The sequence below is a fragment of the Streptomyces kurssanovii genome (genome assembly GCF_040677245.1).
GTDB classification, from domain to species: domain Bacteria; phylum Actinomycetota; class Actinomycetes; order Streptomycetales; family Streptomycetaceae; genus Streptomyces; species Streptomyces kurssanovii.
Map to the genome: position 1 here is coordinate 1 of NZ_JBFAQK010000042.1, position 57,671 is coordinate 57,671.

Sequence of the window (57,671 nt, forward strand, 5' to 3'; positions counted from 1 at the left end):
GGGCTCTGCCTGGTGTCCCCGGGCGGGGGTGAGCTCGCCCGCGCCGGGCGGGGGGCCGGCCGCCCGGCCCGCCGCCCCCCCGCCCCGCGACCGCTGCGGCCGACGCCCGTCGTGGGCGGAGCGGCCGGGTGCGACGTGGGGTGTTACTCGGTCACTTCGTGGTCGTGACCGTCGTGCAGGCCGCCGCCGCTGCCCGCGTCACCGTCCGTCGGGACGGTCGTGACCGGCTTGCGCAGCGAGCTGATGTCGTGGGCGTAGGTGCCCACGGCGTTGGCGATGATGCCGATGTTGACGGCGAACGCCTTCATGTTGATGTTGCTGATGTCGTCGCCCGCGGCGTGGTAGTTCACGTCGTACGCGATGCCTGCGGACCCGCCGAACTTCTTCGCCTGCGCCTCGGTCTTGATGCCCTCCGCGCCGGTGAAGGTGCCGCCGGACGGGATGCCGACCTCGATGAACGGCCCGTAGTCGGAGCGGCCGGTGAAGTCGGTGCCCTCGTGCGGGGTGCCGCGCTTGTCGAGGAACTCGTTGATGTCACGCTCGAGCTGCGCGGAGCCCGTCGGGCCGGCGCCCGAGCCGACGCCGTCGGAGTTGTCGCCGTCGTAGACGAAGAGTCCGTAGTTCGGCGACGCGATCATGTCGAAGTTGAGGTAGAGCTTGATCTCCTTCTTCCCCAGGCTGCTGAGGTTCGCGACGTAGTGCTCGGAGCCGAGCAGTCCGTTCTCCTCGGCCGACCACCAGGCGAAGCGCACCTTGTTGGTGGGCTGCTTCTCCCGCTTGGCGAGCTCCTCCGCGACCTCGAGCAGGCCGGCGGAGCCGGAGCCGTTGTCGTTGATGCCGGGGCCGGCGGTCACCGAGTCGAGGTGGGCGCCGAGCATCACCGTGTTGGCGGCGTTGCCCCGGCGGGTCTCCGCGATCACGTTGTTGGTGCTGCGCTTCTCCTGGAGCTCGCGGACCTCGAAGGAGACCTCCAGCGGGCCCTTGGCGAGGTCGGCGGCGAGCTTCTCGCCCTCGGCCTGCGTGATGCCTCCGGTCGGGATCTTCGCGGAGGCCTGGTCGCCCAGGGTGCCGGACAGGCTGCCCTCGGTGTTGTTGTAGACGATGGCGCCGACCGCGCCGGCGGCGGCCGCGGCGGCCTGCTTCTCGGCGAAGCTGCAGCCGCCGCGCTTGATCAGCGCGATCTTGCCGGTGAAGGTGTCCGACGCGTAGTCGGCCGCCTCGCAGCCCGTCGTGTCGTCCACGGGCACCGCCGCCACAGCGGCCTTGATGCCGCCCACAGGAGTGGACTTGGTGTACGTCATGGCCGCGATCTCGACGTCACGCGGCGTCGGTGCGACGACGGAGAGCTTCTCGGCGAGCGTCTCCGTGTAGATGAAGTCGAAGCGCTGGTACGAGACGTCGTACCCGTACTTCTTCATCTGCTGGTACACGTACGCGGCGGAGGCGTCGTGACCGAGCGAACCGGCGGCGCGGTGGCCGCCCGTGCTGTCCGCTATCTGCTGGAACTTCTCAAGGTGCTCGAAAGCGTCGTCCGCGGACGACTTCTGGACCAGCTTCCGTGCCAGCTTCGACGCGTCCATGGCCGCCCGGTCGCCCGGGTCGTGACGGTGCGCAGCGGACGGGGAGGCGGATGCCAGCAGGAGCGGGGTCGCGAGTGCGGCAGCGGCCACGGTGGCCACGGCTCTGCGATGGGTTGCCTTCACAGAGGTCCTTCCCGATGTGAACGAGGGTTGAGGGGAAGTTAGCGATCTCTGTCGCCCCTGTGAACACTTGTGCCGTAACTCATGGCGCATTTCCCCCCATCAGCGCACGGAAGCGCCTCATCCACTTCAACTCCCGGCTCTTCAGGGCTTCCTGGGTGACTTCGTCGGCTTGGCGGACCCGGCGGTCTTCGCCGTCTTCGTCGCCTTCAGGGTCCTGGCCGTCTGCGTGGCCTTGGCGGCCTTGGCGGCGGCCTTCTTCTCCTGCTTGTACGCCCTCACCCTGGCGAGCGATTCGGGGCCGGTGATGTCGGCGGCCGAACGGTAGGAGTCCTTCTCGCCGTACGCGCCGGCCGCCTCCCGCCAGCCTTCGGGACGCACGCCGTACTGCTTTCCCAGGAGGGCCAGAAAGATCTGTGCCTTCTGCTCACCGAACCCGGGCAGCGCCTTCAGCCTCGCCAGCAGGTCCGCACCGTCGGCCGCCTCCGTCCAGACGGCGCTCGCGTCGCCGCTGTACTCGTCGACGAGGAACCGGCACAGTTCCTGAACCCGTTTGGCCATCGACGCGGGGTAGCGGTGGACCGCCGGCTTCTCCCGCAGCAGTTCGGTGAAGGCGTCCGGGTCGTAGGCGGCGATCTCGGCGGCGTCGAGATCGTCGGTGCCCAGGCGCTGCGCCACGGTGTACGGGCCGGTGAACGCCCACTCCATGGGGATCTGCTGGTCGAGGAGCATCCCGATCAGGGCGGCGAGGGGGCTGCGGCCGAGGAGTTCGTCGGCCTCCGGTCGCTGGGCGAGGTGAATCGTGGCGTCCATGCCCTGATGATCACCCGGCGGCCGGTGCGCCGCCAGCGAAGCGCCGGGCGGTGCCACGGCTGTGGCGGCAGGGCCACGCGGGTGTCACGGGCTCAGCCGGGCGGCCCTGGCCTGGAGGTAGCGGGCCTCCGGGATGCTCAAGGTCGAGGCGGCCGCCGAGCGGTAGGCGGCACGGGCCGCGTCGACGTCGCCCGCCTTCTCCAGCAGGTGCGCCCGTACGGATTCGAGCCGGTGGCTGCCGCTCAGCATGTCCTCGAGGCGGGCCACTTCGGCGAGCCCGGCACGCGGGCCGTGCACCATCGCCGTCGCCACCGCCCGGCCGAGCTGGGCCATCGGTTCGGGGGCGCGGGCGACGAGAAGGTCGTACAGGGCGAGGATCTGCGGCCAGTCCGTCCGGTCGGCGCTCGGGGCCTCGTCGTGCAACGCGGCGATCGCCGCCTGCAGTTGGTACGGACCCGCCGGGCCCTGTGCCAGCGCCTCCTCCACCAGCCGGGTGCCCTCGGCGATCGCCGCGCGGTCCCAGCGGGTGCGGTCCTGCTCGTCGAGCGGGATCAGCTCTCCGTGCGGGCCGGTGCGGGCCGCGCGGCGGGCGTCGGTGAGCAGCATCAGCGCCAGCAGCCCGGTCACCGCACCGTCCGCGGGCAGCAGGCGGCGTACCGCCCGGGCGAGGCGGATCGCCTCCGTCGCGAGTTCGGCGCGGTGCAGCTGGCGGCCGGAGGTCGCCGTGTACCCCTCGTTGAAGATCAGGTAGAGCACCTGGAGCACGGCGGCGAGCCGGGCGTCGCGGTCCTGCGGGCCCGGCTGCCGGAACGGCACTCCCCTTATCCGCTGCTTCGCCCGGCTGATCCGCTGCGCCATCGTCGCCTCCGGCACCAGATGCGCCCGCGCGATCTCGGCGGTCGTCAGTCCGCCCACCGCCCGCAGCGTCAGGGCGATCTGCGCGGGCGGGCTGAGCTCGGGATGGCAGCACAGGAAGAGCAGGGTGAGCGTGTCGTCCTCGGACGGTGCGCGTGCCTCGCCGGGCGGCGGCCCGGTGAAGGCGTCCCGCGGGGCGAGCCGGCCCGCCGTCTCCTCACGGCGGCGCCTGGCCTCCTCGCTGCGCAGCAGGTCCGTCAGTCGGCGAGCGGCGACCCTGATCAGCCAGCCGCGCGGGTTGTCCGGTACGCCGCCCTCGGGCCACTGCTGCGCCGCCGCGAGCAGCGACTCCTGGACCGCGTCCTCCGCCAGGTCGAAGTGGCCGTAGCGGCGCACCAGCGCGCCGAGGACCTGCGGCGCGTGCAGGCGCAGCAGGTCCTCGACGCGGCCGGGATCAGCAGACATCGCCTCCGCCGTCCATGATCTGCCGGATCACCACGGGGTATTCGGTGGTGCCCTCGGGGGCCGGGCACTGGGTGATGCGGGACGCGATCTCCGTCACGCGGTCCAGGCTCTCGCACTCCAGGACCCAGTACCCGGCGAGCACCTCCTTGGTCTCTCCGTACGGCCCGTCCGTGATCACCGGCCGGCCGTCCTTGCCGGACAGGACGTGCCGGGCCTTCGCCGGCTCGGCCAGGCCCTGTCCGTCGACGAGCTCACCGGACTCGGCGAGGTCGTCGTTGATGCTCTGCATGAACGAGAACATCGCCTGCATGTCCTTCTCGTTCCAGGCCGGGGCGTTCTCGGAGCCGTTGCCGCTCATCGCCTCGTAGTCCGCCTGCGTGCCCTGAATCATCACCAGGTACTTCATGACGCGCTCCTTGTGGCCGGTCGGTCGCCCCCTTCGGGCAACTCTCACAGGGGACGTCGGAGCCGGCGGTGGGTTCTCGACATGACGCGGCAGATTTTTTTCGCGGGCGGGGGCAGAGTGGCCCCTGAGGGGGACAAACGTGCGACGCCGGCCCCGGGAAGGTGTCCCGGGACCGGCGTCCGCCGGAGCTTTCCGGCCCTGCTGTCGGGCTGACGTCAGTTGGCGTCGACCAGGTCGTGCGCGGGCACCTTCACCGTGCGGGCGCCCGGCTTGCCGCCCAGCACGACCTTGCGGAGGGCGCTGTTGTTGTCGAGATCGGTCTCCTGGAGCCGCTTCTCGGGGTTGGCCAGCACCTGGATGTAGTAGGTGCCGTTCGGCAGGTCGGTGATGTCGAAGGACTGGCCGGGCAGGTCCTGGGTGTACGTGTCGCCGGAGCCGACGTCCAGCACCTCACGGACGGAGATCGAGTTCTCCTGGCCGCACGCGGTGGACAGGTCGGTGTTCTCCGGGTGCCAGTTGGCGTTCTTCACCGTGTAGTCGACGGCGTCGGTGTTGGCCAGGCAGAAGGCCTCCTTGCCGCTGCGCACCGCTTCCTTCTGGTCGGCCTTGAGCAGCCGGTAGCTGGCGAAGTCGGTGAAGTGCCAGTGCTCGTGCCCCGGCCGCGGGTCCCACTCCATGGTGCCGGTCGGGGCGTAGCCGACCTGCTTGCCCTTCTCGTCGTAGAAGTACTGGTAGGCGTCCATCAGCTTCTTGCCGGGGGAGCGGAAGCCGTCCACCACGAGCTGTGCGGGGCCCGCGTTCCACACGTTGGCGCTGAACGCCAGATAGTCCTTGCCGGGGACGTCGTCCCCGCCGTCGCTGATCTGGATGCCGTACGCCGGCAGCGACCGCAGGTCGGGCTTCGGCACGTTCGGCACGGATGCCTTGCCCGCCGGCCGGTTCGCGTTGGGCTTCAGCGCGGGGGCCTGGCGGGAGCCGTCGGTCCGTCCGGCACCGTCGCCGGCCTGTTCGGCGGCCCTGAGGCCGGCCTTCTTCAGCGCCCACGGCAGGGCGGGCGGAGCGGACGGGTAGGGCCCGTGGCCCGCGTTGTACGACGGACCCGCGCCGCTGGTGGGGGCCGCGGGCGCCGCGGGACGCGTCGCGCTGTGTCCCGAGTGACCGGAGTGTTCCGCGTGGCCGGCCGCGTGCCCCTTGGCCGCGGACGCGCGCATGCCCTCCTCCCAGCTGCGTTCCCGCACGGTCACGCTGATCGTCTGCGGCTTGTCCGCGATGCCGAACAGGTCCCGGTAGCGCTTGGCCACGGACACCTTCGCGGTGTACTTGCCGGCCGGCAGGGCGACCGGCGCGGTGTAGAAGCCGGAGTACGTGTTGGACGCCCAGCCGTTCTCCACCCCCCACACCGAGCCGAGCGTGAAGGGGTTGGTGGGACAGCTCTGCGGATACTTCGACTTCGCCGGGGCGTCGGGGCGGACCCGGCCGGAGGCGTTGTTCGGGCAGAACGCCTCGTCCTTGGTCACCACGGTCTTGCCGGACGCGTCGGTGACCGTGATCCGGACGAAGCCGGGGAGCCCGGAGAAGTCCTTCACGAGCCCCGCGGGCAGGGTCTTGGTCCTGGGCGCCTTGTTCCCCTGCCGGATGATCTGCGTGGCGACGACCGGGTCCTTGTAGGACTTACGGGTCACCTTGAGCTCGAGGGGGCCGTTCTCGGCGGTGAGGTAGGTCCCGAGGTCGAGGTAGACGCCGGGCTCTTCCTTCCAGGAGTCGAGGGTCACCGACGTGGAGGCGGCGATCAGACTGAACTTCGGCTTGGTCTGTGCCTTCCGGGCGTCGGGTGCTGCGGCGACGACACCGGCGGTGACGGCGATCGCCGCGCCCGCGGCGATCGCGGGGCGCCACAGGCGGGCATGGTGGGATCTGGTCATCAATCCTCATATCCGAGTGCCTGACGGGAGATGGATCAACAGCCCGCTCGCACATCCGGCCGCCCTCGTCGAAACGACGCGGCCCCCCGTCGCGAAGCTGTGTCCCGCCTGTGAGAGGCGAAGGACGGCCCTGTCGGTTGTCTGCGGTCCCGCAGCTCGCGGAGGTTGGCCGGAACCATGCCCTTTTCGCCGGATCCGGCCGACCTGCCCCCGATCCCGCCCGCCGGACTCCCGGCCCGTGCTACGTCGCCGTGCCCGTGGCCCAGGGGTGCGAGCCCGCGCCCTCCGGCGCGGGAAGCACGCCTCGCCCCGCCCGTCCGGGACGGGAAACGACGAAGGGCCCCACCGCGAACGGTGGGGCCCTTCGACATCGTGCCCGGTGAGGCACTGGCGGAGGATACGAGATTCGAACTCGTGAGGGGTTGCCCCCAACACGCTTTCCAAGCGTGCGCCCTAGGCCACTAGGCGAATCCTCCGCCGCAAACAATACAAGACGTTGAGGAGTGCTCGCGAACACCTTCCCGATCTTCCTCCCGGGGGTCATGACCACTCCCCGGCATCGGGTAGCCTGGGTGCAGCCCCTCACGTGGCGCTATCTGACTGAACTCCCCCAGGGCCGGAAGGCAGCAAGGGTAGGTCGGCTCTGGCGGGTGCGTGGGGGGCGCTTGCGTTCGCGGGGGATCCGGGCGGCTCCGGTTGTCGGTGGGCCCCGATAACCTCGTAGGTGTGTCGTCCCTTGCGCTGTACCGCCGCTACCGCCCCGAGTCGTTCGCAGAGGTCATCGGTCAGGAGCATGTCACTGACCCGCTCCAGCAGGCCCTGCGCAACAACCGGGTCAATCACGCGTACCTGTTCAGCGGGCCGCGCGGCTGCGGAAAGACGACCAGCGCCCGCATCCTCGCCCGCTGTCTGAACTGCGAGCAGGGACCGACGCCGACCCCCTGCGGACAGTGCCAGTCCTGCCAGGACCTGGCGCGCACCGGGCCCGGCTCGATCGACGTCATCGAGATCGACGCCGCTTCGCACGGTGGTGTGGACGACGCGCGTGAGCTGCGCGAGAAGGCCTTCTTCGGCCCCGCGAGCAGCCGGTACAAGATCTACATCATCGACGAGGCCCACATGGTCACCCCGGCGGGGTTCAACGCCCTGCTGAAGGTGGTCGAGGAGCCCCCGGAGCATCTGAAGTTCATCTTCGCGACGACCGAGCCCGAGAAGGTCATCGGCACCATCCGGTCGCGTACGCACCACTACCCCTTCCGGCTGGTCCCGCCCGGGACCCTCCGGGCGTATCTGGCGGAGGTGTGCGGCCGGGAGGGCATCCCGGTGGAGGACGGCGTGCTCCCGCTGGTCGTGCGGGCCGGCGCGGGCTCGGTGCGTGACTCCATGTCCGTCATGGACCAGCTGCTCGCCGGCGCCGCCGACGACGGTGTGACATACGCCATGGCGACGGCCCTGCTCGGGTACACGGACGGTTCGCTGCTCGACTCCGTCGTCGACGCGTTCGCGGCGGGCGACGGAGCCGCCGCCTTCGAGGTCGTGGACCGCGTCATCGAAGGCGGGAACGATCCGCGCCGGTTCGTCGCGGACCTGCTGGAGCGGCTGCGGGACCTGGTGATCCTCGCCGCGGTGCCGGACGCCGGCACCAAGGGACTGATCGACGCCCCGGCGGACGTGGTCGAGCGGATGCAGGCACAGGCCGCCGTGTTCGGCGCCGCCGAGCTCAGCAGGGCCGCGGACCTGGTCAACACCGGCCTGACCGAGATGCGGGGCGCCACGTCGCCGCGACTGCAGCTGGAGCTGATCTGCGCCCGGGTGCTGCTGCCGGCGGCGTTCGACGACGAACGGTCGGTGCGGGCCCGGCTGGACCGCCTGGAGCGCGGGGCGTCGTTCTCGCCCGCCGGCCAGGGCCCCGCCATGGGATACGTGCCCGGGCCTGACGCCCAGGCGCACGCGCCCGTGCCGCCGGGTGCCGGCCCCGCCGTCGCCCGTGCCGCGGCGCGCGGTGACGCGGCTCCCACGGTTCCCGCGCCGGCCCAGAGCCTGGCGCCCGAGCCCGTCGCGCCGCCCATCGGACAACAGTCTCAGCAATCGCCCCAGCAGCCACCGCGGCCGCCGCAGCCGGAGCCGCACCAGCAGCCGCAGCCCGCGGCGTCCCGCCCCGGCGCCTGGCCGGGGACCGCGGGCCCCGGCGGGACCGCCGGCGCGGCCGGGACCGCGGAGCCGGCTCGCCGGCCCGGCGGCTGGCCCACGGCCTCCGCCCCCGGCCAGGGCGCACCGCAGCCTGCCGCTCCCGCGCCGGCCCACGCTCCCGCCCCGGCGGCCCCGGCTCCCGCCGCGGCCGCGCCCGGACCTGGCCTGGCGCAGGGCGCCGGCCAGGTGCGGAACATGTGGCCCGAGATCCTGGAGGCGGTCAAGAACCGCCGTCGCTTCACCTGGATCCTGCTCAGCCAGAACGCACAGGTGACCGGCTTCGACGGCACGACCCTCCAGCTCGGCTTCATCAACGCCGGCGCCAGGGACAACTTCGCGAGCAGCGGCAGCGAGGAGGTCCTGAAGCAGGCGCTGGCCGAGCAGTTCAACGTGCAGTGGAAGGTCGAGGCGATCGTCGACCCGTCCGGCGGTTCCGGCGGCCCGGGAGGCACGGCTCCCCCGTCGGGCGGCCCCGGTGGCTACGGCAGCCAGGGCGGCTACGGCCAGGGCAGGCCCCAGGCGGCCGCCCCCGCCGCCCCGCCCTCGCCTGCCCCCGCCGCCCCTGCGCCGCAGTACGACCGGGCCCCGTCGCAGCAGTCGCACCAGGCCTCCGCACAGGCCGCCGCGGCTCCGGCGCAGCAGTCCTCGCCCGAGCCGCCCCGTCCCGCGGAGCAGTACGCACCGCCCCCGGTGTCCATCGAGGACGACGTCCCGGAGGCGGACGATCCGGACCTGGTGGACTCCGCGCTGTCCGGCCACGACCTCATCGTGCGCGAGCTCGGTGCCACGGTCGTGGAGGAATATACGAACGAGTAGCGGGCCCTCCCTCGGAGGCCCGTACGACAGGCAGTGGCGTCCGGCGGTTAGGCTGACTGCCGTGAAGGTCCTCGTCATCGGCGGCGGCGCCCGCGAACATGCCCTGTGCCGCTCTCTGTCCCTCGATCCCGACGTCACCGCTCTGCACTGCGCGCCCGGAAACGCCGGTATCGCTGAGGTCGCCGAGCTCCATCCGGTCGACCAGATGGACGGCGCGGCCGTCGCGGAGCTCGCCACCGGGCTCGGAGCCGGGCTCGTCGTCGTCGGCCCCGAGGCTCCCCTCGTCGCCGGTGTCGCCGACGCCGTGCGCCGGGCGGGCATCCCCTGCTTCGGCCCCTCCGAGGAGGCGGCGCAGCTCGAGGGCTCCAAGGCCTTCGCCAAGGATGTGATGGCCGCCGCGGGAGTGCCTACGGCGCGCAGCTACGTCTGCACGACCCCGGACGAGATCGACGTGGCGCTCGACGCCTTCGGAGCCCCGTACGTCGTCAAGGACGACGGCCTGGCGGCCGGCAAGGGTGTCGTCGTCACCGACGACGTCGCCGCCGCCCGCGAGCACGCGCTGGCCTGCGGCCGGATCGTGATCGAGGAGTTCCTCGACGGTCCCGAGGTCTCCCTGTTCGCCATCACCGACGGCGTGACGGTCCTTCCCCTCCAGCCGGCGCAGGACTTCAAGCGCGCTCTCGACGACGACGAGGGACCCAACACGGGCGGCATGGGCGCCTACTCGCCGCTGCCCTGGGCCGACCCGAAGCTGGTCGACGAGGTCATGGCGAGCGTGCTCCAGCCGACCGTGGACGAGCTGCGCCGCCGTGGCACGCCGTTCTCCGGCCTGCTGTACGCGGGCCTGGCGATCACCTCGCGCGGTGTGCGGGTGATCGAGTTCAACGCCCGCTTCGGCGACCCCGAGACGCAGGTCGTCCTGGCCCGTCTCAAGACGCCGCTGGCGCGCGTCCTGCTCCATGCGGCGAAGGGCACGCTGGACACGGAGCCCCCGCTCACCTGGCGTGACGACGCGGCCGTGACCGTCGTCGTCGCCTCCCACAACTACCCGGGGGCCCCCCGCACCGGCGACCCGATCGAGGGCCTCGAGGCCGTCGCGGCCGAGGACGCGCCCCACGCGTACGTCCTGCACGCCGGTACGAAGCGGGACGGCGACGCGGTCCTGAGCGCGGGAGGCCGGGTGCTGTCGGTCACGGCGACCGGCAAGGACCTCACTGAAGCCCGTGAGCGGGCCTACCGCGCCGTGGGCAGGATCCGCCTCGACGGCTCCCAGCACCGTACGGACATCGCCCGCAAGGCCGCCGAGGTCCGGCCCGGCGCCTGAGCCGGCCCGGCCGGCTCCTCGCGCACAGGCCGCGTCCGCCCGGACACGCCGGATCAGCCTTCGCGTAACGGCCGACCGCGGCCGCCTTCGCCCCCCGGTCCGTGCCGAGCTCGTGACGCCCGGCAAGGCCGCCGGGTGACACCTCGCACCGCCGTACGACGCCCGCCCGGACATTCCGTCCGGGCGGGCGATCCTTTGCCCAAAGCCATTCCATCGGGTGACGGCTTCCCCATCCGGATGACGGCCGCCGAAGCCCCAACTATGGTGCGGCGCAAGCATTCCGGCACTTGGCCCACCGGCATTGCGATGTCAGTGGGCGATGCCACAGTGGGGGAGTGACCAACACCGTCGCAGGGCAGAGGGGGTGAGGTCCGGCCGTGTCCGGTACCGGTATCGGTGAGTCGATGGGCGCCAGGGGCGCGCGTGCCGAGGCGCTGGCCGTGCTGCGTATCCGCAGCAGGGCGGTCGCGGTGGCGCTCCTCCCGGCGGCCGTCGCCGTCGTCCTGTTCGCGGGCGGGGCCACGGGACAGATGGAGGGCGGCGGCTGGGACATCGCCCGCTGGGTCGTCACGGTCTGCGCGCTGGTCGTGCTGGTGACCGCCGCGGTCGTGACCGCGGTGATCGTGCGGGCCTCCCCCGCGCTGAGTCCGACCGTGGAACTGCCGGAGCGTTCCGCCCCGGACCTCTACCGGCTGGTGAGGGACCTGGCGGAGCGTCTCGAAGTGCCCGCTCCGTCCGCGCTGGCGCTGACCCCGGACTGCGACAGCTGGCTCGAGGACCGGTCGCACCCGGCCCATTCGATATCGGGCGGCCGGCGGCGCACGGGCGCTGCTCCGGTGCTGGTCATCGGTTCGCCGTTCCTGTGGTGGATGCGGGTGGCAGAGCTGCGCGCGGTGCTCGCGCCGGTCGTCGCGGGCACCGGGTCCGCCGCCGACCCCGACATAGCCGCCGCCCGCCGATTCGTGCGGGGGCTGGACGCGGTCGTCGCCGATGCCGCCCGCCCCGGTCAGGGCAGGACGCGCAAGCTGCTGTCCGGCTTCGTCGGCAGGACCGCGAAGCTGCTGCTCCGCGGCTGCCAGGACCATGCCGCGGGCATGGAGCGCTGGGTCGCCGCAGCCGCGTCGGAGCGTGCACAGGCTGTGGACTACGGGCTGCGGATCGTGGCGCAGGAGCAGGTCGGGCTGGCCTACGCGGGCTGGGACCGGCTGCTGACCAGGGTGGCACTGCCCGCCTGGCGGATGGGCCGCTGGCCGTCCCGGCTGGACGCCGGTGTCGTGTCCGCCCTGACCGAGCTGTCACGCCGGGACCGCCTCGCGGAGGGCTTCACCTCGCGGCTCGGCGAGCGCCCCGCCTGCGACCTGCTGGAGGAGCCTGGCGCGGTGGACGAGGCGGCGTCGCTGCTGGCCGCGCGCCTCTTCCACGGCGGTCCCGCCGGCCAGGGCCCCGACTGGGCGCCGGTCGACTGGCAGCAGTATCCGGAGGAGGTCGTGGACCGGAAGTGGCGTACGGAAGCGGCCCGTATCCATCAGGTTCTCGACGAGCTCGGCGTCGCGCCGTCGACGGGGCCGCAGGGCCCGACGCTGGTCCGGGTCATGGACCATCTGTCCGCGCGGCCCGGTGGAGAGGCGAGCGAGGCCCTGGCCGCCGTGCTGACCGCCCGGGTGGCGCGTGAGGAGGCACTCGCAGAGCCCGCCGCCGAGGCCGGGGAGCATCCGGTGGACGCGTCCGAGGACGCCCTGGCGCTCTGGGGCGGCGGTGATCCGCTGCCGCTCATGCCGCTGCAGCCGCCGCGCACCGGGCGCGAGCTGCTCGCCGACCATGTCGTCGCGATGGTGTGCTGCACGGCGGTCGACACCGTCGGCGCGGTGCCGGGTCTGGACTGGCTCGACGGTCCGGCGCTGCTGGTCGACGGCGAGCGCCGGGCGGATCTGGCGGCACCCGTGCTGAGCCTGGTGGAGGACGGCGACGCGCAGCCGCTGCGCGTCTGGCTCGGTTCTCTCGGGGTCCGTCCGGAGAAGCCGGTCCGCCTTGTCTGATGGGCGCCCGTCGGGGCGGGACCGCTGGGCGGCGGAGGCTCGCCGTACGGGCTGTTCCCGGCCCGTCCCGGGCCCCCAGGTGCCGGACGTGACGGGGGAGCGAGATGCGGAGCGGTCTCTTCCGTTTCTGGTCTCCTTGCCGTCAATTCGCGACGAACGGTGACGGACCGCATGCGTAATGTGATGTGCTGGAGACCGGCGCTGAACAGGTCGGCGCGGCGCGGTTGTCACTGGGGCACCCGAGGGAGGGGGCAGGCATGGGGGCGGACCAGATCCGGCGATGGGAATCGGGCGCTCTCGCGCACGCCGTCTCCGATCCCTTCGGCCAGGGCCCGCTGCCCTGGCTGCGCGGCAGTGAGAACTACTTCGACGACACCGGCCAGGTGGTCCCCTGGTACGCCGACCCGAGCCTGGCCCGCGGCGGCTCCGGCGGCCCCCGTACCGCGGACGACGTGCGCCGTCAGATCAAGGGGTTCGTGAGTCCCGGAGCCGCCGCCCCCGGTGAGGCCGTCGACTTCCACATCACGGTGGACCCGCCGCAGCAGTTCTCCGTCGACGTCTACCGGATCGGCCACTACGGGGGCGACGGCGCCGCCAAGATCACCACGAGTCCCCGGCTCTCGGGGATCGTCCAGCCTCCCCCGCTCACCGCCGACCGCACGGTCTCCTGTCACCACTGGTGGCTCTCGTGGCGGCTCCAGATCCCCTCGTACTGGTCCATCGGCGCCTACGTCGCCGTGCTGACCACCCTGGACGGGTACCGCTCGCACATCCCCTTCACCGTCCGCGCCGACCATCCCGCGGACCTGCTTCTGCTGCTGCCCGACGTCACCTGGCAGGCGTACAACCTCTACCCGGAGGACGGCCGCACCGGAGCCAGCCTCTATCACGCATGGGACGAGGACGGCAGGCTGCTGGGCGAGGAGGACGCCGCCACCACGGTCTCCTTCGACCGTCCGTACGCGGGCGCCGGCCTCCCGCTCCATGTGGGCCACGCCTACGACTTCATCCGCTGGGCCGAGCGGTACGGCTACGACCTCGCCTACGCCGACACCCGTGACCTGCACGCCGGACGGATCGACCCGGCCCGCTACCGCGGCCTGGTCTTCCCCGGCCACGACGAGTACTGGTCGGCCCCCATGCGCCGGGCGGTGGAGCTGGCCCGCGACCGGGGGACGTCGCTCGTCTTCCTCTCCGCCAACACCATGTACTGGCAGGTCGAGCTCGCCCCGTCGCCGTCCGGCGTGGCCGACCGGCTGCTGACCTGCCGCAAGCGCCGCGGCCCGGGAAGGTCCGCGCTGTGGCGGGAGGTGGACCGCGCCGAGCAGCAGCTGTTGGGCATCCAGTACGCGGGCCGGGTGCCCGAGCCGTCCCCGCTGGTCGTACGGAACGCGGACCACTGGCTGTGGGAGGCCACCGGTGCGGGGGAGGGCGACGAGCTGCCCGGCCTGGTCGCCGGCGAGGCCGACCGGTACTTCCCGCGCACGGCGCTGCCCGAGCACGAGGGCCGGATCCTGCTCGCCCACTCCCCGTACCGGGACGGCGACGGCACGGTCCGCCACCAGGAGACCTCCCTCTACCGGGCCCCGTCCGGCGCCCTGGTCTTCGCCTCGGGGACGTTCGCGTGGTCCCCCGCCCTGGACCGGCCCGGGCATGTCGACCCCCGGATCCAGCGGGCGACCGCCAATCTCCTGGACCGCATCTGCAAACGTGACTAGCCCTCTCCGGACGTCGCGAGGGCGGTACAGCCCAGGCACTTCGGCACCCCGCCGGGCCGCCGCGGGGGGCCTCCCGCACCCTGACCAGGTGGGTCCCGCCCGCGTACGGGACAATCGGAGCTGTTGTTCACAGCCACGGGGAGGAACCGTGTCCGGATTCGTCGAAAAGCCCGAGCCGCTGCAGGTGCCAGGCCTGGTGCATCTGCACACCGGCAAGGTGCGCGACCTGTACCAGAACGAGGCCGGCGACCTCGTGATGGTCGCCAGCGATCGCATGTCGGCGTACGACTGGGTGCTGCCCACCGAGATCCCCGACAAGGGCCGGGTCCTGACCCAGCTCTCGCTGTGGTGGTTCGAACGGCTCGAGGACCTGATCGGCAACCACGTCATCTCCACCGAGCTGCCTCCCGGCGCGCCCGCGGACTGGGCCGGCCGCACCACGGTGTGCAAGTCGCTGCGCATGGTCCCGGTCGAGTGCGTCGCCCGCGGCTACCTCACCGGATCGGGACTCGCCGAATACCGGCAGAGCCGCACCGTGTGCGGTCTGGCGCTCCCCGAGGGGCTCAGCGACGGCTCGGAGCTCCCCGCCCCGATCTTCACGCCCGCGACCAAGGCTGCCGTCGGGGACCACGACGAGAACGTGAGCTACGAGGAGGTCGCCCGCCAGGTCGGCGCCGAGACCGCCGCCCACCTGCGCCAGTCGACCCTCGCCGTCTACTCCCGGGCGCGTGACATCGCACGCGGGCGGGGCATCATCCTGGCCGACACGAAGTTCGAGTTCGGCTTCGACGGTGACGCGCTGCTCATCGCCGACGAGGTGCTCACTCCCGACTCGTCCCGCTTCTGGCCGGCGGCGAGCTGGCAGCCCGGCCGGGCCCAGCCGTCGTACGACAAGCAGTACGTCCGGGACTGGCTGACCTCACCGGCGTCCGGCTGGGACCGGAAGAGCGAGCAGCCGCCGCCCGCGCTGCCGCAGGAGATCGTGGAGGCGACCCGCGCCAAGTACGTGGAGGCCTACGAGCTCCTGACGGGCGCAACCTGGTCCTAGCGGGACATCCGGACACGAAGAAGCCCCCGGCGAGAACGCCGGGGGCTTCTTCCATTGAGCGGACGACGAGATTCGAACTCGCGACCCTCACCTTGGCAAGGTGATGCTCTACCAACTGAGCCACGTCCGCATGCGCCGTAGCGCGGAGCCCACTATACCCAAACTCGGCGATGCGCGAGACGCGCGGCCGTCCGGAGGTCTCATCAGGGCCCGGTGGCGCCGGACAGGAGAGCGTTCCACATCGCATCCCGAGCCGGTGACAGCTCATGGCGACGCGGAGCCGGCCCGACCGGCCGGCTGATCATCCGGACCTGTCCCGAGGCAGCGGGCGAGCGCACTCCGATCGGGCTCCGGTGGTCAACTCGCGCTGCCCGAAGGGATTCCCGGCACACCGTACGGCTGATCGTCGACCGCGGACGTTTCTCGGTCGAGCTCCCCACAGTCGTCACGAGGGCCCGGCTCGGGGGCCTCGGCAGCCTCGGTGGGCGTTCGCGATCATGGTTCGGCGGCCGGGCCTCCGGCGCGCGGGCTGTGGGCACTGTCACATCGTGCACGCGGGACGCACCAGGTCCGCTGCCGTGCCGGGCGCGCGGCCTCGGTCGCATCGCCTTTGCCGGTCATGTGCCAGGCGCGGCCGATGCCGTCGACGCCGACCCGTCCCGGACGGTGAAGAGGAGCCCGGCCGTGAAGAGAAGCCCGGCCGTGAAGAGGGGTCGGGCCATGAAGAAGCCCGGCCGTGAAGAAGCCCCGGAGCACGACGAAGGCCCCGGTCGCAATGACCGGGGCCTTCGTTCTCTGAGCGGACGACGAGATTCGAACTCGCGACCCTCACCTTGGCAAGGTGATGCTCTACCAACTGAGCCACGTCCGCATTGTTGCCGCTCGGCTCTCACCGGGCGGTACGTCCACCACTGTACCTGATCCACATCCGTGGACGGTAAAGCGATGCAGAGCGGGTGACAGGAATTGCACACTGCGCCTTCCCCCTGGAAGGGGGATGTTCTACTACTGAACTACACCCGCACGCTGCTCGAGGCGGGCCTTTCGGCTTGCCCCTCGGCGTGCTCCAGACTCTAGCGGATCACCTGGGGTGCAGTGCAACTCCGTTCGGCGCGGCCGCGGCGGGCGTCGCTCAACTGGCCTCGCGGAACGCCTCGTAGACGCGCTTGGGGATGCGGCCGCGGGCCGGCACGTCCATCTTGTTGGACTGTGCCCACGCACGGACGGCCGCCGGTGCGGCCTCGACGGCGGTGTGCCGGTACGCGACGGCGCGCGGCTTGTCGCGCTTGCCGCTGTTCGTCTGCTTTCGTCCGGCCGCCATGTAGGGCGCCAGTGCCTTGCGCAGTTTCTTTGCATTGGAGAGATTGAGGTCGATCTCGTACGACTTCCCGTCGAGGCCGAACGTGACCGTTTCCGTCGCTTCTCCGCCGTCGATGTCGTCGGAGAGCGTGACCACCACTCGCTGAGCCACGGATATCGGTCCTTTCCCTGCGGTATCGCCGGAACGGCGTGGGTTGTGACGTGCGGCGATACCGGTTATTCGGCCGTCGAGGGGCAATGCTGCTTTCCTCTGTATTCCTTTGTACAGCGGATGGGCGCGCATTGTGAAGCCCCGGCAATTACTTGCGCGTGTCCTTCACAATGGAGCCCGGCAATCTTTCCTTGGATTTCGTGGTGGGCGGGTTTGATATCTACCCGCGTAGATTTTCCGGGCGGGTACGCTGAGGGAACCGCCCTCGCAACACACCACCGGGAGTGCCCGTGGCTCGCGTCGTAGTCGACGTCATGCTCAAGCCCGAGATCCTCGACCCCCAGGGACAGGCGGTGCAGCGTGCACTGCCGCGACTGGGATTCGCCGGGATCGCGGACGTCCGTCAGGGAAAGCGCTTCGAACTGGAGGTGGAGGGGCCGGTCGACGACGCCGCGCTCTCCCGCATCCATGAGATGGCTGAAACGTTCCTCGCCAACACCGTCATCGAGGACTTCGTCGTGAAGGTGGAGTCGTGACCGCTCGTATCGGCGTCGTCACCTTCCCCGGAACGCTCGATGACCAGGACGCGCTGCGTGCCGCACGGCTCGCCGGCGCCGAGGCGGTACCGCTCTGGCACCGCGACAAGGACCTCAAGCAGGTCGACGCGGTCGTCCTCGCCGGAGGTTTCTCGTACGGCGACTATCTGCGCGCCGGTGCCATCTCCCGGTTCTCGCCGGTGATGGAGACGATCATCGAGCAGGCGAAGGCCGGTATGCCGGTACTGGGTATCTGCAACGGTTTCCAGATCCTCACGGAGGCCCACCTCCTGCCGGGCGCGATGCTGCGGAACAACCATCTGCACTTCATCTGCCGTGACCAGAAGCTGCGGGTGGAGAACGCGGACACCGCCTGGACCGCGGACTACGAGTCCGGCCAGGAGATCTCCGTACCGCTGAAGAACATGGACGGCCGGTACGTCGCCGACGAGCGGGTGCTCGACGAGCTCGAGGCCGAGGGCCGTGTCGCCTTCCGCTACCTGGACCTGAACCCCAACGGCTCGCTGCGCGACATCGCCGGCATCACCAACGCCGCGGGCAACGTGGTCGGTCTGATGCCGCACCCCGAGCACGCCGTGGAGCCGCTGATCGGTACCGGCGGTACCGACGGGCTCGGATTCTTCACCTCCGTTCTCAAGAAGCTGGTCGCAGCATGACTCTGGACACCGTCAAGCACGCCACCGAGACCCCGGACGCCGACCAGCCGTGGAAGGAGCTCGGCCTCAAGGAGGACGAGTACGCCCGGATCCGCGAGATCCTGGGCCGCCGTCCCACCGGTGCCGAGCTCGCGATGTACAGCGTCATGTGGTCGGAGCACTGCTCGTACAAGAGCAGCAAGGTCCACCTGAAGCAGTTCGGCGAGAAGGTGCCCGAGAACGACGCCATGCTCGTCGGCATCGGTGAGAACGCCGGCGTCGTCGACGTCGGCCAGGGCTACGCCGTCACCTTCAAGGTGGAGTCGCACAACCACCCGTCGTACATCGAGCCCTACCAGGGCGCGGCCACCGGCGTCGGCGGCATCGTTCGCGACATCCTCGCGATGGGCGCCCGTCCGGTCGCCGTCGTGGACCCGCTGCGCTTCGGCGCCGCCGACCACCCCGACACCAAGCGCGTCCTGCCGGGCGTGGTCGCGGGCATCGGCGGCTACGGCAACTGCCTGGGCCTGCCCAACATCGGCGGCGAGGTCGTCTTCGACGAGTGCTACCAGGGCAACCCGCTGGTCAACGCCGGCTGCATCGGTGTGATGAAGCACGAGGACATCCACCTCGCGAAGGCGTCCGGCCCCGGCAACAAGGTGATCCTCTACGGCGCCCGCACCGGCGGCGACGGCATCGGCGGTGTCTCGGTGCTCGCGTCGGAGACCTTCGAGTCGACGGGTCCCGCCAAGCGGCCCGCCGTCCAGGTCGGCGACCCGTTCCAGGAGAAGCTCCTCATCGAGTGCACCCTTGAGATCTTCAAGGAGAAGCTCGTCGCGGGCATCCAGGACCTCGGCGGCGCCGGCCTGTCCTGCGCCACCTCCGAGCTGGCGAGCGCCGGCTCCGGCGGTATGCGGGTCGAGCTGGACAGCGTGCCGCTGCGCGACGCGACGCTCTCGCCGGAGGAGATCCTCATGAGCGAATCGCAGGAGCGCATGTGCGCGATCGTCGAGCCGGACAAGGTGGACCGGTTCCTGGAGATCTGCGAGAAGTGGGACGTCATCGCCACCGTCATCGGTGAGGTGACCGAGGGCGAGCGCCTGGAGATCTTCTGGCACGGCGAGCAGATCGTCGACGTGCCGCCGCGGACCGTGGCCCACGAGGGCCCGGTCTACCACCGCCCGTACGCCCGCCCCTCCTGGCAGGACGCGCTCCAGGCGGACGACGCGAACAAGCTGGCCCGTCCGGCGAACGCGGAGGAGCTGCGCGAGCAGGTCCTCAAGCTGGTCGCCTCCCCGAACCAGGCCTCGAAGGCGTGGATCACGGACCAGTACGACCGCTTCGTGCAGGGCAACACCGTGCTGGCGCAGCCGGAGGACGCGGGCATGGTCCGGATCGACGAGGAGTCGAACCTGGGCGTGGCCATGGCGACCGACGGCAACGGCCGGTACGCGAAGCTCGACCCGTACACGGGTGCGCAGCTCGCGCTGGCGGAGGCGTACCGCAACGTGGCCGCCTCCGGCGCGAAGCCGCTCGCGATCTCCGACTGCCTGAACTTCGGATCCCCCGAGGACCCGGACGTCATGTGGCAGTTCGCCGAGGCCACGCGTGGTCTCGCGGACGGCTGTCTGCAGCTGGGCACGCCGGTGACCGGCGGCAACGTCTCGCTCTACAACCAGACGGGCGAGACCGCGATCCACCCGACGCCGGTCGTCGCGGTGCTCGGTGTGATCGACGACGTCAACCGCAGGACGCCGATCGCGTTCGCCGAGGAGGGGCAGCTGCTCTACCTGCTCGGCGACACCCGCGAGGAGTTCGGCGGTTCGGCCTGGTCCCAGGTCGTCCACGACCACCTCGGCGGTCTGCCGCCGAAGGTCGACCTCGACCGGGAGAAGCTGCTGGGCGAGATCCTGATCTCGGCCTCGCGCGACGGCATGATCGACGCGGCGCACGACCTGTCCGACGGCGGCCTGATCCAGGCGGTCACGGAGTCGTGCCTGCGTGGCGGCAAGGGTGCGCGGCTCGTCGTTCCGGACGGTCTGGACGCGTTCACCTTCCTGCTGAGCGAGTCGGCCGGCCGTGCGGTCGTCGCCGTCCCGCGCAGCGAGGAACTCCGCTTCAACGACATGTGCGGTGCCCGCGGTCTGCCCGCGACCCGTATCGGTGTGGTGGACGGGGACGCCGTCGAGGTGCAGGGCGAGTTCAGCATCCCGCTGAGCGAGCTGCGTACGGCGCACGAGGCGACCATCCCGGGTCTGCTCGTCTGATCCGTGCTCTGTGGCCCCCGTCCGGTTCCGACCGGGCGGGGGCTTCTGCGTGCGAGGGTTGCACGAGATTACGTAATTACGTAATCTCGCAACATGGATCTGGAAGAGCGGGTCGCCGCGCTCGAGCGGCGGCTGGCGGCCCTGGAAGGCGCCCGGCCTGCCGTGACCAGCCCGGATGACGGAGATTTCTGGGCGCTGGAGGGGCTGAAGCAGCAGCTCGGCTCCGCAGGCGAGGCGGCGGCGGACGGCGGCGTGCTGTTCACCGGAGCCGTACGGCTGCCGACCAACGAGCGGTACGAGTGGCAGTACGGCGCGCTCACCACGGACGTCCTCGACGAGAACAGCGAGGACCGGGGACAGATCGCCGAGTCGCTGGCCGCCCTCGGCCACGCCGTCCGGCTGCGCCTGCTGCGCGAGATCCTCGGAGGCCGCCGTACCGCCGCCGAGCTGGCCGAGCTCGAGGGGCTCGGCACCACCGGCCAGATCTACCACCACCTGCGCCAGTTGACCGGCGCCGGCTGGCTCCACACCACGGGGCGCGGTCGCTACGAGGTTCCCGGGGCCCGGGTGGTCCCGCTGCTCGTGGTGCTGACCGCCGCGTGCCCGTGACACGGCAAGTCCGTGCCGCATCAAGGGGGAACGTCCATGTCAGCACAGAAAATGCTCGTGCTCGTCCACCGGTGGGGATGGATGGCGTTCTTCGCGCTCATCCTCCTCGACCTGTTCGCCGGCCTGCCGTTCGACCGGCGGTGGGTCTGGTCGCCCGCGCTGCTGTCCCTCGCGATCCTCGTGGTCGCTCTCGTCCGCGCCCGGCGGACCCGGCGTGAACACCCGCGCGAGGCCGTCGAGGTCGGCGTCCCGGTGCGCGGCCGCTGGTCCGCGCTGAACAGCCCGGCCGACCGCACGCCGAGCCACGGCACCCACGGCTACGGGCAGACCTACGCCATCGACCTCGTTGCCGAGCCCGCCGAAGGCGCCCGTCCGGGGTTCAAGGTCCTGTGGCCGGTCGTCCGCCGGAGCAGGGACTTTCCGGCCTTCGGGGAGCCGCTGTTCGCCGTCGCCGACGCCACCGTCGTCCACGCGGAGGACCGGCAGCGCGACCATCTCAGCCGCAATTCGCTGCTCGCGGTGCTCTACCTGATGATCGTCGAGGCGTCGTTCCGGGACATCCTCGGAGTCCGCAAGATCTTCGGCAACCATGTCGTCCTGGACCTCGGCGACGGAGTGTTCGCCGCGTACGCGCATCTCCGGCGCGGTTCCCTCACGGTCCGGCCCGGTGACCGGGTCCGGGCAGGCCAGCCGATCGCCCGGTGCGGGAACTCCGGCAACTCCTCGGAACCGCACCTCCACTTCCAGCTGATGGACGGCCCGGACGCGGACACCGCGCTCGGCGTCCCGTTCCGCTGGCGCGGCCTCGAAGTCCCCCGGAACGGCGAGACGTTCACTGCCGGCGACACGGTGCCCGGTGGCCTGCACACCCCGTAGGGTCGGCTCATGCCACCGGCCAGGAAGCGTCTTCGCAGCTACGATCCCGCCACCACCCGTGCCGCCGTGCTCGCCCAGTTCGGGCACGTCAGGCAGGCCGTGGACGGTCTCACCGACGATCAGTTCGCGCTGCCGACGCGGCTCGGGGACTGGACCGTGCGAGAGCTCGCCGCGCACATCGCCATGGTCGCCGGGCTCGTCACGCGCTATCTGCGACTGCCGGAGCCCGACAAGCAGGACCTGGCGCTGCTGGACTGGCCCTTCGCGACGGTGACGGCCGCCGGACAGGTCGACGAGGACACCAGGGCGTTCGCCGAGGGCGGTGCGGTCACCGAACTGTTCGACCGCACGGCCGCCGGCCTCGAGGAGCTGCTGCCGACCGCCGACGCGGAGCGGCTCGTGCCCATGCGGTTCGGCGGGATGCGGCTCGGGGACTTCCTGGTCACCCGGACCGTCGAGCTGATCGTGCACACCGACGACCTGAACGACGCGACCGGGCTGGACATCCCGTACGACCGCCGGGCGCTCGCCGCCTGCACACGGCTGCTCGCGGACGCCCTCGCGGTGAAGGCGCCGGGTGCGTCGACGGAGGTGCGTGTCCCGCCGTTCGCCGTGGTGCAGTGCGTCGAAGGCCCGCGGCACACCCGGGGCACGCCGCCCAATGTCGTCGAGACCGACCCGCTGACCTGGATCCGCCTCGCCACCGGCCGCACCGGGTGGCGTGAGGCGCTCGACTCGGCGAAGGTCGGCGCGAGCGGCGAGCGCGCCGATCTCGGGGCGCTGCTGCCGATCCTGGGCTGACCGGTCCCGGGCCCGGGCGAGCAGGCGGGCAGGTCCTGGTCGGCCGCACGCCTGCGGCCGGACGGGGGAACGGGCGGAACCGGCACCAGGTCCGCTCCGTCCCACAGGTATGCGCAATCAGCTGAGCATTTCTGTGACCGCACTGGCCGTCCTCGCGCTCGCCGCCTGCGGCACGGAGTCGGGCGCCGGCTCCGGTGACCGAGGCGACGGAGGAGGAACCGTGCAGCCCGATGTTCCCGTGACCGGTGTCCACTGGTCCGTCGACAGCGTCACGGTCGACGGGCGCAGGACCAAGGCCCCCACCGACGCCCATGTCGAGATCACCGACAAGGGGCGGGCCCAGGGCAACTACGGCTGCAACCACTTCGGCGCCGACGTGAAGATCGAGGGCGACACCATCACGGTGGGGCCCGGAGAGATGACCGAGATGGCGTGCGAGGAGAAGATCCAGGGCTTCGAGGACACCCTGCGCGCCGCCTTCGCCGGGAAGCTCAAGGCGAAGCTCAGCGACGGCAGGCTGACCCTGACGACGGAGAAGGGCGACTCCATCGCGCTCACCTCTGAGCCGTCCTCCCCGCTGGTGGGCACCAAGTGGTCCGTGAACAGCCTGGTGTCCGGACAGACGGCGGCGTCCCTCCCGGCCGGTACGGAGAACAAGGCGCACCTGACCTTCGCGAAGGACGGTTCCGTGAGCGGCAGCCTCGGCTGCAACCGCTTCACCAGCACGGCGAAGATCTCCGGCGACTCCATCACCTTCGGCCGCCTCGCCTCCACCCGGAAGCTGTGCGAAGGCCCGGTGATGGACGTCGAGCGTCAGCTGGTCAAGGTCATGGACGGAACGGTGACGTACGAGCTGGGGCACCGGTCGCTGACGCTCACCGCCTCGGACGGCAAGGGCTTCGCGGCGGTCGCCTCCGACACCTCTCGCGAGAAGTGACCGTGTGAACTAGCACACGCCGCCTTCGACGGGCGCGACCGACCGCAGCAGGCGCCCGTTGACGGAGGGTGATCACGCCGAGGCCGACGGGGCGGAGGCCGAATCCCTGGCCGGGACGGGGTGCCGGCACGTCCGTCCCGGATCGTGGACGTCTCGCTGGACGATTTCCGATCGTCCCGCGAGGTCGGGCGCAGGCCGGCAGGCCCGTGGGACGGGCCCTTCATGCGCCCTTTGCACCCCTGGAAACCCGGTTGCGCGGTGTCCCCAATTCGGACCAGTGGTCGATCTCGCCTACACTCGGTGGCGTGCCACGTGGTGACGGACGACTCAACCACGACCTGCTCCCCGGTGAGAAGGGCCCCCAGGACGCTTGCGGCGTCTTCGGTGTCTGGGCTCCGGGAGAAGAGGTCGCGAAGCTCACTTACTTCGGGCTCTACGCCCTCCAACATCGAGGCCAGGAATCCGCGGGAATCGCGGTGAGCAACGGCTCCCAGATCCTCGTCTTCAAGGACATGGGCCTGGTTTCCCAGGTCTTCGACGAAACCTCCCTCGGCTCCCTCACAGGTCATATCGCGGTCGGTCACGCCCGCTACTCGACCACGGGCGCCTCGGTGTGGGAGAACGCGCAGCCGACCTTCCGGGCCACCGCCCACGGCTCGATCGCGCTCGGCCACAACGGAAACCTGGTCAACACCGCCCAGCTCGCCGAGATGGTCGCCGAACTCCCCAAGGAGAACGGCCGCGCCACCCAGGTCGCCGCGACCAACGACACCGATCTGATCACCGCGCTGCTCGCCGGCCAGGTCGACGACGACGGCAAGCCGCTGACGATCGAGGAGGCGGCCGCCAAGGTCCTTCCCGAGGTCCGTGGCGCCTTCTCGCTCGTCTTCATGGACGAGGGCACCCTCTACGCGGCCCGCGACCCGCAGGGCATCCGTCCGCTGGTCCTCGGCCGCCTCGAGCGCGGCTGGGTCGTCGCGTCCGAGACCGCCGCCCTGGACATCTGCGGCGCCAGCTTCGTCCGCGAGATCGAGCTCGGCGAGCTCATCGCCATCGACGAGAACGGCCTCCGCAGTTCCCGCTTCGCAGAAGCGAAGCCCAAGGGCTGTGTCTTCGAGTACGTCTACCTGGCCCGCCCGGACACGGACATCGCCGGCCGGAACGTCTACCTCTCCCGTGTGGAGATGGGCAGGAAACTGGCCAAGGAAGCCCCGGTCGACGCCGACCTGGTCATAGCGACGCCGGAGTCCGGCACGCCCGCGGCCATCGGCTACGCAGAGGCCAGCGGTATCCCGTACGGCTCCGGCCTGGTGAAGAACGCCTATGTCGGCCGCACCTTCATCCAGCCCTCGCAGACCATCCGCCAGCTGGGCATCCGCCTCAAGCTGAACCCGCTCAAGGAAGTCATCCGGGGCAAGCGGCTGGTCGTCGTGGACGACTCGATCGTCCGGGGCAACACCCAGCGGGCCCTGGTCAAGATGCTCCGCGAGGCAGGAGCGGCCGAGGTCCACATCCGGATCTCGTCCCCGCCGGTGAAGTGGCCCTGCTTCTTCGGGATCGACTTCGCGACCCGCGCGGAGCTCATCGCCAACGGCATGACGATCGACGAGATCGGCACCTCGCTCGGGGCCGACTCCCTGTCGTACATCTCCATCGACGGCATGATCGAGGCGACCACGATCGCCAAGCCGAACCTCTGCCGTGCCTGCTTCGACGGCGAGTACCCGATGGAGCTGCCCGACCCCGAGCTGCTCGGCAAGCAGCTTCTGGAGACCGAGCTGGCGGGCGGCTCCGACGCCGCCGACGCGCTCCGTCGTCCGTGATCCCCCTGCAGTACGACACGAAAGTTCTCCAGCATGTCTGCTGAATCTTCCGAGCGTGCTCCGCACGCGGGCACCGGTGCCAGCTACGCGGCAGCGGGCGTCGACATCGAGGCGGGCGACCGCGCGGTGGAGCTGATGAAGGAGTGGGTGAAGAAGACGCAGCGCCCCGAGGTCGCGGGCCTCGGCGGCCTCGGCGGTTTCGCCGGCCTCTTCGACGCCTCCGCCCTCAAGCGCTACGAGCGTCCGCTGCTCGCCTCCGCCACCGACGGCGTCGGCACCAAGGTCGACATCGCCCGCCAGATGGGTGTCTACGACACGATCGGCCACGACCTGGTGGCCATGGTCATGGACGACATCGTGGTGTGCGGCGCGGAGCCGCTCTTCATGACCGACTACATCTGCGTCGGCAAGGTCCACCCGGAGCGGGTCGCGGGGATCGTCAAGGGCATCGCGGAGGGCTGCGTGCTCGCCGGCACCGCCCTGGTCGGCGGCGAGACCGCGGAGCACCCCGGCCTGCTCGGCCCCGACGACTTCGACGTCGCGGGTGCCGGTACCGGTGTGGTCGAGGCGGACCGGCTGCTCGGTCCGGAGCGCATCCGTAAGGGTGACGCGGTCATCGCGATGGCGTCTTCCGGGCTTCACTCCAACGGGTACTCGCTGGTCCGGCACGTGCTGTTCGACCGGGCGAAGATGTCGCTGGACCAGCAGGTCGAGGAGCTCGGCCGGACGCTGGGCGAGGAGCTGCTCGAGCCCACCAAGATCTACTCGCTGGACTGCCTGGCGCTCACCCGGACCACCGAGGTGCACGCGTTCAGCCACATCACCGGCGGCGGTCTCGCGAACAACCTGGCGCGGGTCTTCCCCGACTCGCTGCACGCGGTCGTCGACCGTTCGACCTGGACGCCCGGAGCGGTGTTCGATCTTGTCGGCAAGGCCGGGCAGGTCGAGCAGCTCGAGCTGGAGAAGACGCTCAACATGGGCGTCGGCATGATGGCCGTCGTGCCGCAGGAGTCCGTCGACGTGGCGCTGACCACACTCGCCGACCGCGGTGTCGACGCGTGGGTGGCCGGGACCGTCGTCGACCGCGACAGCGACCGGCACACGGGTGCGGAGCTGACCGGGACGTACGCGTAGCGACCGCCGTCCGGCGGTCGGCGCGAGCCGACAGCACAGAACCCGGTCCGGGGTCACCCCTGGACCGGGTCAGTGTCGGTGCAGCGTCAAGCGCCGCGGCGCTGTTGCGACGACGGACCGGACTCTTCGTCCTCGTCCTCGTCGTCGTTGTACAGATCCGCGTACTGTGCGTACGGGTCGTCTTCCTCGTCGTCGTCCTCGAACGGCTCGCCGTTCGGAGGCTGACTCGAAGTCGAAGCGCCCAGCTCGTTGGCCAGACGCGACAGGTCAGTCCCGCCGCTGTTGTACTTCAGCTGGCGGGCGACCTTTGTCTGCTTGGCCTTGGCCCGGCCGCGCCCCATGGCTCGACCCCCTCGGTGACGGGGCTCGACGGCCCCAGAGTCTTGACACGCGTTCATGAGTCGGAACGGGCTCTCCGTGGAGAGACCGGTCCGTAGGGCTTCAACGGTACCTGCTTCCGCGGCCATACGGTACGCCGCCCGCATCACGTGCCACTTGGCAGGACCAGCAAGGTACCCAATCCTCGCTGGTCAACTGCGATTTTAACCTCTTCCCGGCGGTCGACCCGCCGACCGGGGTGAGTCTTGTCTCCCCGAGGCCGGCGGGCCGGGCGGGCACGGTCAGCGACCGCGCGCCTCCGCCATGCGGTGCTCGGCGATCCGGTCGGCCGCCGCAGCCGGCGGAATACCGTCTTCCTTCGCACGTGCGAATATTGCCAGCGTGGTGTCGAAGATCTTGGACGCCTTCGCCTTGCAGCGGTCGAAGTCGAAGCCGTGCAGTTCGTCGGCGACCTGGATGACGCCGCCGGCGTTCACCACGTAGTCGGGCGCGTAGAGGATGCCGCGGTCCGCGAGGTCCTTCTCCACACCCGGGTGCGCGAGCTGGTTGTTGGCCGCGCCGCAGACGACCTTCGCCGTCAGGACGGGGACGGTCGCGTCGTTCAGGGCGCCGCCCAGCGCGCAGGGGGCGTAGACGTCCAGGCCCTCGGTGCGGATCAGGGTGGCCGTGTCGGCGACGGCGGTCACCTGGGGGTGCCGGTCGAGGATCCGGCGTACCGAGTCCTCGCGGACGTCCGTGATCACGACCTCGGCCCCGTCGGAGACCAGGTGGTCGACCAGGTGGTGGCCCACCTTGCCGACCCCCGCCACGCCGACCTTGCGGCCGCGCAGCGTCGGCTCGCCCCACAGGTGCTCGGCCGAGGCCCGCATGCCCTGGAAGACGCCGTACGCGGTCAGCACGGACGAGTCGCCCGCGCCGCCGTTCTCGGGGGAGCGGCCGGTCACCCAGCGGCTCTCACGTGCGACGACGTCCATGTCCGCGACGTAGGTGCCGACATCGCAGGCGGTCACGTAGCGGCCGCCGAGGGAGTCGACGAACCGGCCGTAGGCCAGCAGCAGTTCCTCGGACTTGATCTGCTCGGGATCGCCGATGATCACGGCCTTGCCGCCGCCGTGCTCGAGGCCGGCCATGGCGTTCTTGTACGACATGCCCCGGGAGAGGTTCAGCGCGTCGGCGACGGCCTCTTCGTCGGACGCGTACGGGTAGAAGCGGGTGCCGCCGAGGGCCGGGCCCAGGGCGGTGGAGTGGATGGCGATGACAGCCTTCAGGCCACTGGCGCGGTCCTGGCACAGCACGACTTGCTCGTGGCCCCCCTGCTCCGATCGGAACAGGGTGTGCAGTACGTCGGCATTGGCGCCGGTCACATCGGTCACGGTGGTGACTCCCAAGTACGAAGCGGCGGAGACGGTCCGTCCTCGGGGGCCTGACCGTCGCTTTTGGCTGGGCAGACGCGGGGAAGGACCGGTTGGGCAAGAGGGTAAGTCCTACGCGTGCGTAGATCCGACGCAGTGCCGAGGATCACCCTCTCGCGGGGTACCGGCGTGGAAGGATTCGCGGCATGCCAGCGCTGTCCTCGGTTCTTGTCCCTTACGCGTCCTATCTTCGGATCTACGAGCCGCTGGCGGCCTTCCCCGAGCCGGAACGCGGCCACTGGGCCCGTTACGCCCGCAGGGACGCCACACCGACCGCCCAGGACGAACTGCGCCGTTCGCTGGCCGACTTGCTGCCGACGCCGCCCGTCCCGGTGCCGGTCCACGAGAGCGCCGACGCGTTCGTGGCGGACGTCGACGGAGTGGTCTGCGTCTGTCCCTGGCGGACCCGGCTGCGCGGCTGGCTGGCCCTGGAGGAGCTGCCGGAGCAGCTGCCGGCGCAGCTGCTGGACGCGGCGCTGCCGCAGGTCGTGCGGGACCAGGCGGCGGCGGACTTCGAGGAGTGGCGCGCGCGGAACCCGGACGCGCGGCCGTGGATCAGGACGGCGGTCTGGCATGTACCGGTCGGCTGGTTCACGCTCTTCGCCGACGAGGAGCGTGAGTACGAGGCGGCCGGTACGGCCGCGCCCGTGCTGCGGTACCGGACGCCGATGGTCCAGGCGCGCAGGCGGGTCGCACGGGCGCTGCGGACGCTGCGCGAGACGATCGACGAGGGCCCGCTGACCGACGGACTGCTGGACGTCGGCCGCTGGCTCGAGGAGTTCCACCCGCGGTCGCTGGTGGAGCTGGACTACGGGGGCCTGGTGCACGCGCTGCCGGACGGACAGCTGGCGCAGGACCGTTCCGCGGCCGATGTGGCGGAGGGGATCGCGGCACTGCGGGCCGGCGACGGCGAGGGAGCGGCGCGGGCGTACGAGCGGCTGACAGATCGCTGGCGGGCCGTCAGGGACCGTCAGTTCGCCAACTGAAGGCCGACTTCGTTGTCGGGGGTGCGCTGCGTACAGGACGTAGGTCCCGATCCGGGCACTTGCCCCCCAAGCGTGACGGACGGCACTAACCGCGCCCTTGCGCCCATCACCTACCCTCGTGTCAAAATAGGACAAGGAGTCCGGGGAGGGTTCCTTCCGTCCAAGTAAGGGCGGAATGCTCAGCATTGCACGCTATGGGGGGTCTGGCGACTCCTGATCGCTCTGTGACTGATCGTTACTGTGACGTGACTGTCCGTTATGGCATGGTCCATCGGGCTTCGGCCGCTGATGGACACCTGAGAGGGCAATTCCATCGGTTTGGCCGACGTCGCTGGACAGATGGTGTAGTTGTAGTGCCGAGGACAAGCCGTTCGTCCTATAACCGACTCGGCCCGCGTCTGCCATTTCGGGCAACGCGGGTCAAGGTGCAGAATTTAGAGGAAAGAACCGAGAAGGTTCGGTTCTCCCGAGGAGGCCGCTCATGACCGCTCGCACCCCTGATGCCGAGCCGCTGCTGACCCCGGCTGAGGTCGCCACCATGTTCCGCGTGGACCCGAAGACGGTTACCCGCTGGGCCAAGGCAGGCAAGCTCACGTCCATCCGCACGCTCGGAGGACATCGCCGGTACCGCGAGGCAGAGGTCCGCGCACTGCTTGCGGGTATCCCGCAGCAGCGCAGCGAGGCCTGAACACCCCTGTAAGACCGGGCATTTCCGGGGCCCCCACCTCGGAGAACCCACCCCTAGCTCCATGTGACGGCGCTCTGCCCCAACAGAGACCTTCGTCATCGATCGCGCTGGACTCCGCCGGGTCCAGCGCGATTTTTTTTGTGCCCGGAGGAGCGCCCGGGGCGCCTTGTGCCAACCTGTGCCGGACGGCCCCGGGGAGAGTGCAATGGCACATATTAAATGGGACGGGTGTAGGGAGGGGTTAAAAGGAAGGGTTCTGAAAACCCGTTCGGTGACTCCCGTCACACCGCACGCCTCTTGCCAAACTCCAGCCTGTCACGGAAACAGGCGCGCCAGGGCGGCTGTTGGTCACTCCTTGGTGGGACCTTTGTCCTCGGCCGGTGGGCCGTTCGGCGCCTCCGCCGGCGGCCTGGTGGCGGGCGGCTGTGTCTGCCCGGCCCCGGAGGGCTCCTCGTCGGGGCGCTCCATGGCGAGCCGCAGGAGGCGATGGCAGATGGGACAGGACCTTGTGAGGTGCCGATAGCCGGATGCGGCGGACAGATGGGCGCGCAGGAGCGCCCGGGTCTCGTACCGCCTTGCTGTGGACGCCGCCATGCACGTCACCTCCGGGTGTGTGCCGTCCTCTTGGGCGCCTCGTCCGGCTCGGGCCGGATCCGAACGAAAGACCCTAGTGACTGGGTACCCGTGGCAGATGACGCCGTCAAGACGCCCGGGCACGACGAAGGCCCGCATCGAATGATGCGGGCCTTCGTCATATCGCGCGGTCCTGACGGGATTTGAACCCGCGGCCTCCACCTTGACAGGGTGGCGAGCACTCCAAACTGCTCCACAGGACCAGGTTTCGCAGCCGGTACTTGCTCCCTTGGCTGCGAGAGAGACTGTACAGCAGGTGCGACCATCAGGTCGAACTCACTCCCGGCGACCGGCCCGTCACGGCGCGGCCGCGTCGATGGCCTTCACGATCCGCTTGTCGGAAACCGGGTACGCCGTGCCCAGCGCGTGCGCGAAGTAGCTCACCCGCAGCTCCTCGATCATCCAGCGGATGTCCAGGACCTCCTGCGGCACCGGCCGGCCCTGCGGCAGCTGCTCGAGCAGCCAGGCGTACTCGTCCTGCATCTCGTGGACCTTCTCCATGCGCGTGGTGTCGCGCTGGACGGCCGTGGGCATCTGCTGGAGGCGGCGGTCCACGGCCACCAGGTAGCGCATCAGGTCGGGCAGCCTGCGCAGCCCGGTGCGGGTCACGAAGCCGGCCGGCACAAGGGCCGCCAGCTGCTTCCGTACGTCCTGGACGTTGTTGACGAGCACCAGGCTGTTCGTGGCCTTCAGGCGGCGCTCACAGGCCTGCCAGGCCGCCAGGATCTGCTGCACCTGGTCGATCGTGCGGACGGTCAGGTCGACGAGGTCGGCCCGCACCTTGTCGAACAGCTTCCGGAACGATTCCTCGTCCCACGCCGGCCCGCCGTGCTCCGCGATCAGGCGGTCGGCCGCGGCCAGGGCACAGTCCTCGAAGAGCGCCTGGACCGAGCCGTGCGGATTGCGGGAGAGGGCCAGCTTCTGCTGGTTCGTCAGCTTGTCGGAGGCGAACTTGGCGGGATTCACCGGGATGTTGAGCATGATCAGACGACGGGTGCCGCGCCACATCGCCTGCGCCTGCTCCGCCTCGGTGTCGAAGAGCCGTACGGCTACGGAGCCGCCCTCGTCGACCAGGGCGGGGAACGCCTTGACCGGCTGGCCCGCGCGCCGCGTCTCGAAGACCTTCGAGAGCGTGCCGATCGTCCAGTCCGTGAGGCCGGTGCGCTCCAGGGATCCGCCGGAGGGGCTGGAGGACGCGGCGGCCTGGGAGAGCGCCTGGCGGGCCTTCGGCTTCAGCTGGAGCCGAAGAGCCTCCAGGTCCTTGTCCTCGGCGAGCTTCTTACGGCGCTCGTCGACGATCCGGAACGTGATCTTCAAGTGGTCGGGCACACGGGAGAGATCGAAGTCGTCCGCCGTGACCGGCACCCCGACCATCCGCTTCAGCTCGCGCGCGAGCGTGACCGGCAGCGGCTCCTGGAGCGGCACGGCCCTGGCCAGGAACGCCTTCGCGTAGTTCGGCGCGGGCACGTAGTGACGGCGGACCGGTTTCGGCAGCGAACGGATCAGCTCGGTGACCACCTCCTCGCGCAGGCCCGGGATCTGCCAGTCGAAGCCCTCGTCGGTCACCTGGTTCAACACCTGCAGCGGGATGTGCACGGTGACACCGTCCGCGTCCGCGCCCGGTTCGAACTGGTACGTCACCCGGAACTTCAGCCGGCCCTGCCGCCACGAGTCCGGGTAGTCGTCCTTGGTGACCGCACCCGCCTTCTCGTTGATGAGCATCTCGCGCTCGAAGTCGAGCAGGTCGGGCTGCTCGCGGCGTTTGTGCTTCCACCAGGAGTCGAAGTGCGCGCCGGACACGACGTGTTCGGGCACCCGCTGGTCGTAGAAGTCGAAGAGGGTCTCGTCGTCCACCAGGATGTCGCGGCGGCGGGCGCGGTGCTCCAGCTCCTCGACCTCGGTCAGCAGCCGGCGGTTGTCCGCGAAGAACTTGTGGTGCGTGCGCCAGTCGCCCTCGACCAGCGCGTTGCGGATGAAGAGGTCACGCGAGACCTCCGGGTCGATCCGCCCGTAGTTCACCTTCCGCTGGGCGACGATCGGCACGCCGTAGAGCGTCACCTTCTCGTACGCCATCACCGCGGCCGCGTCCTTCTCCCAGTGCGGTTCGCTGTACGTACGCTTCAGCAAATGCTGTGCGAGCGGCTCGATCCACTCCGGCTCGATCCTCGCGTTGACCCGCGCCCACAGGCGGGACGTCTCCACCAGCTCGGCGGACATCACGAACCGCGGCGGCTTCTTGAAGAGGGCCGAGCCGGGGAAGATCGCGAACTTGGCGCCGCGGGCGCCCAGGTACTCGTTCTTCCCCGTACTCCTCCCGCTCTCGCCCCCGGTCTCCTTCACGTCCTTCATGCCGACGTGCGACAGCAGACCCGCGAGCAGCGAGACGTGGACGGACTGCTCGGGCGCGTCGTCATCGTTCAGATGGATGCCCATCTGCTTGGCGACCGTGCGCAGCTGGGAGTAGATGTCCTGCCACTCCCGGATCCGCAGGAAGTTCAGGTACTCCTGCTTGCACATCCGGCGGAAGCTGGAGGAGCCGCGCTCCTTCTGCTGCTCGCGGACATAGCGCCACAGGTTGAGGAAGGCGAGGAAGTCGCTCGTCTCGTCCTTGAAGCGGGCGTGCTGCTGGTCGGCCTGGGTCTGCTTCTCCGCCGGCCGCTCGCGCGGGTCCTGGATCGACAGGGCGGCCGCGATCACCATGACCTCGCGCACACAGCCGTTCTTGTCGGCCTCGACGACCATGCGGGCGAGCCGGGGGTCGACCGGCAGCTGGGAGAGCTTGCGGCCCATCTCCGTCAGCTTCTTGCGCGGATCCTTCTGCGCCGGATCGAACGCGCCCAGTTCCTGGAGGAGCTGGACACCGTCGCGGATGTTGCGGTGGTCCGGCGGGTCGATGAACGGGAACTTCTCGATGTCGCCGAGTCCGGCCGCCGTCATCTGGAGGATGACCGACGCCAGGTTCGTACGGAGGATCTCCGCGTCCGTGAACTCGGGCCGGGCGTTGAAGTCGTCCTCCGAGTACAGCCGGATACAGATGCCGTCCGACGTACGGCCGCAGCGGCCCTTGCGCTGGTTGGCGCTGGCCTGGCTGATCGCCTCGATGGGCAGCCGCTGCACCTTCGTGCGATGGCTGTAGCGGGAGATACGGGCGGTCCCCGGATCGATCACGTACTTGATCCCGGGGACGGTCAGCGACGTCTCCGCGACGTTGGTGGCGAGGACGATCCGGCGGCCGGTGTGCTGCTGGAAGACGCGGTGCTGCTCGGCGTGCGAGAGCCGGGCGTAGAGGGGGAGCACCTCGGTGAAGCGGTACTGCTTCTTGTTGAGCGCCTCCGCGGTGTCGCGGATCTCGCGCTCGCCGGAGAGGAAGACGAGGATGTCGCCCTTCCCCTCGCCCATCAGCTCCTCCACCGCGTCGGTGATCGCCGTGATCTGGTCGCGGTCGCTCTCCTCGCCGTCCTCTTCGAGCAGCGGGCGGTAACGGACCTCGACGGGATACGTACGGCCGCTGACCTCGACGATCGGGGCGTCACCGAAGTGCCGGGAGAAGCGCTCGGGGTCGATCGTCGCGGACGTGATCACGACCTTGAGATCGGGACGCCTGGGCAGCAGCTGTGCCAGGTAGCCGAGCAGGAAGTCGATGTTGAGCGACCGCTCGTGGGCCTCGTCGATGATGATCGTGTCGTAGGCGCGCAGCTCGCGGTCGGTCTGGATCTCGGCGAGCAGGATGCCGTCCGTCATGAGCTTCACGAACGTGGCGTCCTGGTTCACCTGGTCGGTGAAGCGGACCTTCCAGCCGACGGCCTCGCCGAGCGGGGTGTCCAGCTCCTCCGCGACCCGCTCCGCGACCGTGCGGGCGGCGATACGGCGGGGCTGCGTGTGGCCGATCATGCCGCGCACGCCACGGCCCAGTTCCAGACAGATCTTCGGGATCTGGGTCGTCTTGCCGGAGCCGGTCTCACCCGCGACGATCACGACCTGGTGGTCCCGTATCGCCTCCAGGATCGTGTCCTTCTTCTGGCTGACCGGAAGCTGCTCCGGGTACGAGACCTCGGGCATGCGGCCGGCCCGGAGGGCGGTGCGGGCCGCGGACTTCTCCGCCTCCGCGGCGATCTCGTCCAGCACGGCCTGCCGAGCCTCGGGCTTACGGATGCGGCGGGCGCCTTCGAGACGGCGGCCGAGCCGGTGGGCGTCGCGCAGCGACGCCCCGGCCAGCAGGGTCTGAAGGTCGGCGAAGGAAGTAGACATACGAACTCCAGGATCGCACCCCCGGGAAACCACTGGCGAACTCATTTCACGCGCAGCCTGGTGCAGTATGGAGCGAATCCGCCCCCGCCCTACCCGAAGGGACAGCGCGTCCATGCTGATCGGCCGCGACCGCCGGCACCGCCTCGTGGTGTCCGCGAGCCTGCTGTTCGGCCTGCTGGGAGCGCTGCTCGGGTGCATGGGCACGGCGGCCGCGGCGGTGGACCCCGCTCCGGTCTCTGGCGCCGGGCCGGACGCAGCGCCACTCTCCGTCGCCGGGCCGGACCCCGCGCCCGATTCCATGGCCGGGCCGGACCCCGCGCCCGTTTCCATGGCCGGGCCGGTGGCCGCTCCCGCGCAGACCCCGGGATGCGGCCGGGGCGGCGATGACGACGACAGGGGCGCCCACCCGGGGACGCCCCCGCGCGGCAGCTCCCCGTACGAGCTGCTGCCCGCGCTGCACCAGGCCGGCGGTCCCGGTGGCCCCGGGGCGCTGCTGCCCGACCGGGCCTTCCTCGACGAGTCGCCGCTGCCCGCGCCGCCGCCGGCGGCGCCGCCCACCCCGGTCGCCCTCTCCGTCCTGCGCGTCTAGGCCCGGCGGCCCTTCCCACCGTCAGTCCGCCGGACCTTCGCCCAGGAGCACCACCATGTCTTCCTCCCCTTCCCGCAAGCCCCTCGCCATCGGCGCGGGCGTCCTCGTCGCCGCGCTGCTGCTCGGGTTCGCGTCGTACACCGCCACCAAGCCGGACGCGCCGGCCGGTGGTTCCTCCGCCGTGGCCGATGTCTCCGCCGACCCGCGGGACGGCGCCCTTCCGGGGCTCGAGAGGCTCGCCCGCCGCGACGCCGCGGACCCGCTGGCGGTGGGCCGCGCCGACGCGCCCGTCGTCATGATCGAGTACGCGGACTTCCAGTGCGGGTACTGCGGGAAGTTCGCCCGCGACACCGAGCCGGAGCTCATCAAGAAGTACGTCGAGGACGGGACCCTGCGTATCGAGTGGCGCAACTTCCCGATCTTCGGCGAGGAGTCGGAGGCCGCGGCACGCGCCGCCTGGGCGGCGGGCCGGCAGGGCCGCTTCTGGGAGTTCCACGCGGCCGCGTACGCGGAGGGCGCCAAGGAGAAGGGCTTCGGCAAGGACCGGCTCGACGCTCTGGCGCGTGAGGCGGGAGTGGCCGATCTCGGACGGTTCACACAGGACGTCGACAGTGACGCGGCGCGGCAGGCCGTGAAGAAGGACCAGGAGGAGGCGTACGGGCTGGGTGCGACGTCCACCCCGTCCTTCCTGATCAACGGGCGGCCCGTCGCGGGCGCCCAGCCGATGGCGACGTTCACCGAGGCGATCGAGGCGGCGAAGCAGACCGCGGACGGGAACGGCCGGTGAGCGACATCGGCTATCTGGCCGCCTTCCTCGGCGGTCTGCTGGCGCTGGTGAGCCCCTGCAGCGCACTGCTCCTCCCCGCCTTCTTCGCCTACTCCGTCGACTCGGCCGGCCGGCTGCTGGCCCGCACGGGAATCTTCTACGCGGGCCTGGCCACCACCCTCGTCCCGCTGGGCGCGGCGGGGTCGTACGCGGGCCGGCTGTTCTACGGCCATCGTGATCTGCTCGTCCTGGCCGGCGGATGGCTGATCGTCGCGCTCGGGGTCGCGCAGATCCTCGGCATGGGTTTCGCCTCTCGCCGTATCGCTTCGGTGTCCGGCCGTATCCGCCCGACGACAGCGGTGTCCGTGTACGCGCTCGGCCTGGTCTACGGCCTGGCCGGGTTCTGCGCGGGACCGATCCTGGGCAGCGTGCTGACGGTGGCGACGGTCAGCGGCAGCCCGGTCTACGGCGGTCTGCTCCTCGCCGTCTACGCCCTCGGCATGGCGGTCCCGCTCTTCGTCCTCGCGTTGCTGTGGGACCGGTTCGATCTGGGCCGCCGCCGGTGGCTGCGCGGCCGGGCGCTGCGGGCGGGCCGCTTCGAGCTGCACACGACGTCGCTGCTCTCGGGGCTGTTCTTCGTCGTGCTGGGCACGCTGTTCCTGGCCTTCGACGGCACCACGGCCCTGCCCGGACTGCTCTCGGTCGACGACTCGTTCGCCGTCGAGCAGTGGGCGTCGGGCATCGGCGGCGCGATCCCCGACTGGGCGCTGCTGGTGCTGGTGGTGACGGCGACCGCCGTGATCGTGGCCGTCCGCCTCCGGGCCGGCCGCGCTGACCGCGAGCGCGCCTGACGTGCGGGGGCTCGCCCGGCCCGGGCGGGCCCTTGCGGCGCGGGACGACGTCCCTGGGCGTCCTTGAGCACGACAACGGCCCCGGCTCGAAGAGCCGGGGCCGTCTGATGGTGGCTGGGGCCGGGGTCGAACCGGCGACCTATCGCTTTTCAGGCGATCGCTCGTACCAACTGAGCTACCCAGCCACGAAGCTCTTTCGAGCTTCAGCGGTCCTGACGGGATTTGAACCCGCGGCCTCCACCTTGACAGGGTGGCGAGCACTCCAAACTGCTCCACAGGACCAAGCTATGTGCGAGACCAAGTCTCGCACACGGTAAAGCGTGCCCCCAACGGGATTCGAACCCGTGCTACCGCCTTGAAAGGGCGGCGTCCTGGGCCACTAGACGATGAGGGCTAAGGGCCCGCCTGGGCGCTTCTCAGCGCGTCGGGGACGTGAGAAGCATATGGGATGCGGGGAGCTATCGCCAAAACGGTTTACGGGGAGGGGCTCGGCGTGCCGGGGGAGGGCGTGCCGGAGGGGGTTCCCGACGGCGATCCCGTGGGCGAGGGCTCCGCCGTCGGGTCCTCCGCGAGGTGGCGGCTGACCTCGGCCGTCGTCAGTCCGAGACCGCCCAGGGTGATCTCGTCCCACGCCTGCATCCGGCGGGTGGTCCGGTCCAGGTAGAGGACGGAGGCGCGCACCTTCTCCGGCTTCACGTTCTGGACCGCGCGCAGGCCGCCGCCGCCCGTGGAGCCCTCGATCTTCAGCCGGGTGCCGTGCTCGAGGAGCTCGGTGTGGCGCCGGTGCACGTGGCCCGCCAGGACGAGGGGGACCGTTCCGTCGGTCTCGCGGGCAGCGACCGGGTTGTGGGCGACGGCGATGTCGACGGGCGTGCCCGCGGCCTCCTGGTCGCGCAGCGCGGAGGCGAGGCGGATGCCTGTCATCCGCTCGGCGGGGTCGCCCTGCGCGACCACCGACCGGTCGGGGGTGAACTGCGGGTCGCCGCTGCCGGCGATGCGCAGCCCCGCCACGCTCACGGCCTCACCGTCGTCGAGGACGTGCACGTTCTCGAGGCCTTCCAGATACTCCTGGGTGGTGTGCGAGTCGTGGTTGCCGCGCACCCAGACGTACGGCGCGCCCAGGTCGGAGATCGGGTCGAGGAAGCCGTTCTCGGCGGCGGAGCCGTGGTCCATCGTGTCGCCGGAGTCGATGATCACGTCGATGTCGTACTGCTCGACGAGCGACGCGATGATGTGCCAGGCCGCCGGGTTGAGGTGGATGTCGGAGACGTGCAGCACCCGCATCGTGCCCGGGTCGGGCTGGTAGGCGGGGAGCGTGGAGGTCGCCTCGTACAGCTTGGTGACGTTGGTGACGAGCCGCGCCAACTCCTCCTGGTAGATACCGAATTCGGTGACGATCGAGCGGGCGTTGCCGACGACGGACGGCGCGGACGTGAGCAGGCCGGAGAACTTGGGTTCAAGGACGGACTTCGGGTTCCAGGTGGCGTACGCGCTGACGCCGGACGCCGCCAGCAGGGCCAGGGCGAGGCCGCCCGCAGCCAGCGCCCGGCGCGGGCGGCGGTAGACGGCGAGGCCGAGCGCGGTGGCTCCGGAGACGACGGCGACACAGGACCGGAAGGCCAGCTCGGCGGTGCCGTCCTGGACGTCGTGGGTGATCTCGTCCTGGAGGCCGGAGATCAGCTCCGGACGTTCCACCAGGGCCTGGGAGCGGACCGGGTCCAGGCGGTCCACGTCGACGTCGAGACGCACCGGTGCGGTGTGCGAGTCGAGCTCCAGCGCGCCCAGCGGAGAAACGTTGATCTTCGTTCCGCCGTTCAGGGACGGCCGCAGGGTCATCGTCGTGTCCATGGGGCCGACCGGCGTACGGACGTTCCCGACGATCAGCAGCCCCAGCCAGGCGCCGACCAGGACGACGGCGGTCAGACCCAGCGCCCTGATCCAGGGCCGGGGGGCCGGGCCGAGCGCGGGGACGGGGGCCCGTCCGGCGGGCGCGCCACGTTTGCGCAGGCGGCGGAGGAGTCGGTTCAAGGCGGCGGGGATCGACGGGGACGACGTGGGCGAGCGGTGCGGTTCCTGGGCTTGGCGGGCCATTGGTCCCGTATGCCCACACCGGCGCGCGGCCATGCCGGGGGGACCACCCGCACGGCGTACGTGACAATGGCCGGGTGCTGGAGATGACGCGCGAGGAGTTCGAAGAACTGGTCTCCGAGGCCCTGGACAGGATCCCGCCCGAACTGACGCGGCTGATGGACAACGTCGCCGTGTTCGTGGAGGACGAGCCCGCCTCGGACGACCCCGACCTGCTCGGCCTCTACGAGGGGACTCCGCTGACCGACCGCGGGGAGTGGTACGCGGGCGTGCTGCCCGACCGCATCACCATCTACCGGGGGCCGACGCTGCGGATGTGCGAGTCCCGTGAGGACGTCGTCGCGGAGACCGAGATCACCGTGGTGCACGAGATCGCGCACCACTTCGGGATCGACGACGAGCGTCTGCACGAGCTGGGGTACGGGTGACCTCCGGCGCCGACCCCGTCGGCGACGCGGAGGCCATCGACCCGGACGTCGACCTCCACGTACCCGCCCAGCGGGCGGAGACGGCCGGCGTGCACAAGTGGCCGGTGCTCGCCGCGATTTCGGCGGGTGGCGCGGTCGGCGCCTGCGCGCGCCACGGCGCGACCCTGCTGTGGCCGTCACCCGAGGGCACGTTCCCGTGGGCGCTCTTCTGGGTCAACGTGGCCGGCTGCGCCCTGATCGGGGTGCTCATGGTGCTCGTCAGCGAGGGAGGCCGAACGGCGCCCGCGCTGGTGCGGCCCTTCCTCGGGGTCGGCGTGCTCGGCGGTTTCACGACGTTCTCCACGTACGCCCTCGACTTCTCGGGCCTGTTGGAACGTGAGGAGGCCGGCATCGCGCTCGCGTACGCGGGCGGCACGCTCGCCGGGGCGATGGGCGCGGTGTGGCTGGGGGCCTCGGCGACGCGGGCGGCGCTGAACCGGACGGCGGCGCCGTGAACTGGCTGCTGGTGGTCGTGGGCGCCGCGGTCGGCGCGCCCCTGCGGTACCTGACCGACCGCGCGGTGCAGGCCCGCCACGACTCGGTGTTCCCATGGGGGACGTTCGTGGTGAACGCCGCGGGAAGTCTGGTCCTCGGCGCCGTGGCGGGGGCGTCGGTGTCCTCGCCGGCGTACGCGCTGCTCGGCACGGGCCTGTGCGGGGCGTTGACGACCTACTCCACGTTCTCGTACGAGACCCTGCGGCTGGCCGAGCGGGGACGGCGGTTCCTGGCCGTGGCGAATGCGGCCGCCTCGGTGCTGGTCGGGCTCGGATCGGTGTTCCTCGGGCTGGAGTTGGCGCGCGCCCTCACCGCGTGACCCGTCGAGCCGGTACTCGCCACGGCGGGATCCCGGGCGTGTCCCTTGCGGGGTGACGGGAGTTGGTCAGGGAAACCAGCGTCCCCTGCCCCGGAGGTGCCCCCGTGCGCCAGTTGTCAGCCCCCGGCCGAACGGCCGTCTGGATCGCCGCCTCCATGGCGGTCCTGGCCTCGGCAGGCTGTATGAGCGTGAGCGACGACGGCGGGTCGAAACCCTCGCCCAGCTCGTCCGCGGAGCGGCGCGGGACCGGGGCGGAGCCGGACGGCGGACACGTGCTCCCGGGCGGACACGGGCGGCAGGCAGGCGGCGGCGGGGACTCCTCCCAAGGCCCCGACGCGAAGGGCGGGAGCGCCTCGCCCGCACCGAGCGGTTCGGCCTCCCCCGGTGCCGGGCCCTCCCCGGCCGCCCCGCCGCCCTCGGAGCCGAAGCCGTCCGCGCCCCCCGGGGACGCCGGGCCGTCCGCGTCCGCGCCGCAGCCGTCTATGCCGCCGGCGGAGTCGCCGGAGCCGCCGGTGGAGAGCCCTCCACCGTCACCCCCGCAGCCGTCGGACCCGCCGAGTGCCTCCTCCGCGCCCGAGGTGCACGCGGGTGCGATGCGGGTGGTGCCGGCCGACGCGGAGGCCGAACCCTCCGCGTCACCGCAGCCGCGTCCGGACGGGGCGGGCGCAAGCGACGGGGCGGGCCGGTCCGCTGCCTAGGGTCTTTCGTTCGGATCAGGGCGGTGTGCCGGGGGTCACTCAGGCGCGGTTTGCCTTTGGTGGGGGTGGGTGCGTATGGTGGTAGATCGTTTGATCCCATTGCCCGGCGCCGAAACAGAAGAGCGCCGCGTGGCGCGTACTCTCCCTAGCCGTGGCTGACCGCATCGAGGCGGTCGAATTGCGAATTCACGGAGTTTGGGCGCGTGCCGAGACTCCGGAAGGTTTCGCATTTCGCATGTCCACTTTCAGCACTGATCACGCCGTCATGCCCGAGAACGACGAGATTGTCGAGACGGTTGTCGCGGAGGCCGCAGAGGCCCCCGAGGAGCCCCAGACCACGTTCTCGGACCTCGGTCTCCCCGAGGGCGTCGTACGCAAGCTCGCCCAGAACGGCGTGACCACGCCCTTCCCGATCCAGGCCGCGACCATCCCGGACGCCCTGGCCGGCAAGGACATCCTCGGCCGTGGCCGCACCGGCTCCGGCAAGACCCTCTCCTTCGGTCTGCCGACCCTGGCCACGCTGGCCGGCGGCCACACCGAGAAGAAGAAGCCCCGCGCGATCATCCTCACCCCGACCCGTGAGCTCGCGATGCAGGTCGCGGACGCCCTGCAGCCCTACGGCGACGTGCTCGGCCTCAAGATGAAGGTCGTCTGCGGCGGTACCTCCATGGGCAACCAGATCTACGCCCTCGAGCGCGGTGTCGACGTCCTCGTCGCCACCCCGGGCCGCCTGCGCGACATCATCAACCGTGGCGCCTGCTCCCTGGAGAACGTCCAGGTCGCCGTCCTCGACGAGGCCGACCAGATGTCCGACCTGGGCTTCCTGCCCGAGGTCACCGAGCTGCTCGACCAGATCCCGGCCGGCGGTCAGCGCATGCTCTTCTCCGCCACCATGGAGAACGAGATCAGCACGCTGGTCAAGCGCTACCTGACCGACCCGGTCACGCACGAGGTCGACAGCGCCCAGGGCAACGTCACGACCATGAGCCACCACGTGCTCGTCGTGAAGCCCAAGGACAAGGCGCCGGTCACGGCCGCCATCGCCGCCCGCAAGGGCCGCACGATCATCTTCGTCCGCACCCAGCTTGGCGCCGACCGCATCGCCGAGCAGCTGTGCGAGGCCGGTGTGAAGGCCGACGCGCTGCACGGCGGCATGACGCAGGGCGCCCGTACCCGCGTCCTGGACGACTTCAAGAAGGGCTACGTCAACGCGCTCGTCGCGACCGACGTCGCCGCCCGTGGCATCCACGTCGACGGCATCGACCTGGTCCTGAACGTGGACCCGGCCGGTGACCACAAGGACTACCTGCACCGCTCCGGCCGTACGGCCCGTGCCGGCAAGTCCGGTGTCGTCGTGTCGCTGTCGCTGCCGCACCAGCGCCGCCAGATCTTCCGGCTGATGGAGGACGCGGGCGTCGACGCCTCGCGTCACATCGTCGGCGGAGCGGGCGCGTTCGACCCGGAGGTCGCCGAGATCACCGGCGCCCGTTCGCTGACCGAGGTCCAGGCCGACTCCGCGAACAACGCCGCCAAGCAGGCCGAGCGTGAGGTCGTCGAACTGACCCGCCAGCTCGAGCGCGTCCAGCGCCGTGCGACCGAGCTGCGCGAGGAGGCCGACCGTCTGGTCGCCCGCGCCGCCCGTGAGCGCGGTGAGGACCCGGAGGCGGCCGTCGCCGAGGTGACCGAGGCCGCGGTGGCCGAGATCGCCGCGGTGCCGGAGCAGGCCGAGCCGGTGCGCGACTCCCGTGACGAGCGTCCCTCGTCCGACCGCCGTGACGAGCGTGGCAACTTCCGCCGCGACGACCGTCGTGACGGTGACCGTGGTGGGTTCCGCCGTGACGACCGCGGTGGCGAGCGTGGCGGGTTCCGTCGCGACGACCGCCGTGACGACCGTGGTGGCCGTTCCTTCGAGCGTCGTGACGACCGCGGTGGTGACCGTGGCGGCTTCCGTCGTGACGACCGTGGCGGCGAGCGTGGCGGGTTCCGCCGTGACGACCGCCGTGACGACCGTGGTGGCCGTTCCTTCGAGCGTCGTGACGACCGCGGCGGCGACCGTGGCGGCTTCCGCCGCGAGGACGACCGTGGTGGCCGTACCTTCGAGCGCCGTGACGGTGACCGCGGCGGGTTCCGCCGTGACGACCGCGGTGGCGACCGTGGCGGCTTCCGCCGTGACGACCGCCCGGCCGGTCACCGTGGCAGCGACCGTCCGTTCAACCGTGACCGCCGTGACGACCGCCCCTCCAGCGGCTTCCGTCCCGGCGCCGGCGACCGCCCGTACGGCCGCCGTGACGACCACCGCGGTGGCGCCGGTTCGAGCTCCGGCTCCTTCGGCGGCGGCCGCCGTGACGACAAGCCGCGCTGGAAGCGCAACGGCTGACACTGTGTGACCTGCTGAAACAGGGCCCGTACGACACTTCGGTGGCGTACGGGCCCTGTCGCGTTGAACGGGTTCGAAATTCCTTCCGTTGCTGGTGGGGCTGCTGTTAAAGTCAGCCAACTTGCATGGGGGCGGGTGCGGCCCGGGGGGGCTTCACACACTGCTGTTCAGCACGGGCACCCGTTTCCCCCATGCCTCTCTTATGCATCCCGGGGAGGGACCCGAGTGCCTCGAAGCGCTCTCGTACGTCATTCCATCGCAGCCGTGGCCGCGGTGACCCTTGTCGCCGGCATCGGCCCCTTCGCGCTCACGGCCACCGCGGCCGAGGGCGACGGAGTCGTCTTCCCCGCGGCCGTCGCATCACAGCCGCGCACCGTCGTCCCGCTCGTCGCGGGCCCCACCGGCTACCTGCGCTACGAGCAGGGCGTCGGACATTCCTGGAGCACCTACGCGGGTGTCTCCACGCCGATCTCCACGCACCAGGAGGGCCCGGAGGCCGACGGCACGTACGGCGCCGGTTTCGACGGCTTCGCGACGTACTTGGCCGACTGGACGCCTACGTCGGACTCGGTCCGGCTGGTGAACATGGCCACGGACAGCGTCAGTTACCTCGACATCCCGAGCGGTCACCGGTACGTCGGTGTCTTCGGGTCCACCGTGGTCACCTTCACCCAGGCCACCACGACCGCCCCGCGCGCGTGGCATCTGCTCCGGCTGGTGAACGGCTCCGTGCAGGTCACGCCGGTGACCGGCTGGCCGGAGGGCGCGCTGCCGCCCGCCAAGGCGGTGACCGGGGACGCGGACGGCGTCCTCGCCACGTACGAGGTGGGCGGCGTCTCCCGCTCGGCCTGGATCGACCTCGCCTCGGCGCAGGTCCGCACGCCCACCTCCGACGCGACCGCTCAGCCGGTGTCCACCGTTCACAGTCCGACCGAGGTCGTGGAGTGGGCCGAGGACGGCAAGGCGCGCTTCTACGCCAAGGGGGGTGCCGACGCGTCGGGTCCGCTGCCCCTGACCACCACGGCCGATCTCCCGTACAACGAGGGCGACGTCCTGCTCGGCGTCGTCGGCGACCGGTTGATCGTCGGCCGCGCCTCCGGTCAGGCGTCCTCCGCGCCGTACCGGGTGGTCTCCGTGCCGCGCACGGGTGGGGACGAGACCACGCTCTTCACCCACGGACGTAACCAGGCGCTGACCGCCCCGGACGGCGGACTGCTGCTGGTCGCCGGTACGGCAGCCGACGCGCTGGGCGTACAGCGGCTCCGGGCCGAGGGGGACGGGACGACCGCGGCGAAGCTCGTGGACGTCACCCCGCTCACCTCGAAGCCGAGGTCGCTCAGTTTCAGCCAGGGCCGGCTCCACTCCCTCGAGCGGATGCCCGACGAGACCAACTCCTACCGCTCGCGGACGGTTTCGGTCACGGGCGAGCTGACGGCCGGAGCGACGCAGGAGCACGGTGACTTCGGATTCCCGCTCGAAGAGTGCACCGACACGGACGGCTGTCCGGAGCCCCTGGCCACCGGCGACGGACGCATGGTGGTCCAGCCGCCCTATCAGTCGGATCTCCCGGCCCTGGTGGTGGAGCCGGGCGCGACCTCGGGACGCGTCCTCACCGACGCGGTGGAGAACGTTCAGATCCATGACGTCTCCGGGCGCTACGCGATCGGCGGCGGACGGACCGGGACCGGCGAGTGGGTGACGAACACCGCCTTCGACCTGGACACGGGCGAGCGACTCGCCACGTTCAAGGTGCCCTTCGACTACGACCTGTACGGCGACACTCTCTGGACGCAGGGCAGCGTGAACGGAACGGTCGTCGGCTACGACGTCCGTACCGGCGCCGTGAAGCGCACGGTGGATCTGGGAACCGGCTGCCGGGCGGAGTTCATCAAGGTCACGGCCCACTGGCTGAGCTGGAGCTGCGCCGGCCTCACCGAGAGGGGCGGCATCTACGACCTCGACAAGAACACCAACTTGAACTACACCGAGCCGTTCTCGCAGCTCGGTGACGGCTACGTCGTGCAGACCCATGGCCGGGAGGTGCGGGTCACCGACGTCCGCGGTCCCGAGCCGGTCCTCAAGGCGACCTACCTGACCAGTGATGACAACTACGAGACCGGCATGTACGCCGTCGACACCGCCGCCGGCCGCGTCGCCTACCAGGAGAACGCCGCCGGTGACATCCGGGTGGCCGATCTCGGGATCCCGGCCTCCCCGCTGGCGCGGATCGATGCCGACGTGGCGACGGGCGCGGATCTGAAGGCAGGTGCGTGGAAGCCGCGTTGGTGGCTGTCCAAGCCGGCCGGGTCGTGGCAGCTGACGGTGACGAGCAGGACGACCGGCGCGGTGGTCCGGACCCTGTCCGGTGGCGAGGCGCGCGGCGTCGTGAGTCCGGTGTGGGACGGCAAGGACGCGGCGGGCAGGTTCGTCGGGAACGGCGCGTACACCTGGGCGCTGAGCGTGAAGCCGGCCGACGGCCAGGGCGCGGACCTGACGGCGGCGGGCGCGGTGTCCGTGACCGGTGCCGGGGCGGTCCGGCGGGATCTGGCCGGCGACGACGGTTTCGGCGATCTGCTGGTGATGGACTCGGCGGGTCTGGTGTCGCTGTACAAGGGCACGGGCTCGGGTGGTCTGTCGGCGCGGACAGCGGGGTCGGGCGGCGTGTTCCCGACGTCGTCGGTGCCGGTGCCGTTCGGCGATGTGAACGGGGACCGCTGCAACGACGTGCTGGTGCGGGTCGGCGATCAACTGCGTGCGTACCGGCCGGGCTGCGGCAAGATCGTGTCGGCGTCGTCTCCGTACACGCTGATCGGCACCGGGTGGGGGCAGTACGACGTACTGACGTCCCCGGGTGACGTGACCGGCGACGGGTACCAGGACCTGGTGGCGCGTCAGGCGTCGACCGGCGACATGTACTTCTACGCGGGGACGGCGGATCACCGGCTCAAGAGCCGGGTGAAGATCGGCACGAACTGGAAGACGTACACGAAGATCGCCGGTGTCGGTGACCTGAACGGTGACGGCCGCGGCGACCTGCTGGGCATCGACGCGGCGGGTGCGCTCTGGCGGTACTACGGCACGGCGACGGGTGCCGTGACGCCGCGGGTGAAGCTGGCGACGGGCTGGGGCGGGTACACCTCGGTGGTCGGCATGGGCGACATCAGCGGTGACGGGAAGCCGGAGCTCGTGGGGCGTACGGGTGACGGCCGGCTGTACCGGCACAGCGCGACGGGGACCGGCACACTGGCGGCCCGGGTGATGATCGGCACGGGCGGATGGCAGGCGTTCAAGGGCCTGTACTGACGTGCTTCCGCCGCGGCCCGGGACGACCGGGCCGCGGCGGGACCGGGCCGGTGTCGGATACCCGATCGGTTCCGGGGATCTCTTTGGTTATGCTCAGGGGTGTTGTGTCGAGGGCCGTTAGCTCAATTGGCAGAGCAGCGGACTTTTAATCCGTTGGTTGTGGGTTCGAGTCCCACACGGCCTACCGCTCAGCCCCAGGTCAGGAAGGTTCTGGCCTGGGGCTGATCTTGTTTCCGACCGGCTTCGGCAGCCAGCCGTACCCACTGGACGGCCCGGAGGCAGGCACCCCTGGAACCCGCGCACACTGGGATCGGGAGGTGGAGCCATGGCACTCGAAGTCGACTGCGACCACACGACCGGCATCCAGCACGACATCACCAGGACGGGAGACGTGGAGCACGAGGCGAAGCGGTACCTCTGCGGCAAGTGCGGGCACGAGTACACCGTTCCGCGGCAGGACACCACGAACGAGGACCCCGGCGGTCGGTCGCCGAAGTGACGGCGCACGTCCGGAGAAACGCTCAGTCGCGTCGCCGGCAGCAGAGGAAGACCTGCTCCTCGGGCGGCACGTCGCTGATCGCCGGGGCGTAGGTGTACGAGGACTCCTTGAGGATCTCGAAGTCCTGCTCGACGACCTTGTGCAGCTCCTCGCGGAGATAGCCGGACACCCGGATGCTCTTTCCGAGGAACGGGATCGCGCGGTTGTCCATGTCCGCCTCCACCATCGAGATCACGAACAGGCCGCCGGGGACCAGCAGGTGGTGGACGGTCCGCAGGGCCTCGGGGATCTCGGGGCGGGGAAGCATGAGCAGGGAGAAGAAGGCCGTGACCGCGTCGAAGCGGCCCAGATCCGCGGGGCCGCCCGGACGGAGGTCCGCGATGTCGAGCTGGTGGAACGTACCTTCGGGCACGTTCGCCCGGGCGAGTCTCACCATCTCTTTGGACAGGTCGACGCCCACGACCTCGAATCCGGCATCCGTCAGCCGCCGCGCGGTCGGCACTCCGGTGCCGCAGCCGAGGTCCAGCACCCGCGCCCCGGGGGACAGCGCCCCGGCCAGCCATTCGCCGGCGGAGACCTGGCCCTCCTTGTGCGGGAAGGCGTCGTCGTAGCTGTCGCCGATGGCGTCGAAGGCCTCAGCCTGGTCCCTGCGGTCGGGGCGGATGCCCTCGTAGTCGGCGTCGCTGTTCCCGTTTGTCACGAAAGTACCTTTCGGAGGCCGCCTTGGGTGTCCCATGTTCGCGCCGCCGCTGCTCTGTGTCAGGCGGACGGGCATCAGGACGAGCATCAGAGGGTGTTCCGCTCCGGCACCCGGCTTCTGCGCCGGGTGTCGGAGCCCCGCGGCGGGTGGGCGGTGCGGATTCCGGGGTGGCTCGGCGGAAAGCGGGACCCCAAATACGACTCTCAGATGCGTGTTTGTTAGCGTCGCCTCGTGCGACTGACCAAGTTCACCGATCTGGCGCTCCGCGCCGTCATGCGCCTCGCGGTCTCCGAGCAGGGCGGGCCTCTGACCACCCGCGAGGTGGCGGAGGAGATGAACGTTCCATACGCGCACATGGCCAAGGCGATCGCCCGGCTGCAGCGCCTCGGCGTCCTGGACGCCCGGCGAGGGCGGGGCGGAGGGCTCGAGCTGACCGCGCTCGGTCGGCGGGCCTCCGTCGGATGGCTGGTGCGGGAGCTGGAGGGGGAGGGCGAAGTGGTCACCTGCGAGGGTGATGCGCCGTGCCCCCTGCGCGGTGCCTGCCGGCTGCGGCGGGCGCTGCGGGACGCGCAGGAGGCCTTCCATGCCGCCCTGGACCCGCTGACGGTGGCCGATCTGGTGGCTTCGCCGGCCGGGCCGGTCCTGGTCGGGCTCTCGGGTCGCCGCACCGGATGAAACCAAGCTGAAGCCGTGCCCTCCGGGGTTCCGGAACGACGGCTTTTAATACGCCCATCGCATACCAATTTAAGGAGTAGTCGTGCTCTCCGAGCAGTCCGTCCCGGTCGTCCGGGCCACCCTCCCCGTCGTCGGAGCCGCCATCGGTGACATCACCGAGCTCTTCTACCGCAAGCTGTTCGACGACCGGCCCGAGCTGCTGCGTGACTTCTTCAACCGGGGCAACCAGGCCAACGGGGAGCAGAAGCAGGCACTGGCCGGCTCGATCGCCGCCTTCGCGGGCATGCTGCTCGAGCGGCCCGACGACCGGCCGGACGCCATGCTGGCGCGGATCGCCAACAAGCACGCCTCCCTGGGCGTCACCTCCGGCCAGTACAAGCTCGTGCACCAGCACCTGTTCGCGGCGATCGTGGAGGTCCTGGGCGACGCCGTCACCGCCGAGGTCGCCGCCGCCTGGGACGAGGTCTACTGGCTGATGGCAAACGCCTTGATCGCCGCGGAGTCACGCCTCTACCAGGAGGCCGGCACCGCCGACGGCGAGGTGTGGCGCAGCATGGAGATCGTCGAGCGGCGCGAACAGACGCCCGACGTGGTCTCGTTCCTGATTCAGCCGGCCGACGGATCTCCCGCAGGCGCCTTCAGGCCCGGTCAGTACGTCAGTGTCCAGGCCGAACTCCCCGACGGGGCCCGGCAGATACGTCAGTACAGCCTCTCCGCCGCCCCCGGCAGGCCGCAGTGGCGCATCACCGTCAAGCGGGTGCGGGGCGCGGCCGGTCCGCAGGGTGAGGTCTCCTCGTGGCTCCACGAGACCGCGCGCGCCGGGGATCTGCTGACGGTGTCCGTGCCCTTCGGCGATCTGGTGCTGGCCGAGGACGAGGGCCCGCTGCTGCTGGCGTCCGCCGGCATCGGCAGCACGCCGATGCTCGCCATGCTCGACCACCTCGCCGCCACCGGTTCCACCCGTCAGGTCGTCGTGGTGCACGCCGACCGCAGCGCGGCGGACCACGCCCACCGTGAGGAGTTGCGCCGCCTCGTCGACGCCCTGCCTTCGGCATCCCTCCACCTCTGGTACGAGACCGGCGGCGACGCCGGTGCGGCGACCGGGCAGGCCGACATCGGCGCTCTGGACCTTCCCGAGGGACTCACGGCGTATCTGTGCGGCCCCTTGCCGTTCATGCGCGCCGTACGGGGTGATCTGCTGCGCCGTGGCGTGCCCGCCGAGGCCGTGCACTACGAGGTGTTCGGGCCCGACCTCTGGCTCGGTCAGGAGTAGCCGGCGGCGGAGGTTTTCCGGCCTTCGCCCGGCGCCCCTCGTCATTGGTACGGATCTTGCTCTGCATGGCGTAAGGTTGTGTTCACCGACGCGGGGTGGAGCAGCTCGGTAGCTCGCTGGGCTCATAACCCAGAGGTCGCAGGTTCAAATCCTGTCCCCGCTACTGATGACACCGGCCCGGTGGTCGATCGAGAAGATCGACCACCGGGCCGGTGGCTTTTCCGCAGCGCCACGACCGTCGCCCGGTCGGGCGACCGGAAGTCGCCCCGCGGCGCGTCGGCCTTCAGCCTGAGGGGGGCGCGGTACTGTCCGCAGCCGTCAGCGGACCCGGTAGGACCCGGCAGGAGACCACCTTTGGGCCAGGAGTGGCGAGATCAGGGCGGCGCCAGAAGAGCCCCGTGGTTCGTCCGCGCGTTGCCCATGGCGATGATCGTCGGCGGGGTGGTCTTCGACGTACTGACCCCGCCCCGGTTCACCGCCGTACCTCTTTATGCCGCCGCCCCGCTCGTCGCGGCGCCTGTCCTGTCATGGCTGGCGACGCTGCTGACCGGGATCGCCGCGGTTCTGGCCCTGAGCATCCTCCATGCCGTCAACCGGAGCTTCTTTCAGATCACGGTGCTCACCGAGACGACCACGGTGGTCACCGTCGTCGCTCTCGCGCTGTTCATCAACATTCTCGTGCGGCGCAGCGGTGAGCGGCTCGCCTCTGCCCGGGTGATCGCGGAGACCGCGCAGCGGGCGGTGCTGCCCGCGCCGGCCGACCGGATCGGCGGTCTGCACATCGCCGCCCGGTACGAGGCGGCGCAGGCGGGCGCGTTCATCGGCGGCGACCTCTTCGCGGTGCAGGACACGCCTCACGGCGTGCGCCTCCTGGTCGGCGATGTGCGGGGCAAGGGGCTGGGGGCGGTGGGGACGGTGGCCGTGCTCATCGGCGCGTTCCGTGAGGCCGCGGAGCAGGAGCGCTCCCTGGAGGGCGTGGCGCAGCGGCTGGAGCGAGCCCTCAAACGGGAGGGCACCAGGCGGGAAGGGCTGGACGCCGTGGAGGGGTTCACCACCGCGGTACTGGGTGAGATCCCGCGCGGCCGGGCCCTGGTGCGGCTGGTGAACCGGGGGCATCCCGAGCCGCTGGTGCTGCACGCCGACGGGGCTCTGGACGTCCTCGCGCCGGCGCAGGCGGCGCTGCCGCTGGGGATGGGTGACCTGGCGGCGTGGCCCGACCGGGCGGACGAGTACCCGCTGCCCGACGGGGCGACGCTGCTCCTCTACACGGACGGGGTGACGGAGGCGCGGGACGCGCGCGGCGTCTTCTACGACCCGGTGGAACGGCTCGCCGGACGTCTCTTCCCCGGGCCGGCGGAGCTGCTGGACGCGCTGGTCGACGACGTACGCCGGTACACCGGCGGCGGTTCGAGCGACGACATGGCACTGCTGGCCGTCGGCAGGCCGGCGGAGGGGCAGCCGGAACGGCGCCGGACGGTGCCGGTGGTTCCGCCGGAGCCGGGCGGCCGCGACAGGTCCGCGTGACATCACGCGCCCGATGGAGGCGGTGTGCACGCTCCGTAGTCGAAGGGGAGCCGTCCGCAGAGCATGTGATGCCCGATCAGAATCGTGACGCCCTCCGGTGTTTGATCAACTCGCCCGGTTCCGGCCGATTCTGTCCGGGTAAGTCCCGGCCGAAGTCGTTAATGATCACCCGGAACAGCTTGGAATCCGGCCCCGCCGTCTATTAACGTTCGATAACGCAGTGCGGTCGTCCCAGCCGTCGCAGAGGCGGCGCCGTGCGCACGTGCCGAATCCCGCAAGGGAACCGGGGAACCACTAATTGGGGTGAATCGGTCACCCTTTGCCGCTCAGTCCGCGGTCGAGGGCGCCCGTAGGAGACCTTCCTGCTCCGAACCCGTCAGCTAACCCGGTAGGCGAGAAGGAAGGAAAGGAGTACGCCTTCGTGGCGTCCAACATGCCTGCCCCCGAGGCCCGCTTCGCGTCCGAACGTTTCAGTGCCGACGCCCCCGAGCGGACCTGGGAGGAATGGAACCCCACAGAGGACTCCGTCCGCCCCGTGCGCGGCCGGCACCGTGTCATCAAGCAGCGCGGCGGAATCGCCCGCAGCTCCACGGTGCTCGGAGTCGGCGTCATCGCCGCGGTCGGCGCGGGTGGCATAGCCACCGCGCAGGACAAGCCGGCGGTCTCCATCTCCCTTCCCGATTCCATCACGGACAAGCTTCCTGACGCCAAGTCACTTCCCGGCGTGGGATCCCTGATCTCCGACTCGGACGACTCCGACGGCGACGTGCAGGCGGCGCCGCTCACCGCCGCGACCACGGTCGCCGACGCCGGTGCCGGCCAGGCACAGGCCGCCGGCTCCGGCGAGGCCCTGCGCGCCCGGATCCTCCAGCAGGCCGAGCAGCAGCAGGCAGAGGCCGACGCCGAGGCGAAGGCGGCCGCGGAGGCGCTCGCCGCCGAACAGGCGGCGGCCGCCGCCGAGAAGCAGCAGAGCGCGGCCGAGGCCAAGGCCGCCGAGGAGAAGCGCAAGGCGGAGGAGGCCGCGCGGGCGGCGGCGGAGGCCGCGCGTCTCGCCGAGCTCGCCCGGAGCTTCTCCCTTCCCACCTCCTCCTACACGATCACCTCCACCTACGGTGAGTCCGGCGCGATGTGGTCCTCCGGACAGCACACCGGCCTGGACTTCGCCGCACCGACCGGGACCCCGGTCAAGGCGGTGCACGGCGGCACGGTCAAGTCCGCGGGCTGGTCCGGCTCCTACGGCTACCGCATCGTCCTCGAACTCGAGGACGGCACCGAGGTCCTGTACGCCCACCTCTCCTCGATGACGGCGAGCGCGGGCCAGCAGGTGTCCACCGGCGAGACGATCGGGCGCGTCGGCGCGACCGGCAATGTCACCGGCCCGCACCTGCACCTCGAGGTGCACACCGCCGGCGGCGTCGGCATCGACCCGATGGCGTGGCTGCGCGACAAGGGCCTCACGATCTGATCCCTGCCCGGTACGGGTCGCAGTTCCTCCCGTGCCGGGCACATCCATGTCTCCGGCAGTCCTGGCGCACACCCCCCGACGCCGGGGCTGCCGGAATAGCCGGTACGGGCCCGGCCGTTGATCACCGCATGACCTCTCTGCGCACCCTCGGTTCCTCCGGCCTGACCGTCTTCCCGCTCGCTCTCGGCGGCAACGTCTTCGGCTGGACGGCCGACGAGGCGCGGACCTTCGCGGTCCTCGACGCGTACACGGCCGCAGGCGGCAACTTCGTCGACACCGCCGACAGTTATTCCTCGTGGGCCCCCGGGAACGAGGGCGGCGAGTCGGAGACCCTCATCGGCAAGTGGCTCGCGGCCCGCGGCAACCGCTCGGAAGTCGTCGTCGCCACCAAGGTCGGCGCCCATCCCCGTCACAAGGGCCTCTCCGCCACCACCATCAAGGCGGCCGCGGAGGAGTCGCTCACCCGGCTGGGCACCGACCACATCGACCTGTACTACACACACTTCGACGACCCGTCCGTGCCCGTCGAGGAGATCATCACCGCCCTCGACCAGCTGGTGAAGGACGGCAAGGTCCGCGCGATCGGCGCCTCCAACATCAGCACCGAACGGCTCCAGGCGTCCCTGGCCTTCTCCGAGCGGGAGGGCCTCGCCCGGTATGCGGCGCTGCAGCCCCACTACAACCTGGTCTCACGCCACACCTACGAGGGCGAACTGCAGGACACCGCCGCCCGCGCCGGCCTCGCCGCCGTCCCCTATTACGCGCTCGCTTCCGGCTTCCTCACCGGCAAGTACCGGCCCGGCACCACGGTGGACAGCGCCAGGGCCCAGGGAGCGTCCAAGCACCTCGAATCGGAGCGGGGGCTGAAGGTCCTCGACGTGCTCGACAGGATCGCGCAGGCCCGTGGCGTGGAGATCGCGACCGTCGCCCTGGCGTGGATCGCCGCGCAGCCGACCGTGGCCGCGCCGATCGCGTCCGCCCGCACGGTCGAGCAGGTGCCGGCCCTGGTGGCGGCAGCCGACCTGGCCCTGACGGACGGCGAGCTGGCCGAACTGACCGCCGCGTCCGCCTGAGCCCGCGCCGGCGCGGAATCAGTAGCGGTAGGGGTTGTAGCCGCTGTAATCGCGGTGCGGCGGCGGCAGCGGCATCCGGGCGGTGGCCTGGGCGGCGTAGGCCAGCGAAGGCCCCGCCACCTCCCTGCGCTGCCACAGATGGTGCAGCAGCTCCTGCTCGCGCTCCACGAAGTCCGGACCCGCCGCGCCCCGGTGGGCCCGGTGACGCAGGAAGGCGAGCGTCGTCGCGAACGCCTCGTACTCCGACACGGCGTGCCCGGCCGCCGGGCCGTACGCCCGCCGGGCGAAGTCCCTGGCCACGGTGCGCGCCCGCATCGACGACAGGGCGCGGGGCTCGGCAGCGGACATCCAGCCGGCCGCCGCGTACGCCGGGAGCTCCTCCGAGACCGTGCGCAGCTCACGCTGGCGGGTCCATATCGACAGCCAAGTGAGCAGCGCGAACACCGGCACCATGAACGCCCCGTACACGGCGTAGAAGCCCCACGGGCCGAGCATCGACGCCGAGCCGTTCCACAGGGCGTGCATGCCCATCGCGAGCGCCAGGCCCAGCAGCGGCAGCGCGATGCGCCGGAGCCGCCGGTGCCGGCGCGCACCCAGCGCGGCGACACCGAAGCCCAGGCCGGTGAGCACGGTGAAGAGCGGATGCGCGAACGGAGACATCACGATGCGTACGAAGAACGTCGCGGCGGTCACGGAGGCGAAGCCGGAGGTGCCTATCGCCTGGTCCTCGCCGAAGGCACTGCCCAGGTAGAGGATGTTCTCCGTGAAGGCGAAGCCGGTGGCGGTGAAGCCGGCGACCACCACGCCGTCCACGATTCCGGTGAAGTCCCGTCTGCGGAAGACGAAGAGCAGCAGGATCGCGGCGGCCTTCGCGCTCTCCTCGACGACCGGCGCTATCACCGTCGCCCCGAGGGTGTCGGCCGACACCGGGTCGGCGGTCGCCGTCGCTATCCAGCGGGTCGCGAAGGTGTTCGCGATGATCGCTATCAGCGCGGCGGCGAACGCGCCCCAGGCGAAGGCGAAGAGAAGATTCCGCCACGGGCCGGGCTCCACACGGTCGAGCCAGCGGAACGCCGCCAGCAGCAGCGGGACCGGCAGCGTCGCGAGACCGAGACCGACCAGGAAGCCGTGGGTGCCGGTCTGCTCGCGCACGAGCACCAGGATCACCAGAGCGCACAGGGCGAGCAGGGTGACCACCGCACCGGCGCGGAAGGCCCGGCTGCGCCAGATCCTCGACGCCGCCCGCGGCCGGTAGCGCCGGCGCGCGGGCGCGGGCACCGCGGTCAGCAGCGCGTCGACATGCTCCTGCTCACGCGCGGGCAACACGGGGTGCGGGGGCACCGCCGGGCGCTGCGGCGGGTGCTCCGGTGGTTGCTGCGCGGACGAGTCGGACACCCGTCGACCCTAACCACGAGCACCGACAACTGGCGACGGCGCGTCGGACATCGCGGGCGCCACCGCGCGGTTCAGGCCTGGGGCGTGACCCGGCGGAACAGCAGATCGCGGACCTTGTGACCCTTGTCCAGGCCCTGACCCTCGAAGCGGGTCAGCGGACGGAACGCGGGCCGCGGCGCGAAGCCGCCGTCCTCCTGGGTGTTCTCGAAATCCGGATGCGCCGACAGCACCTCGAGCATCTGCTCGGCGTACGGCTCCCAGTCGGTCGCGCAGTGCAGGATCGCGCCCGGAGCGAGCGGCCCGGCGGCGAGGGTGAGGAAGTCCGGCTGGATCAGCCGGCGCTTGTGGTGCCGCTTCTTCGGCCACGGGTCGGGGAAGTAGACGCGCATGCCGTGGAGCGAGCGGGGCGGCAGCATCTCCCGCAGCAGGATGATCGCGTCACCGTTGGCCACCCGGATGTTGGACAGGCCGTTCCGTTCCGCGAGAGCGAGCAGATTGCCCTGCCCGGGGGTGTGTACGTCGACGGCGAGGATCCCGGTCCCCGGGTCGTCGGCAGCCATCTGGGCGGTCGCCTCGCCCATGCCGAAGCCGATCTCCAGGACGACGGGCAGCCCGCCGAACATCTCCTCGAGGTCGAGCACCCGGTGCCCGTCGATGTCCAGGCCCCACAACGGCCAGAGCCGCTGCAACGCGTCCTCCTGCCCGGCGGTGACCCGGCTGCGCCGCGGCTGGAAGCTGCGGATACGACGCTCGTGATGCGAACCGGCCGGGTCGGCGGCGGGGCCGCCCGGGAAGCGCGGCTCGCTCTTGGCGCGGATGAAGTGGCGCGGGGCCTCGGGGCTGGGGTCGGGATCACGGAACTCAGACACAGTGATGCCGATTCTACGAGGGCGCGATCGGGCGGTGCGCCGGCGTGGGCGGCCCCACGGTGACGGGAGGGATCAGGTCATGGAGCGGCACGGGCCGGTCCGCGCCCCGCCACCCGCCTGGAAGCTTCGACGAGGCGGCGGCCGTCCGGCCCCGCCGCGTCACCGGGCAGTGCCCCTGCCGTCACATCCGCCGGCGATCGGGCGTCACCGGGCGTCACCTGGCGGCGCGGGGACGCGAGGGCGACAGCGCGGTGAGCGCGCGGCGGGCGACCTCGCGGCCGATCGGGAGCGAGGCCGTCGCCGCCGGAGACGGGGCGTTCAGTACGTGCACCGTCCGCGGGGCCTCGCGGATCAGGAAGTCGTCGGCAAGCGTCCCGTCGCGGAGCACCGCCTGCGCGCGCACGCCCGCCGGCGCCGGGCGCAGGTCGCCCTCCGTCACCGCCGGCAGCAGGCGGCGGACCGCCGAGGTGAACGCCCGCTTGGACACGGAGCGGCGCAGCTCCCCGGCCCCGTACCGCCAGTGCCGCCGGGCGATGTGCCAGGAGCCGGGCCAGCCGAGCGTGCCCGCCAGCTCCAGGGGACGGACGGCCGACCAGCTGTAGCCCTCGCGGGCCAGCGCCGGGACGGCGTTCGGGCCGACGTGGACGCCGCCGCCGATGCCGCGGGTGAGATGGACGCCGAGGAACGGGAAGGCCGGGTCGGGCACCGGGTAGACCAGCCCGCGGACGAGACCGGGGCGGGCCAGGTCGTAGTACTCCCCACGGAACGGGACGATCCGCATACCCGGGTCGTCGCCCGCGAGCCGTGCCACCCGGTCGCAGTGCAGCCCGGCGCAGTTGACCAGCACCCGGGCCCTTACGACCGTGCCCGAGCGTGTCCGCACCGCGACGCCCCACGGGCGGCGGTCGACGGCGGTGACCTCCTCGCCGTACCGCACCTCCGCACCGGATGCCGTGGCGAGCTGTGCGGCCACCGCGCCGTAGTCGCAGATGCCGGTCGTCGCCACATGGATCGCGGCGAGCCCGCGGACCTCCGGCTCGTACTCACCGATCTGCGCCGGACCCAGCTCGCGCACCGGAATGCCGTTCTCCCGGCCGCGCTGGACCAGGGCATGGAGCCGTGGGAGCTCGTCCCTGTCCGTCGCGACGATCAGCTTGCCCGTGACCTCGTGGGCGATGCCGTACTCCGCGCAGAACTTGACCATCTCGGCCGCGCCGCGCACGGCGAACCGGGCCTTCAGCGAACCGGGCCGGTAGTAGATCCCGCTGTGGATCACTCCGCTGTTGCGGCCTGTCTGGTGCCGGGCGGGGCCCTGTTCCTTCTCCAGGACCGTCACCCCGGTGCCCGGGGCCGAGCGCGAGAGCGCGTACGCCGTCGACAGGCCGACGATGCCGCCGCCGACCACCAGCACATCGCAGTCGAAGTCATGCCCGGACGCCCTCACCGCGTCACCTCCCACCCCGATAGTGCACTGGCCCGCTGACAACGCGCTCAAACCAGTCGACACGCGGGAGACACGCCCGACTTCCGCGCACG

Annotated in this window: 45 protein-coding genes, 10 tRNA genes, 1 other RNA gene and 1 riboswitch; of the genes, 33 read left to right on the forward strand and 23 right to left on the reverse strand. The window is 71.1% G+C overall.

Annotated elements, in window-relative coordinates; genetic code table 11:
* Positions 1-143 precede the first annotated feature (143 nt).
* From AB0K36_RS24765 to AB0K36_RS24790, 6 genes are all read right to left on the reverse strand, one after another.
* Positions 144-1,679 (reverse strand): M28 family metallopeptidase, encoded by a 1,536-nt coding sequence (locus AB0K36_RS24765; protein ID WP_364598391.1) that lies wholly within the window; start codon positions 1,677-1,679, stop codon positions 144-146.
* 165 nt (positions 1,680-1,844) lie between these two features.
* On the reverse strand, positions 1,845-2,513 hold the full coding sequence (locus AB0K36_RS24770; RefSeq protein WP_364598286.1) for an HhH-GPD-type base excision DNA repair protein: 669 nt from the start codon (positions 2,511-2,513) through the stop codon (positions 1,845-1,847).
* 84 nt (positions 2,514-2,597) lie between these two features.
* Positions 2,598-3,833 carry an RNA polymerase sigma factor gene (locus AB0K36_RS24775; protein WP_364598289.1) on the reverse strand — a complete coding sequence of 412 codons (1,236 nt, stop codon included), beginning with the start codon at positions 3,831-3,833 and terminating at the stop codon, positions 2,598-2,600.
* Positions 3,823-4,239 (reverse strand): YciI family protein, encoded by a 417-nt coding sequence (locus tag AB0K36_RS24780; protein ID WP_364598291.1) that lies wholly within the window; start codon positions 4,237-4,239, stop codon positions 3,823-3,825. Before AB0K36_RS24780 ends, AB0K36_RS24775 begins: the two co-directional genes overlap by 11 nt.
* A gap of 215 nt (positions 4,240-4,454) precedes the next feature.
* Positions 4,455-6,161 (reverse strand): lysyl oxidase family protein, encoded by a 1,707-nt coding sequence (locus AB0K36_RS24785; RefSeq protein ID WP_364598294.1) that lies wholly within the window; start codon positions 6,159-6,161, stop codon positions 4,455-4,457.
* A gap of 388 nt (positions 6,162-6,549) precedes the next feature.
* A tRNA-Ser gene (locus AB0K36_RS24790) sits at positions 6,550-6,637 on the reverse strand.
* Positions 6,638-6,734: 97 nt separating this feature from the next.
* Here AB0K36_RS24790 and ffs point away from each other — a divergent pair.
* The 6 genes from ffs to AB0K36_RS24820 all read left to right on the forward strand — a co-directional run bounded on the left by ffs (position 6,735) and on the right by AB0K36_RS24820 (position 15,293).
* An RNA gene (ffs, locus tag AB0K36_RS24795) (signal recognition particle sRNA small type) lies at positions 6,735-6,833 on the forward strand.
* A 54-nt stretch (positions 6,834-6,887) separates the two neighbouring features.
* Positions 6,888-9,167, forward strand: coding sequence for a DNA polymerase III subunit gamma and tau (locus AB0K36_RS24800; RefSeq protein ID WP_364598297.1), 2,280 nt, complete (start codon positions 6,888-6,890; stop codon positions 9,165-9,167).
* Between the two features lie 61 nt (positions 9,168-9,228).
* Positions 9,229-10,491 carry a phosphoribosylamine--glycine ligase gene (purD, locus tag AB0K36_RS24805; protein WP_364598300.1) on the forward strand — a complete coding sequence of 421 codons (1,263 nt, stop codon included), beginning with the start codon at positions 9,229-9,231 and terminating at the stop codon, positions 10,489-10,491.
* A 377-nt stretch (positions 10,492-10,868) separates the two neighbouring features.
* On the forward strand, positions 10,869-12,527 hold the full coding sequence (locus AB0K36_RS24810; RefSeq protein WP_364598303.1) for a M48 family metalloprotease: 1,659 nt from the start codon (positions 10,869-10,871) through the stop codon (positions 12,525-12,527).
* Positions 12,528-12,784: 257 nt separating this feature from the next.
* The gene (locus AB0K36_RS24815; protein WP_364598306.1) at positions 12,785-14,245 is read left to right on the forward strand and encodes a N,N-dimethylformamidase beta subunit family domain-containing protein; all 1,461 of its coding nucleotides are present in this window, start codon (positions 12,785-12,787) and stop codon (positions 14,243-14,245) included.
* Positions 14,246-14,393: 148 nt separating this feature from the next.
* Complete coding sequence (locus tag AB0K36_RS24820; protein ID WP_364598309.1) at positions 14,394-15,293, forward strand: phosphoribosylaminoimidazolesuccinocarboxamide synthase; 900 nt, start codon at positions 14,394-14,396, stop codon at positions 15,291-15,293.
* Between the two features lie 57 nt (positions 15,294-15,350).
* On the opposite strand, the gene AB0K36_RS24825 is transcribed toward AB0K36_RS24820, so the two are convergent.
* The 4 genes from AB0K36_RS24825 to AB0K36_RS24840 all read right to left on the reverse strand — a co-directional run bounded on the left by AB0K36_RS24825 (position 15,351) and on the right by AB0K36_RS24840 (position 16,764).
* Positions 15,351-15,423: transfer RNA gene (locus AB0K36_RS24825), tRNA-Gly, on the reverse strand.
* Positions 15,424-16,091: 668 nt separating this feature from the next.
* Positions 16,092-16,164 (reverse strand) — tRNA-Gly (locus AB0K36_RS24830).
* 80 nt (positions 16,165-16,244) lie between these two features.
* Positions 16,245-16,316 (reverse strand) — tRNA-Gly (locus tag AB0K36_RS24835).
* Between the two features lie 109 nt (positions 16,317-16,425).
* The gene (locus AB0K36_RS24840) at positions 16,426-16,764 is read right to left on the reverse strand and encodes a histone-like nucleoid-structuring protein Lsr2 (RefSeq protein WP_244258208.1); all 339 of its coding nucleotides are present in this window, start codon (positions 16,762-16,764) and stop codon (positions 16,426-16,428) included.
* A 290-nt stretch (positions 16,765-17,054) separates the two neighbouring features.
* Between AB0K36_RS24840 and purS the strand changes: the two genes are divergently transcribed.
* From purS to purM, 9 genes are all read left to right on the forward strand, one after another.
* Entirely contained in the window at positions 17,055-17,300 is a 246-nt protein-coding gene (purS, locus tag AB0K36_RS24845; protein ID WP_005315325.1) for a phosphoribosylformylglycinamidine synthase subunit PurS, read from the forward strand.
* On the forward strand, positions 17,297-17,977 hold the full coding sequence (gene purQ, locus AB0K36_RS24850) for a phosphoribosylformylglycinamidine synthase subunit PurQ (protein WP_364598313.1): 681 nt from the start codon (positions 17,297-17,299) through the stop codon (positions 17,975-17,977). The genes purS and purQ overlap by 4 nt, the downstream gene beginning before the upstream one ends.
* Positions 17,974-20,223: a phosphoribosylformylglycinamidine synthase subunit PurL gene (gene purL, locus AB0K36_RS24855; RefSeq protein ID WP_364598316.1), complete on the forward strand. Its 2,250-nt coding sequence runs from the start codon at positions 17,974-17,976 to the stop codon at positions 20,221-20,223. The genes purQ and purL overlap by 4 nt, the downstream gene beginning before the upstream one ends.
* Before the next feature lie 93 nt (positions 20,224-20,316).
* On the forward strand, positions 20,317-20,832 hold the full coding sequence (locus AB0K36_RS24860) for an ArsR/SmtB family transcription factor (RefSeq protein WP_364598319.1): 516 nt from the start codon (positions 20,317-20,319) through the stop codon (positions 20,830-20,832).
* A gap of 36 nt (positions 20,833-20,868) precedes the next feature.
* Positions 20,869-21,708: a M23 family metallopeptidase gene (locus AB0K36_RS24865; RefSeq protein WP_364598322.1), complete on the forward strand. Its 840-nt coding sequence runs from the start codon at positions 20,869-20,871 to the stop codon at positions 21,706-21,708.
* Positions 21,709-21,717: 9 nt separating this feature from the next.
* On the forward strand, positions 21,718-22,509 hold the full coding sequence (locus AB0K36_RS24870; protein WP_364598325.1) for a maleylpyruvate isomerase family mycothiol-dependent enzyme: 792 nt from the start codon (positions 21,718-21,720) through the stop codon (positions 22,507-22,509).
* A gap of 109 nt (positions 22,510-22,618) precedes the next feature.
* A complete protein-coding gene (locus AB0K36_RS24875; protein WP_364598328.1) occupies positions 22,619-23,446 on the forward strand; it encodes an META domain-containing protein in 828 nt (275 codons plus the stop codon).
* 305 nt (positions 23,447-23,751) lie between these two features.
* Positions 23,752-25,269 carry an amidophosphoribosyltransferase gene (purF, locus tag AB0K36_RS24880; protein WP_189474130.1) on the forward strand — a complete coding sequence of 506 codons (1,518 nt, stop codon included), beginning with the start codon at positions 23,752-23,754 and terminating at the stop codon, positions 25,267-25,269.
* A gap of 33 nt (positions 25,270-25,302) precedes the next feature.
* Positions 25,303-26,403 (forward strand): phosphoribosylformylglycinamidine cyclo-ligase, encoded by a 1,101-nt coding sequence (gene purM, locus AB0K36_RS24885; protein WP_307707251.1) that lies wholly within the window; start codon positions 25,303-25,305, stop codon positions 26,401-26,403.
* An 86-nt stretch (positions 26,404-26,489) separates the two neighbouring features.
* Here purM and AB0K36_RS24890 read toward each other — a convergent pair whose 3' ends face one another.
* Together AB0K36_RS24890 and AB0K36_RS24895 are read right to left on the reverse strand one after the other, a co-directional pair.
* The gene (locus AB0K36_RS24890) at positions 26,490-26,744 is read right to left on the reverse strand and encodes a DUF3073 domain-containing protein (RefSeq protein ID WP_159690167.1); all 255 of its coding nucleotides are present in this window, start codon (positions 26,742-26,744) and stop codon (positions 26,490-26,492) included.
* Positions 26,745-27,023: 279 nt separating this feature from the next.
* Positions 27,024-28,115: a Leu/Phe/Val dehydrogenase gene (locus AB0K36_RS24895; RefSeq protein WP_356624588.1), complete on the reverse strand. Its 1,092-nt coding sequence runs from the start codon at positions 28,113-28,115 to the stop codon at positions 27,024-27,026.
* 185 nt (positions 28,116-28,300) lie between these two features.
* Between AB0K36_RS24895 and AB0K36_RS24900 the strand changes: the two genes are divergently transcribed.
* Positions 28,301-29,140, forward strand: a complete 840-nt coding sequence (locus AB0K36_RS24900) for a DUF8083 family protein (protein WP_364598332.1) — start codon at positions 28,301-28,303, stop codon at positions 29,138-29,140.
* 481 nt (positions 29,141-29,621) lie between these two features.
* Positions 29,622-29,828: a developmental transcriptional regulator BldC gene (gene bldC / locus AB0K36_RS24905; RefSeq protein ID WP_003949541.1), complete on the forward strand. Its 207-nt coding sequence runs from the start codon at positions 29,622-29,624 to the stop codon at positions 29,826-29,828.
* A 348-nt stretch (positions 29,829-30,176) separates the two neighbouring features.
* On the opposite strand, the gene AB0K36_RS24910 is transcribed toward bldC, so the two are convergent.
* The 3 genes from AB0K36_RS24910 to hrpA form a co-directional block, all read right to left on the reverse strand.
* On the reverse strand, positions 30,177-30,422 hold the full coding sequence (locus AB0K36_RS24910) for a DUF6274 family protein (protein ID WP_364598334.1): 246 nt from the start codon (positions 30,420-30,422) through the stop codon (positions 30,177-30,179).
* A gap of 167 nt (positions 30,423-30,589) precedes the next feature.
* Positions 30,590-30,664 (reverse strand) — tRNA-Asp (locus AB0K36_RS24915).
* Between the two features lie 94 nt (positions 30,665-30,758).
* A complete protein-coding gene (gene hrpA / locus AB0K36_RS24920) occupies positions 30,759-34,709 on the reverse strand; it encodes an ATP-dependent RNA helicase HrpA (RefSeq protein WP_364598336.1) in 3,951 nt (1,316 codons plus the stop codon).
* Between the two features lie 112 nt (positions 34,710-34,821).
* Here hrpA and AB0K36_RS24925 point away from each other — a divergent pair, with 112 nt between their 5' ends.
* From AB0K36_RS24925 to AB0K36_RS24935, 3 genes are read left to right on the forward strand one after another with little or no spacing between them, the layout of a single operon-like run.
* Positions 34,822-35,298, forward strand: a complete 477-nt coding sequence (locus AB0K36_RS24925) for a hypothetical protein (RefSeq protein ID WP_364598338.1) — start codon at positions 34,822-34,824, stop codon at positions 35,296-35,298.
* 55 nt (positions 35,299-35,353) lie between these two features.
* Entirely contained in the window at positions 35,354-36,085 is a 732-nt protein-coding gene (locus AB0K36_RS24930; RefSeq protein ID WP_364598341.1) for a DsbA family protein, read from the forward strand.
* Positions 36,082-36,915 (forward strand): cytochrome c biogenesis CcdA family protein, encoded by an 834-nt coding sequence (locus AB0K36_RS24935; protein WP_364598344.1) that lies wholly within the window; start codon positions 36,082-36,084, stop codon positions 36,913-36,915. The genes AB0K36_RS24930 and AB0K36_RS24935 overlap by 4 nt, the downstream gene beginning before the upstream one ends.
* A 108-nt stretch (positions 36,916-37,023) precedes the next feature.
* Here AB0K36_RS24935 and AB0K36_RS24940 read toward each other — a convergent pair.
* The 4 genes from AB0K36_RS24940 to AB0K36_RS24955 all read right to left on the reverse strand — a co-directional run bounded on the left by AB0K36_RS24940 (position 37,024) and on the right by AB0K36_RS24955 (position 39,006).
* Positions 37,024-37,100 (reverse strand) — tRNA-Phe (locus AB0K36_RS24940).
* Positions 37,101-37,122: 22 nt separating this feature from the next.
* Positions 37,123-37,197 (reverse strand) — tRNA-Asp (locus AB0K36_RS24945).
* Positions 37,198-37,236: 39 nt separating this feature from the next.
* Positions 37,237-37,309: transfer RNA gene (locus tag AB0K36_RS24950), tRNA-Glu, on the reverse strand.
* A gap of 80 nt (positions 37,310-37,389) precedes the next feature.
* Entirely contained in the window at positions 37,390-39,006 is a 1,617-nt protein-coding gene (locus AB0K36_RS24955; RefSeq protein ID WP_364598347.1) for a metallophosphoesterase family protein, read from the reverse strand.
* A 74-nt stretch (positions 39,007-39,080) separates the two neighbouring features.
* On the opposite strand from AB0K36_RS24955, the gene AB0K36_RS24960 reads away from it, so the two are divergent.
* From AB0K36_RS24960 to AB0K36_RS24990, 7 genes are all read left to right on the forward strand, one after another.
* Positions 39,081-39,431: a metallopeptidase family protein gene (locus tag AB0K36_RS24960; protein ID WP_037774286.1), complete on the forward strand. Its 351-nt coding sequence runs from the start codon at positions 39,081-39,083 to the stop codon at positions 39,429-39,431.
* Positions 39,428-39,925, forward strand: a complete 498-nt coding sequence (locus AB0K36_RS24965; RefSeq protein WP_364598350.1) for a fluoride efflux transporter FluC — start codon at positions 39,428-39,430, stop codon at positions 39,923-39,925. The genes AB0K36_RS24960 and AB0K36_RS24965 overlap by 4 nt, the downstream gene beginning before the upstream one ends.
* Positions 39,922-40,284 carry a fluoride efflux transporter CrcB gene (gene crcB / locus AB0K36_RS24970; protein ID WP_364598352.1) on the forward strand — a complete coding sequence of 121 codons (363 nt, stop codon included), beginning with the start codon at positions 39,922-39,924 and terminating at the stop codon, positions 40,282-40,284. Before AB0K36_RS24965 ends, crcB begins: the two co-directional genes overlap by 4 nt.
* Positions 40,285-41,217: 933 nt before the next feature.
* A complete protein-coding gene (locus tag AB0K36_RS24975) occupies positions 41,218-43,359 on the forward strand; it encodes a DEAD/DEAH box helicase (protein WP_364598355.1) in 2,142 nt (713 codons plus the stop codon).
* Between the two features lie 264 nt (positions 43,360-43,623).
* A complete protein-coding gene (locus tag AB0K36_RS24980) occupies positions 43,624-46,662 on the forward strand; it encodes an FG-GAP-like repeat-containing protein (RefSeq protein WP_364598358.1) in 3,039 nt (1,012 codons plus the stop codon).
* A 111-nt stretch (positions 46,663-46,773) separates the two neighbouring features.
* Positions 46,774-46,846: transfer RNA gene (locus AB0K36_RS24985), tRNA-Lys, on the forward strand.
* A gap of 141 nt (positions 46,847-46,987) precedes the next feature.
* Positions 46,988-47,161: a hypothetical protein gene (locus AB0K36_RS24990; RefSeq protein WP_364598361.1), complete on the forward strand. Its 174-nt coding sequence runs from the start codon at positions 46,988-46,990 to the stop codon at positions 47,159-47,161.
* Positions 47,162-47,183: 22 nt separating this feature from the next.
* Here AB0K36_RS24990 and AB0K36_RS24995 read toward each other — a convergent pair whose 3' ends face one another.
* The gene (locus tag AB0K36_RS24995; protein ID WP_364598364.1) at positions 47,184-47,861 is read right to left on the reverse strand and encodes a class I SAM-dependent methyltransferase; all 678 of its coding nucleotides are present in this window, start codon (positions 47,859-47,861) and stop codon (positions 47,184-47,186) included.
* Between the two features lie 231 nt (positions 47,862-48,092).
* Between AB0K36_RS24995 and AB0K36_RS25000 the strand changes: the two genes are divergently transcribed.
* The 6 genes from AB0K36_RS25000 to AB0K36_RS25025 all read left to right on the forward strand — a co-directional run bounded on the left by AB0K36_RS25000 (position 48,093) and on the right by AB0K36_RS25025 (position 53,871).
* Positions 48,093-48,536, forward strand: coding sequence for an RrF2 family transcriptional regulator (locus AB0K36_RS25000; RefSeq protein WP_364598367.1), 444 nt, complete (start codon positions 48,093-48,095; stop codon positions 48,534-48,536).
* Positions 48,537-48,618: 82 nt separating this feature from the next.
* Complete coding sequence (locus AB0K36_RS25005) at positions 48,619-49,809, forward strand: globin domain-containing protein (RefSeq protein ID WP_364598369.1); 1,191 nt, start codon at positions 48,619-48,621, stop codon at positions 49,807-49,809.
* A gap of 89 nt (positions 49,810-49,898) precedes the next feature.
* Positions 49,899-49,972 (forward strand) — tRNA-Met (locus AB0K36_RS25010).
* Positions 49,973-50,229: 257 nt separating this feature from the next.
* Complete coding sequence (locus AB0K36_RS25015; RefSeq protein WP_364598372.1) at positions 50,230-51,333, forward strand: PP2C family protein-serine/threonine phosphatase; 1,104 nt, start codon at positions 50,230-50,232, stop codon at positions 51,331-51,333.
* Positions 51,334-51,586: 253 nt separating this feature from the next.
* Positions 51,587-51,743, forward strand: a riboswitch (cyclic di-AMP (ydaO/yuaA leader).
* Positions 51,744-51,754: 11 nt separating this feature from the next.
* Positions 51,755-52,798, forward strand: a complete 1,044-nt coding sequence (locus AB0K36_RS25020; RefSeq protein ID WP_364598375.1) for a M23 family metallopeptidase — start codon at positions 51,755-51,757, stop codon at positions 52,796-52,798.
* Positions 52,799-52,926: 128 nt separating this feature from the next.
* Positions 52,927-53,871 carry an aldo/keto reductase gene (locus AB0K36_RS25025; RefSeq protein WP_364598378.1) on the forward strand — a complete coding sequence of 315 codons (945 nt, stop codon included), beginning with the start codon at positions 52,927-52,929 and terminating at the stop codon, positions 53,869-53,871.
* 18 nt (positions 53,872-53,889) lie between these two features.
* Here the strand turns inward: AB0K36_RS25025 and AB0K36_RS25030 are convergent, their stop codons facing one another.
* The 3 genes from AB0K36_RS25030 to lhgO all read right to left on the reverse strand — a co-directional run bounded on the left by AB0K36_RS25030 (position 53,890) and on the right by lhgO (position 57,579).
* Complete coding sequence (locus AB0K36_RS25030; protein ID WP_435877930.1) at positions 53,890-55,266, reverse strand: PrsW family intramembrane metalloprotease; 1,377 nt, start codon at positions 55,264-55,266, stop codon at positions 53,890-53,892.
* Between the two features lie 71 nt (positions 55,267-55,337).
* Positions 55,338-56,135, reverse strand: a complete 798-nt coding sequence (gene trmB / locus AB0K36_RS25035) for a tRNA (guanosine(46)-N7)-methyltransferase TrmB (RefSeq protein WP_364598380.1) — start codon at positions 56,133-56,135, stop codon at positions 55,338-55,340.
* A 214-nt stretch (positions 56,136-56,349) separates the two neighbouring features.
* Complete coding sequence (lhgO, locus tag AB0K36_RS25040; RefSeq protein ID WP_364598383.1) at positions 56,350-57,579, reverse strand: L-2-hydroxyglutarate oxidase; 1,230 nt, start codon at positions 57,577-57,579, stop codon at positions 56,350-56,352.
* Positions 57,580-57,671: the final 92 nt, after the last annotated feature.

What these genes read in the sequence shown, in the direction of transcription:
- AB0K36_RS24815 (WP_364598306.1), top strand. Translation starts at nt 12,785, where the DNA reads ATGGGGGCGGACCAGATCCGGCGATGGGAATCGGGCGCTCTCGCGCAC.
- AB0K36_RS25015 (WP_364598372.1), top strand. Translation starts at nt 50,230, where the DNA reads ATGGCGATGATCGTCGGCGGGGTGGTCTTCGACGTACTGACCCCGCCC.
- AB0K36_RS24910 (WP_364598334.1), bottom strand. Translation starts at nt 30,422, where the DNA reads ATGGCGGCGTCCACAGCAAGGCGGTACGAGACCCGGGCGCTCCTGCGC.
- AB0K36_RS24860 (WP_364598319.1), top strand. Translation starts at nt 20,317, where the DNA reads ATGGATCTGGAAGAGCGGGTCGCCGCGCTCGAGCGGCGGCTGGCGGCC.
- AB0K36_RS24775 (WP_364598289.1), bottom strand. Translation starts at nt 3,833, where the DNA reads ATGTCTGCTGATCCCGGCCGCGTCGAGGACCTGCTGCGCCTGCACGCG.
- AB0K36_RS24865 (WP_364598322.1), top strand. Translation starts at nt 20,869, where the DNA reads ATGTCAGCACAGAAAATGCTCGTGCTCGTCCACCGGTGGGGATGGATG.
- AB0K36_RS24930 (WP_364598341.1), top strand. Translation starts at nt 35,354, where the DNA reads ATGTCTTCCTCCCCTTCCCGCAAGCCCCTCGCCATCGGCGCGGGCGTC.
- AB0K36_RS24975 (WP_364598355.1), top strand. Translation starts at nt 41,218, where the DNA reads ATGTCCACTTTCAGCACTGATCACGCCGTCATGCCCGAGAACGACGAG.
- bldC (WP_003949541.1), top strand. Translation starts at nt 29,622, where the DNA reads ATGACCGCTCGCACCCCTGATGCCGAGCCGCTGCTGACCCCGGCTGAG.
- AB0K36_RS24900 (WP_364598332.1), top strand. Translation starts at nt 28,301, where the DNA reads ATGCCAGCGCTGTCCTCGGTTCTTGTCCCTTACGCGTCCTATCTTCGG.
- purL (WP_364598316.1), top strand. Translation starts at nt 17,974, where the DNA reads ATGACTCTGGACACCGTCAAGCACGCCACCGAGACCCCGGACGCCGAC.
- AB0K36_RS24925 (WP_364598338.1), top strand. Translation starts at nt 34,822, where the DNA reads ATGCTGATCGGCCGCGACCGCCGGCACCGCCTCGTGGTGTCCGCGAGC.
- hrpA (WP_364598336.1), bottom strand. Translation starts at nt 34,709, where the DNA reads ATGTCTACTTCCTTCGCCGACCTTCAGACCCTGCTGGCCGGGGCGTCG.
- AB0K36_RS24770 (WP_364598286.1), bottom strand. Translation starts at nt 2,513, where the DNA reads ATGGACGCCACGATTCACCTCGCCCAGCGACCGGAGGCCGACGAACTC.
- AB0K36_RS25025 (WP_364598378.1), top strand. Translation starts at nt 52,927, where the DNA reads ATGACCTCTCTGCGCACCCTCGGTTCCTCCGGCCTGACCGTCTTCCCG.
- AB0K36_RS24780 (WP_364598291.1), bottom strand. Translation starts at nt 4,239, where the DNA reads ATGAAGTACCTGGTGATGATTCAGGGCACGCAGGCGGACTACGAGGCG.
- AB0K36_RS24955 (WP_364598347.1), bottom strand. Translation starts at nt 39,006, where the DNA reads ATGGCCCGCCAAGCCCAGGAACCGCACCGCTCGCCCACGTCGTCCCCG.
- AB0K36_RS24875 (WP_364598328.1), top strand. Translation starts at nt 22,619, where the DNA reads ATGCGCAATCAGCTGAGCATTTCTGTGACCGCACTGGCCGTCCTCGCG.
- AB0K36_RS24890 (WP_159690167.1), bottom strand. Translation starts at nt 26,744, where the DNA reads ATGGGGCGCGGCCGGGCCAAGGCCAAGCAGACAAAGGTCGCCCGCCAG.
- AB0K36_RS24870 (WP_364598325.1), top strand. Translation starts at nt 21,718, where the DNA reads ATGCCACCGGCCAGGAAGCGTCTTCGCAGCTACGATCCCGCCACCACC.
- purM (WP_307707251.1), top strand. Translation starts at nt 25,303, where the DNA reads ATGTCTGCTGAATCTTCCGAGCGTGCTCCGCACGCGGGCACCGGTGCC.
- AB0K36_RS24785 (WP_364598294.1), bottom strand. Translation starts at nt 6,161, where the DNA reads ATGACCAGATCCCACCATGCCCGCCTGTGGCGCCCCGCGATCGCCGCG.
- AB0K36_RS24990 (WP_364598361.1), top strand. Translation starts at nt 46,988, where the DNA reads ATGGCACTCGAAGTCGACTGCGACCACACGACCGGCATCCAGCACGAC.